The 57671-nt window shown below is 60.2% G+C and carries 49 protein-coding genes and 1 pseudogene (1 of these 50 running past the window's edge); 38 read left to right on the top strand and 12 right to left on the bottom strand.

Annotation, left to right across the window (positions count from 1 at the left end; all coding sequences use genetic code 11):
* The 20 genes from KW849_RS04305 to KW849_RS04210 all read left to right on the top strand — a co-directional run.
* Positions 1-147: the end of a dimethylsulfonioproprionate lyase family protein gene (locus tag KW849_RS04305; RefSeq protein WP_256357073.1), read on the top strand. 561 nt of this gene lie to the left of the window's left edge; the window shows 147 of its 708 coding nt (coding positions 562-708); the start codon falls outside the window, past its left edge; its stop codon occupies positions 145-147.
* Between the two features lie 187 nt (positions 148-334).
* Complete coding sequence (locus tag KW849_RS04300; protein WP_218427979.1) at positions 335-1111, top strand: SDR family NAD(P)-dependent oxidoreductase; 777 nt, start codon at positions 335-337, stop codon at positions 1109-1111.
* Positions 1112-1159: 48 nt separating this feature from the next.
* Positions 1160-1816, top strand: a complete 657-nt coding sequence (locus KW849_RS04295; protein ID WP_218427977.1) for a FadR/GntR family transcriptional regulator — start codon at positions 1160-1162, stop codon at positions 1814-1816.
* Between the two features lie 207 nt (positions 1817-2023).
* Positions 2024-2800 carry an SDR family NAD(P)-dependent oxidoreductase gene (locus KW849_RS04290; RefSeq protein WP_218427976.1) on the top strand — a complete coding sequence of 259 codons (777 nt, stop codon included), beginning with the start codon at positions 2024-2026 and terminating at the stop codon, positions 2798-2800.
* 45 nt (positions 2801-2845) lie between these two features.
* The gene (locus KW849_RS04285) at positions 2846-4318 is read left to right on the top strand and encodes an amino acid permease (RefSeq protein WP_218427975.1); all 1473 of its coding nucleotides are present in this window, start codon (positions 2846-2848) and stop codon (positions 4316-4318) included.
* A 339-nt stretch (positions 4319-4657) separates the two neighbouring features.
* Positions 4658-5329, top strand: coding sequence for a GntR family transcriptional regulator (locus KW849_RS04280; protein WP_108217551.1), 672 nt, complete (start codon positions 4658-4660; stop codon positions 5327-5329).
* A gap of 114 nt (positions 5330-5443) precedes the next feature.
* On the top strand, positions 5444-6376 hold the full coding sequence (locus tag KW849_RS04275) for a 4-hydroxyproline epimerase (protein ID WP_218427973.1): 933 nt from the start codon (positions 5444-5446) through the stop codon (positions 6374-6376).
* Entirely contained in the window at positions 6373-7488 is a 1116-nt protein-coding gene (locus KW849_RS04270) for an FAD-binding oxidoreductase (protein WP_218427972.1), read from the top strand. Before KW849_RS04275 ends, KW849_RS04270 begins: the two co-directional genes overlap by 4 nt.
* Positions 7481-7717 carry a 2Fe-2S iron-sulfur cluster-binding protein gene (locus KW849_RS04265; RefSeq protein ID WP_218427971.1) on the top strand — a complete coding sequence of 79 codons (237 nt, stop codon included), beginning with the start codon at positions 7481-7483 and terminating at the stop codon, positions 7715-7717. The genes KW849_RS04270 and KW849_RS04265 overlap by 8 nt, the downstream gene beginning before the upstream one ends.
* Positions 7714-8970 (top strand): FAD/NAD(P)-binding oxidoreductase, encoded by a 1257-nt coding sequence (locus KW849_RS04260; RefSeq protein ID WP_218427970.1) that lies wholly within the window; start codon positions 7714-7716, stop codon positions 8968-8970. Before KW849_RS04265 ends, KW849_RS04260 begins: the two co-directional genes overlap by 4 nt.
* Positions 8971-9044: 74 nt before the next feature.
* Positions 9045-9794, top strand: coding sequence for an AraC family transcriptional regulator (locus KW849_RS04255; RefSeq protein WP_218427969.1), 750 nt, complete (start codon positions 9045-9047; stop codon positions 9792-9794).
* A 424-nt stretch (positions 9795-10218) separates the two neighbouring features.
* A complete protein-coding gene (locus KW849_RS04250) occupies positions 10219-11037 on the top strand; it encodes a transporter substrate-binding domain-containing protein (RefSeq protein WP_046042020.1) in 819 nt (272 codons plus the stop codon).
* Between the two features lie 10 nt (positions 11038-11047).
* Positions 11048-12826, top strand: coding sequence for an aconitase X (locus KW849_RS04245; protein ID WP_218427968.1), 1779 nt, complete (start codon positions 11048-11050; stop codon positions 12824-12826).
* Positions 12819-13484, top strand: coding sequence for an amino acid ABC transporter permease (locus KW849_RS04240; RefSeq protein WP_108217544.1), 666 nt, complete (start codon positions 12819-12821; stop codon positions 13482-13484). Before KW849_RS04245 ends, KW849_RS04240 begins: the two co-directional genes overlap by 8 nt.
* 10 nt (positions 13485-13494) lie before the next feature.
* Positions 13495-14145: an amino acid ABC transporter permease gene (locus tag KW849_RS04235; protein ID WP_218427966.1), complete on the top strand. Its 651-nt coding sequence runs from the start codon at positions 13495-13497 to the stop codon at positions 14143-14145.
* Positions 14138-14860, top strand: a complete 723-nt coding sequence (locus tag KW849_RS04230; protein WP_218427964.1) for an amino acid ABC transporter ATP-binding protein — start codon at positions 14138-14140, stop codon at positions 14858-14860. The genes KW849_RS04235 and KW849_RS04230 overlap by 8 nt, the downstream gene beginning before the upstream one ends.
* A gap of 172 nt (positions 14861-15032) precedes the next feature.
* On the top strand, positions 15033-16061 hold the full coding sequence (locus KW849_RS04225; protein WP_008018645.1) for a proline racemase family protein: 1029 nt from the start codon (positions 15033-15035) through the stop codon (positions 16059-16061).
* 127 nt (positions 16062-16188) lie between these two features.
* Positions 16189-17106, top strand: a complete 918-nt coding sequence (locus KW849_RS04220) for a dihydrodipicolinate synthase family protein (protein ID WP_008018644.1) — start codon at positions 16189-16191, stop codon at positions 17104-17106.
* 72 nt (positions 17107-17178) lie between these two features.
* Entirely contained in the window at positions 17179-18576 is a 1398-nt protein-coding gene (gene abaF, locus KW849_RS04215) for a fosfomycin efflux MFS transporter AbaF (RefSeq protein WP_218427962.1), read from the top strand.
* A 153-nt stretch (positions 18577-18729) separates the two neighbouring features.
* Complete coding sequence (locus KW849_RS04210; RefSeq protein ID WP_218427960.1) at positions 18730-20310, top strand: aldehyde dehydrogenase (NADP(+)); 1581 nt, start codon at positions 18730-18732, stop codon at positions 20308-20310.
* A gap of 154 nt (positions 20311-20464) precedes the next feature.
* On the opposite strand, the gene KW849_RS04205 is transcribed toward KW849_RS04210, so the two are convergent.
* Positions 20465-21472 (bottom strand): Ldh family oxidoreductase, encoded by a 1008-nt coding sequence (locus tag KW849_RS04205; RefSeq protein ID WP_218427958.1) that lies wholly within the window; start codon positions 21470-21472, stop codon positions 20465-20467.
* Positions 21473-21888: 416 nt separating this feature from the next.
* Between KW849_RS04205 and mexE the strand changes: the two genes are divergently transcribed.
* Genes mexE through KW849_RS04190 form a run of 3 tightly spaced genes read left to right on the top strand, consistent with a single transcriptional unit; the run spans position 21889 to position 27755 of the window.
* Entirely contained in the window at positions 21889-23142 is a 1254-nt protein-coding gene (gene mexE / locus KW849_RS04200; protein WP_218427956.1) for a multidrug efflux RND transporter periplasmic adaptor subunit MexE, read from the top strand.
* Between the two features lie 12 nt (positions 23143-23154).
* Entirely contained in the window at positions 23155-26334 is a 3180-nt protein-coding gene (locus tag KW849_RS04195) for an efflux RND transporter permease subunit (RefSeq protein ID WP_218427954.1), read from the top strand.
* Complete coding sequence (locus KW849_RS04190) at positions 26334-27755, top strand: efflux transporter outer membrane subunit (protein WP_108217536.1); 1422 nt, start codon at positions 26334-26336, stop codon at positions 27753-27755. The genes KW849_RS04195 and KW849_RS04190 overlap by 1 nt, the downstream gene beginning before the upstream one ends.
* 657 nt (positions 27756-28412) lie before the next feature.
* Here KW849_RS04190 and KW849_RS04185 read toward each other — a convergent pair.
* From KW849_RS04185 to KW849_RS04175, 3 genes are read right to left on the bottom strand one after another with little or no spacing between them, the layout of a single operon-like run.
* The gene (locus tag KW849_RS04185) at positions 28413-29360 is read right to left on the bottom strand and encodes an HlyD family secretion protein (protein ID WP_218427952.1); all 948 of its coding nucleotides are present in this window, start codon (positions 29358-29360) and stop codon (positions 28413-28415) included.
* Positions 29361-29364: 4 nt separating this feature from the next.
* A complete protein-coding gene (locus tag KW849_RS04180; protein ID WP_218427950.1) occupies positions 29365-29565 on the bottom strand; it encodes a DUF1656 domain-containing protein in 201 nt (66 codons plus the stop codon).
* Positions 29555-31690, bottom strand: a complete 2136-nt coding sequence (locus KW849_RS04175; RefSeq protein ID WP_218427948.1) for an FUSC family protein — start codon at positions 31688-31690, stop codon at positions 29555-29557. The genes KW849_RS04180 and KW849_RS04175 overlap by 11 nt, the downstream gene beginning before the upstream one ends.
* Positions 31691-31874: 184 nt before the next feature.
* Here KW849_RS04175 and KW849_RS04170 point away from each other — a divergent pair, with 184 nt between their 5' ends.
* On the top strand, positions 31875-32930 hold the full coding sequence (locus KW849_RS04170) for a lipopolysaccharide assembly protein LapB (protein ID WP_218427946.1): 1056 nt from the start codon (positions 31875-31877) through the stop codon (positions 32928-32930).
* A 173-nt stretch (positions 32931-33103) separates the two neighbouring features.
* Here KW849_RS04170 and KW849_RS04165 read toward each other — a convergent pair whose 3' ends face one another.
* The 4 genes from KW849_RS04165 to KW849_RS04150 form a co-directional block, all read right to left on the bottom strand.
* Positions 33104-33481, bottom strand: coding sequence for a response regulator (locus tag KW849_RS04165; protein WP_007983728.1), 378 nt, complete (start codon positions 33479-33481; stop codon positions 33104-33106).
* A gap of 17 nt (positions 33482-33498) precedes the next feature.
* The gene (locus KW849_RS04160) at positions 33499-34740 is read right to left on the bottom strand and encodes a hybrid sensor histidine kinase/response regulator (protein ID WP_218427943.1); all 1242 of its coding nucleotides are present in this window, start codon (positions 34738-34740) and stop codon (positions 33499-33501) included.
* Between the two features lie 94 nt (positions 34741-34834).
* The gene (locus KW849_RS04155; RefSeq protein WP_218427940.1) at positions 34835-35668 is read right to left on the bottom strand and encodes a protein-glutamate O-methyltransferase CheR; all 834 of its coding nucleotides are present in this window, start codon (positions 35666-35668) and stop codon (positions 34835-34837) included.
* Positions 35668-39159, bottom strand: a complete 3492-nt coding sequence (locus KW849_RS04150; protein ID WP_218427938.1) for a response regulator — start codon at positions 39157-39159, stop codon at positions 35668-35670. The genes KW849_RS04155 and KW849_RS04150 overlap by 1 nt, the downstream gene beginning before the upstream one ends.
* Before the next feature lie 257 nt (positions 39160-39416).
* Between KW849_RS04150 and KW849_RS04145 the strand changes: the two genes are divergently transcribed.
* The 12 genes from KW849_RS04145 to KW849_RS04090 all read left to right on the top strand — a co-directional run bounded on the left by KW849_RS04145 (position 39417) and on the right by KW849_RS04090 (position 52713).
* On the top strand, positions 39417-39779 hold the full coding sequence (locus KW849_RS04145) for a response regulator (RefSeq protein ID WP_218427936.1): 363 nt from the start codon (positions 39417-39419) through the stop codon (positions 39777-39779).
* Between the two features lie 74 nt (positions 39780-39853).
* Positions 39854-41146, top strand: a complete 1293-nt coding sequence (locus KW849_RS04140) for a glycosyltransferase (protein WP_218427934.1) — start codon at positions 39854-39856, stop codon at positions 41144-41146.
* A gap of 188 nt (positions 41147-41334) precedes the next feature.
* The gene (locus KW849_RS04135) at positions 41335-42255 is read left to right on the top strand and encodes a phospholipase (RefSeq protein ID WP_218427932.1); all 921 of its coding nucleotides are present in this window, start codon (positions 41335-41337) and stop codon (positions 42253-42255) included.
* Positions 42256-42343: 88 nt separating this feature from the next.
* Entirely contained in the window at positions 42344-43249 is a 906-nt protein-coding gene (locus tag KW849_RS04130) for an AraC family transcriptional regulator (RefSeq protein ID WP_218427930.1), read from the top strand.
* 245 nt (positions 43250-43494) lie between these two features.
* Positions 43495-44805 carry a sugar ABC transporter substrate-binding protein gene (locus KW849_RS04125; protein WP_218427928.1) on the top strand — a complete coding sequence of 437 codons (1311 nt, stop codon included), beginning with the start codon at positions 43495-43497 and terminating at the stop codon, positions 44803-44805.
* Between the two features lie 184 nt (positions 44806-44989).
* Positions 44990-45916, top strand: a complete 927-nt coding sequence (locus tag KW849_RS04120) for a carbohydrate ABC transporter permease (protein ID WP_218427926.1) — start codon at positions 44990-44992, stop codon at positions 45914-45916.
* Positions 45917-45924: 8 nt separating this feature from the next.
* On the top strand, positions 45925-46755 hold the full coding sequence (locus KW849_RS04115; RefSeq protein WP_218427924.1) for a carbohydrate ABC transporter permease: 831 nt from the start codon (positions 45925-45927) through the stop codon (positions 46753-46755).
* A 165-nt stretch (positions 46756-46920) separates the two neighbouring features.
* Positions 46921-48024, top strand: coding sequence for an ABC transporter ATP-binding protein (locus tag KW849_RS04110; protein WP_218427923.1), 1104 nt, complete (start codon positions 46921-46923; stop codon positions 48022-48024).
* A 16-nt stretch (positions 48025-48040) separates the two neighbouring features.
* A complete protein-coding gene (locus KW849_RS04105; protein ID WP_218427921.1) occupies positions 48041-49513 on the top strand; it encodes a mannitol dehydrogenase family protein in 1473 nt (490 codons plus the stop codon).
* A gap of 187 nt (positions 49514-49700) precedes the next feature.
* Positions 49701-51197, top strand: a complete 1497-nt coding sequence (gene xylB, locus KW849_RS04100; RefSeq protein ID WP_218427919.1) for a xylulokinase — start codon at positions 49701-49703, stop codon at positions 51195-51197.
* 13 nt (positions 51198-51210) lie between these two features.
* Positions 51211-52155 carry a carbohydrate kinase gene (locus KW849_RS04095; protein ID WP_218427917.1) on the top strand — a complete coding sequence of 315 codons (945 nt, stop codon included), beginning with the start codon at positions 51211-51213 and terminating at the stop codon, positions 52153-52155.
* Between the two features lie 291 nt (positions 52156-52446).
* Positions 52447-52713, top strand: coding sequence for a DUF2790 domain-containing protein (locus tag KW849_RS04090; protein ID WP_218427915.1), 267 nt, complete (start codon positions 52447-52449; stop codon positions 52711-52713).
* A 97-nt stretch (positions 52714-52810) separates the two neighbouring features.
* Here the strand turns inward: KW849_RS04090 and KW849_RS04085 are convergent, their stop codons facing one another.
* A complete protein-coding gene (locus KW849_RS04085) occupies positions 52811-53077 on the bottom strand; it encodes a DUF1652 domain-containing protein (protein ID WP_218427912.1) in 267 nt (88 codons plus the stop codon).
* A 282-nt stretch (positions 53078-53359) separates the two neighbouring features.
* Between KW849_RS04085 and eco the strand changes: the two genes are divergently transcribed.
* On the top strand, positions 53360-53842 hold the full coding sequence (gene eco, locus KW849_RS04080) for a serine protease inhibitor ecotin (protein ID WP_218427910.1): 483 nt from the start codon (positions 53360-53362) through the stop codon (positions 53840-53842).
* Positions 53843-53893: 51 nt separating this feature from the next.
* On the opposite strand, the pseudogene ilvA reads toward eco, so the two are convergent.
* The 3 genes and pseudogenes from ilvA to KW849_RS04065 form a co-directional block, all read right to left on the bottom strand.
* Positions 53894-54915, bottom strand: a pseudogene (gene ilvA / locus KW849_RS04075) (threonine ammonia-lyase, biosynthetic).
* 207 nt (positions 54916-55122) lie between these two features.
* Positions 55123-56286, bottom strand: a complete 1164-nt coding sequence (locus tag KW849_RS04070) for a PQQ-dependent sugar dehydrogenase (protein ID WP_218427908.1) — start codon at positions 56284-56286, stop codon at positions 55123-55125.
* A gap of 67 nt (positions 56287-56353) precedes the next feature.
* Positions 56354-56695, bottom strand: coding sequence for a hypothetical protein (locus tag KW849_RS04065; protein WP_218427906.1), 342 nt, complete (start codon positions 56693-56695; stop codon positions 56354-56356).
* A 414-nt stretch (positions 56696-57109) separates the two neighbouring features.
* On the opposite strand from KW849_RS04065, the gene vgrG reads away from it, so the two are divergent.
* The coding region (vgrG, locus tag KW849_RS04060) for a type VI secretion system tip protein VgrG (RefSeq protein WP_218427903.1) at positions 57110-57671 on the top strand (562 nt) is incomplete at its 3' end.

The raw sequence follows: 57671 nt of genomic DNA, 5'->3' as shown, positions 1-57671 counted from the left end.
CCCCCATCAGCGGTCCATTCGATGAGGTCTACCCACAAGCCGCTGCTAGCACTATGGGGACTGATAAACGAATCGTCACAGCCCATTCGTGAACGCAAAACTTCAGCGGATTCGGTGTTCCCTGGCGGACGATCAGAGCGGTCGTAATTCAGCATTCATGACGCTGTCGCCTGGAGTATGGGATTTATAACCAATCGTCCGAGATCACCATGCATCCCTTTGACGTCGTCCTGAACGCCATGCAGCTCGAAAGCCCGAGGTAACCCAAGCTTGTATTGATCGTCTATCAGCCCGCGCGTACCATGGCTCGCTCCATCCTCCAAGGCGGTGATGCATGCCCTCCCCTCAAGGTCGACTCGCCGGTCGCGTAGCAATTATCTCTGGCGGCGCCAACGGCGCAGGGGCAGCCTCTGCCCGATTGTTTGCGCGCGAATCTGCCAAGGTGTCCATTGTCGATCGCGATGTGGAAGCCGGTCGCAAGCTGGAACAGGAACTTAACGCGCAAGGGTTTAGCGCGTTCTTCGTTTGCGCCGATGTTTCCAAAGCCGATGAAGCGGAGTTCGCCGTAAAAGCCACGATCGAGCAGTTCGGCTGCATCGATATTCTGTTCAATCATGCCGGCATCATCATCGTGAAACCTTTCCTTGAATTCACTATCGAGGAGTGGGACGAGATGATGGAGAACAACGCCAAAAGCGCATTCCTCATGACTCGACTTGTGCTGCCGGGAATGCTGAAACGGGGTTACGGCGTTCTTATCAGTACCAGCTCCTCTGCCGTGCGCGCTGCCACTCACCTTGAATCCCTGTACTGCGCCTCGAAGTCCGCCATGCACCAATTGGCCCGGGCGATTGCGGTCGAATACCGCGACAAGGGCATTCGCAGCAACACCATTTGCCCAAGCTTTGTTCGCACGCGCCATGGCGAGCATGAAATTGCCCAATTGCGCGCTTATGGCATTTTTGCTTCCGAACAGGATGTGAACATCATGCAGGGCAGAATCTGCGAACCTGAAGAAGTTGCCAATGTCGCCTTGTTCCTGGCCAGTGAAGAATCCAGTTTCATCAACGGCGCTGAAATTTTCGTGGACAATACGTTTACGGCGGTTTGACAGATGCTTTGGGGTCTTCAACCAGTTGAACAGCAATCAGCCTACGGATTGACCGTCGAAGCACTGCGCCGCCATGTTCATCTCGGGCTGCTGCTCCCGGGTGAGCAGTTGCCACCCGAACGGGCTCTCGCCATTCAATTGGGCGTGTCTCGGGTGACCCTGCGCGAAGCACTGCGGGTCATGGAAACCGAAGACTACTTTGTGGTGCGCCGAGGCGCGCGCGGGGGTGTCTTTCTTAACGAGATCGACGCGCTGCGAGAGTTGTCCTCTCGACGCATCAGTCGAGATCCATCCATGGTGATGCGGGTTCTGGAGTTTCGAGAAGCCAATGAGCCTCAGGCCGCTCGCCATGCTGCCATGCGTCGCACCCCCACGGATATCGCAGCGCTTGAATCGGCCTTCAGCTCGATAAAGTGCGCAGACAACTGCGCCACACTGCGCCGTGCCGAGTCGATGTTTCATCTGGCGCTTGGCGCCGCATCGCACAATCCGCTTCTGTACAAGTCAATCGAAGACGCCCTGGTTGCGCTTTTCGTGCTTCCGGACCTAACGCAGGATCGCAGTAAGCGTAACTTGAACATCGAAGCGGCTCAGCTGTTGCTCGAATCCATCCGAAATCGGCAAGGCGACGAAGCCGAACGAGCAGCACGCGAGCTCATCACAACGGATCGAATCCGTCTTCGTGACATTGTCGGTTTTGCCTGAGCGGCAACGACGCACTTTCAGCGATCCGCCATAATTTCCTTTTATATTCAGCCTCTTGCACTGCTGCACCAGATAGGTGCGGCACCCTTGGATACCTGATCGCGACATGGCGACTGACGGCGTTTGACAGCCTTTTTTCGCCATGGTCTATTGGTATTTATTAAATACCTTTAGACCAGCACTTATAACAACAGAGGCATGCGCTAGATGGCAAACAAACCCAGGTTGGACAATCAAAACGTACTTATCACCGGGGGCGCAGGAGGCATTGGCCGAGCAGCAGCCATGCTGTTCGCAAAACAGGGGGCGAACCTCGCCATCATCGACCGGGATCCGGTTGCTGGCATGGAGGTAGCCGAAACGATCAACGCTCTGGGCGGGCGGGCAACGTTTTTCCAGGCAGACGTGAGTGATGCGCCGAAACTCATTGCGGCCATCGAGGCGGCTACCGCCGCGTTGGGCTGGATCGACGCCCTCTTCAATCATGCGGGCACCATCGTCGTTAAAGCACTTCATGAAACCACGCTCGAAGAATATGACAGCTTGATGGCGATCAATACCCGATCCGCCTTTGTTACCTGCAAAGCGGTGCTGCCAGGGATGCTGAAAAGAGGCAAAGGCAGCATCGTGATTACGTCGTCGATCGGCGGGGAAAAGGGTTTCGCTCTGGAGAGTGCGTACTGCATGACCAAGGGCGCCGTGCTGCAATTGGCCCGTTCGATCTCTGCGGAATACCGCGAACATGGCATTCGCTGCAATGCCATTTGTCCAGGTTTTGTGCGCACTGCCCACGGTTTGCGTGAACTCGACCAACTCGATGCCCAAGGCCAAACCTGGGAAGAAGCCGGCTTGTCAGCCACCCAAGTCCGAATCTGCGAGGCCGAAGAAGCGGCCGCCGCGGCACTTTTTTTATTGTCCGATGAAGCCAGCTTCGTCAACGGTGCCGCTCTCTATGTCGACAACGGTTGGGCCTCGAAAGGCTGAATCAGCTTCGCCCACGGCATTATAAAAAAATGAGGGGAGTTCAAAATGTCAAAACACACTGAAACCAGTTCAGGGAAAGACGCAAGCGAAGACGCCCGCCTTCTGGCCCTGGGTTATCGTCCCGAGTTCAATCGCGTACTCGGGCTGTTTGCCGACTTTTCGCTGGGCTATTCCTATATGAGCCCCATGGCGGGGATGTTCGCGCTCTTTGCTACCGCATTGGTCGCAGTGGGCCCGCCCTTCTTCTGGACCATGCTTGTCGTTTTGCTGGGCCAGCTGTTCGTTTGCCTGGTTTTCGCCGAGGCCGCCTCCGCTTATCCAATCGCCGGCGGCATCTACCAATGGGCCCGACGCTTGGGCGGACAACGCTGGGGGTTTCTGACGGCCTGGATCTACCTGTTTGCACTGATCGGCACAGGCGCTGGCATCTCGGCCGGCGGCGCACCCTTTCTGTCGGTACTTCTGGGTGTGCAGCCATCACCGGAATTCAACGCCATAGCCGGTATTTCCATTGCGCTGATCGCCATTCTGGCTAACTTCGCAGGCACCAGGATACTGGCTCGCACCACTGAAATCGGAGTGTGGGCAGGTTTGATCGGGCTGGCCATCTGTGGCGGATACATGCTGGTATTTGGTCACGTGCAACCGGTGTCGGTGCTGTGGGACAGCTTCGGTCGTGGTGAAGGTAACTACACTTCTGCGCTGTTCTTCGCGAGCCTGATCGGCGTCTGGATTTTCTACGGATTCGAAGCCTGTGGGGACTTGGCCGAAGAAGTCAGTGGCGCTTCGAAAGCAGTACCTCGTGCAATGTTGATGACCATTATCTGCGGCGGTGGTTCTGCACTGCTGATGACCTTGGGCTTGTTGTTCGCACTGCCGGACATGCAAAGCGCGGTGGATGGAACCTTGGCTGACCCGGCAGGCGCTGCGGTTCTGCAAGTCATGGGCCCGGTGGGAATGAAGATAACGCTGGTCTGCCTGCTGGCCGTGGTCATCAGTGCGGTCACCTCGGTGATTGCGTCTACCAGCCGACTGCTTTTCTCCCTGGGTCGGGACAAGATGATTGTCGGGGCCAGTCTGCTAGGCACGCTTAAAGGACCTCGTCGTCTGCCTGTCACTGCCCTCTGGGTCACTGCCACATTGACCATCCTGATATTGTCGATTGGTTTCGTGTCCAGTAACGCAGCCACTCAAATCATCAGCTTCGCCACAACCGGCGTCTATGTGTCCTTCCAGATGGTAGTGATTGCATCGTTGCTGGCCAGTCTTCGCGGGTGGCGTGCCGATGGGGATTTCAAGCTGGGATCTGCGGGCCTTGTGGTTAAAGTGATTGCACTGGTTTTCGGCATTGCCTCCATCATCAACCTGATGTGGCCACGCACGCCGGAAGCTGGATGGCTGAGCAACTACCTGATCCTGGTTTCGATTGTCGTCATCGTTGCGTTGGGGCTGATTCAGATGCTGATGCTCAACATGCCCAAAGAGCCCCTGCAGGGGCAGTCCAGCCCGAGTATTTGAGGCTATAACGCAGGTATTGCGTCGATTGACAGCGCGGGGCTCGGGCAACCGACCCCGGCTTTATTTTTAGCTGGCTCAGAAGCAACCTTCCTGCCCTCAAGCGTTGGGGATTGGCTGCCTGATCGGCTATGCACCGGCCCAATCCGTCCAGCGTAAAACCATGGCAAACGGTGAAGTGGGCGCGGCGCAGGCCTGAATGAAAACGGGCGCCTTGACAGGCGCCCGTTTTGTTGTAGCGGGTTGCATGACCGACATCGGGTGCATCGACGTCGAACCGGGGAAGATCAGCAAAAGAATTTCGTATACCCTAGCGCTATCTCACTCCAAATGACCTCCGCCGTGAAACTGACCAAACTCAATGCACCCGACCTTGGTAACACGCCTTCGACTTCGGAAATCATCACCCGCCACCTGCGGGATGCGATTGTCGCCGGGCATTTTGCCGAGGATGAGCCGATCCGCCAGGACGACATTGCCCGCCAGTTCAATGTCAGCAAGATCCCGGTGCGCGAAGCCCTCAAGCGGCTGGAGGCCGAAGGGTTGGTGATGTTCCAGCGCAATCGCGGGGCGATGGTCACGCGGGTTTCCGATGCGGAACTGGCGCAGATGTTCGAAGTGCGGATGTTGCTGGAGGACAAGATTCTGCGCCTGGCCATTCCGAACATGACCGAAGAGACCTTCGCCCGTGCCGAGCGCATCTGTCAGGAGTTCATCGGCGAGGACGACGTGGGGCGTTGGGCCGAGCTCAACTGGGAGCTGCATTCCTGCCTGTACGAGCCGGCGCAGCGACCGTTTCTGGTGAGTCTGATCCGTTCGGTCAACGACAAGCTGGAGCGTTATCTACGCATGCAGATGAGCTTGTCGGCCGGTAAGGAACGGGCCGATCACGAACACCGCGAAATCCTGGCGGCCTGCCGCGCCGGGGATGTGGACCTGGCGGTGAAGCTTCTGGACGAGCACATTGCCGGCGTCTGCACGACCCTGTTCGAGCACCTGCCCCACACCCACTGACAGCTGCGGATGCTGTGCCGATTTCGTCATCGACACAGACTAAATCCATCAAGCCGACACCCCGCCACACGGGCCACTCTTGCGTTCACTCAACCGAATGGACGTGGCCCTCCCATGAAACGCATCTCAGTGATCGACTCCCACACCGGCGGCGAACCGACCCGCCTGGTGACCGCCGGCTTTCCTGACCTGGGCACCGGCAGCATGGCCGAACGGCGCAAGGTATTAGCCCAACAGCATGACCAATGGCGCGCCGCCTGTGTGCTGGAACCACGGGGCAGTGACGTACTGGTGGGCGCCCTGCTCTGCACGCCGGTGGACCCTGGCGCCTGTGCCGGGGTGATTTTCTTCAACAACACCGGTTATCTGGGCATGTGCGGCCACGGCACCATCGGCCTGGTGGCGTCGTTGGCGCACCTGGGCAAGATCGGCCCCGGCGTGCACAGCATCGAAACGCCGGTGGGCACAGTGCAGGCAACCCTGCACGAAGACCATTCGGTGAGCGTGCGCAACGTGCCGGCCTACCGTTATCGCAAGGCGCTGGCGGTGCAGGTGCCGGGCATCGGCCAAGTGGTCGGTGATATTGCTTGGGGCGGCAACTGGTTTTTCCTGATCGCCGAGCATGGCCTGCGGGTGGCCGGCGACAACCTCGAAGCGTTGACCGCTTACACCTTCGCCGTGCAGCAAGCACTGGAAGTCCAAGGCATTCGCGGTGAAGACGGCGGCTTGATCGATCACGTCGAGTTGTTCGCCGATGACGATCACGCCGACAGCCGCAACTTCGTGCTTTGCCCCGGCAAAGCCTATGACCGTTCGCCCTGCGGCACCGGCACCAGTGCCAAACTGGCATGCCTGGCGGCCGACGACAAGTTGCAACCGGGGCAGATCTGGCGCCAGGCCAGCGTCATCGGCAGCGAGTTCGAGGGATCCTACGAACTGCAGGATGAGCACATCGTGCCGACCATTCGTGGGCGCGCGTTCATCAGTGCCGAGGCGAGCCTGATCATCGAACAGGACGACCCGTTCGCCTGGGGCATTCGCCCATGAACGAGGGACAGGTGGCCGATGTGATCGTGATCGGCGCCGGCATTATCGGCGCCGCCTGTGCCCAGGCGCTGGCCCGTCGCGGCTTGCAGGTGCTGGTGCTGGACGCCGGCCTGCACGGCGCCACGGCCGCCGGCATGGGCCACTTGCTGGTACTCGACGACAACCCCGCCGAACTGGCCCTGAGTCAATATTCATTGCAGCGCTGGCGCGAACTGGGCGCGGACCTGCCCGACAGCTGTGCCTATCGCTGCAACGGCACGCTGTGGCTGGCGGCGAATGCCGAAGAAATGGCGGTGGCCCACAGCAAATTCCTGAACCTGCAAGCCCAGGGCGTGGCTTGCGAACTGATCGGCGCCAGTGCCCTGCGCCAGCGCGAACCGGAACTGAGCCAAGGACTGGAAGGCGGCTTGCTGATCAATGGCGATGGCATTCTATACGCCCCGGCGACGGCCGGATGGATGCTCGAAACACCGAACATCCGCCAGCGCCGGGCACGGGTCAGTGCGGTCGATGGCAACCGCGTCTGCCTCGATGATGGTCACTGGTTGAGTGCCGATGCCGTGGTGTTGGCCAACGGTATTCAAGCCAACGAGCTGTGCCCGGAATTGCCCATCGAGCCGAAAAAAGGCCACTTGCTGATCACTGACCGCTACCCCGGCAGCGTCACCCATACGCTGGTGGAACTGGGTTACGTCACCAGTGCCCACAATGCCACGGGGCCGTCGACCGCCTGCAATATCCAGCCGCGCCCCACCGGGCAACTGTTCATCGGCGCCTCGCGGCAATTCGGCACCACCGACTCGCAGGTCGAAGGCTGGATGCTCGCGAAAATGCTCAAGCGTGCTGCCGAGTACATGCCGGGGCTGGCCCGGCTCAATGGCATCCGTGCCTGGACCGGTTTGCGCGCCGCCAGCCCCGACGGCTTGCCGCTGGTGGGCCAACATCCACAACGTCAAGGCTTGTGGCTGGCAGTCGGTCACGAAGGACTGGGCGTTACCACCGCCCCCGGCACCGCCGATCTACTGGTGGCGCAACTGTTCAACGAAACCCCGCCACTGGCCGCACAACCTTATCTGCCCCAGCGTTTTCTCGGAGAACCGGTCTATGCCTGAATTGTTGCTGGACGGCCACGCCCTGAAAGTCGCCGAAGGCACCAGCGTCGCCGCTGCCCTCGCGTCGGCCAGTGACGGCTGCACGCGCACCTCCGTCAGCGGTCAGCGCCGTGCGCCGCTGTGCGGCATGGGCATTTGTCAGGAATGCCGGGTGACCATCGATGGCCGGCGTCGCCTGGCTTGCCAGACCCTGTGCCGTGACGGCATGCAGGTGGAGACTCGCCCATGAATGAATACGCTGATCTATTGATCATTGGCGCTGGCCCTGCCGGGATAAGCGCCGCCCTTGCCGCCGCCCCCACCGGCGCGCGCATTGTCATGCTCGACGACAACCCGCTGCCGGGCGGGCAAATCTGGCGCGACGGACCTCAAGCCAACGTGCCCGGTCAGGCCCGCCGCCTGCGCGAGCGTCTGGCGTCGTGCAACAACATCCGCCATCACGCCGGTACCCGGGTGATCGCCAACCCCGGCGCGAAACAACTGCTGGTGGAAGATGACGACCACGGCTGGTTGATCAGCTACGACAAAATGATTTTGTGCACCGGCGCCCGTGAATTGCTGCTGCCCTTCCCCGGCTGGACCCTGCCGGGTGTCACCGGTGCGGGTGGTTTGCAGGCGCTGATCAAGGCCGGTTTGCCGGTGCAAAACGAGCGCGTGGTGATCGCCGGCAGCGGCCCGCTGTTACTGGCCAGTGCCGCCACCGCCAAGCACCATGGCGCGCAAGTTCAACGCATCGCCGAACAGGCCAGCCGCGGCGCCCTCGCCGGTTTCGCCGCGCGACTGCCGCGCTGGCCCGGCAAATGGCTGCAATCGTTCAGCCTGTTCAACCACCACTACCGCACCGCCACCTACGTATTGGCGGCGCTTGGCACCGACCGAGTGGAAGGCGTGCGCCTGCAACAACAAGGCAACATCGTTGAGTTGGAATGTGATCGGCTGGCCTGTGGTTTCGGGTTGATTCCGAATATCCAGTTGGGTCAGGCACTGGGTTTCGCCATCGAAGATCAAGCCATCGCGGTGGATGCCTGGCAGGCCAGCAACCGCGCCGACCATTATGCGGCGGGCGAATGCACAGGGTTCGGCGGCAGTGAGCTGGCCTTGGTGGAAGGTGCGATTGCCGGCCACGCAGCGGTCGGCAATCTGCAAGCCGCCAGGCAATTGTGGCCGCGCCGGGCGCGCTGGCAGGGTTTCGCCAAGGCGCTGAACAGCGCGTTCGCCCTCGACCCGCGACTCAAGTCCCTGGCCCAACCCGACACCCTGGTTTGCCGCTGCGAAGACGTGCCCTACGCGGCATTGACCGGTCACTCTGACTGGCGCGAAGCCAAACTCGCCAGTCGCTGCGGCATGGGCGCCTGCCAGGGCCGGGTGTGTGGCGGCGCAGTGCAGCATTTGTTTGGTTGGCAGCCCTCGGCACCGCGCCCACCCTTCAGCCCGGCGCGGATCGAAACCTTGATGTCCCTGGACGATACCCCGCCAGCGTGATGACCACGCCAGGGGTTTCGGCCACGCTGCCGAGTCTCTATGATCCCGGGGGTCACCCTCAGACCCCCGGCGCCATGTATCCCTCGCTCACCACCTTTAAACCTTGCGATCTGTCGACGCTGCTGAACAGCCTTCAGCCCATCGCGCCGTTGCTCGATACCCTGTCGGACGTGGTGTTTTTCATCAAGGACTGCGAGGCCCGCTACGCCTTCGTCAACCAGACCCTGGCCCGGCGTTGTGGTTTCAAACACAGGGACGAGCTGCTGGGGCGCACCGCCGAAATGGTCTTCCCGGAACGCTTCGGTCCGCTGTACACCGAGCAGGATCGGCGAGTGCTGTCCAGCGGTCGCGAACTGGCCGATCAGCTGGAGTTGCATTTGTATTATGGCAATCAGCCGATCTGGTGCCTGACCCACAAACTCGCCTTGAAAGATGAACAGGGTCGAATCGTGGGCCTGGCCGGTATCTCTCGCGACCTGCAATCGCCGCAGTCGAACCATCCGGCGTTCCAGAAACTCGCCGCCGTGGATGCCCATATCCGTCGCCACTTCGCCCGCTCCATCAGCCTCGCCGAACTGACCGCCATCGCTGGCTATTCCGTGGCGCAATTGGAGCGGCACTGCAAACGGGTGTTCCAGCTCACCCCGCGACAAATGATTCACAAGGCGCGCCTGGAAGAAGGTTCGCGGTTGTTACTGCACACCGAGTTGCCGATCACCGAGATTGCCTTGCGCTGTGGTTACACCGACCACAGTGCCTTCAGCCGGCAGTTTCGGGCGCTGACCAGTTTGTCGCCGAGTCAGTATCGCGATAATCAGCGTTAGGCGGGAGATGAAGAGTGTTCTTCCGGGCCTCATCGTCGGAGCGCCGCCCGGAGCAAGCTCGCTCCCACAGGGGATCGCATTTACCTTGCGCACGCGGTCAATTGTGGGAGCGAGCTTGCTCGCGATGAGGCCAGCCCATCCACCACAAAACCCGCAATGAACCGATAAACAGGCACGCACCTCTCACCTGCCAGTGTTCCTTAAAGGTGCGCCCACACACCCATTGCTCCCATCTGTAACACTGCCATCGTTTGCCCAGGCTTCCACTCTCCCGCCCGTTGCTCCCCCGCAAGACCTCTACTTCAAGGCCTGACGATTTATTCACCGTCAGAACTGGAATCGGGCACGTTGATTGCTATTGTTAATATCGTATACGAAATCCTCAATACGATATCCAACAGCACTTCACATCAACGAGGCCTCTATGAAAAACCCCGCATTTGCCGTAGCCCTCAGCGCTGTCCTCAGTACCTCCTTCATCGCCACTGCCCAGGCCGACAAGCTTGACGACATCATCGGTTCGGGCAAGCTGCGCTGCGCCGTGACCCTGGACTTCCCGCCCATGGGCTTTCGCGATGCCAGCAACTCGCCGGCCGGCTTCGATGTGGACTATTGCCGCGACCTGGCGAAGATCCTCGGGGTCGAGGCCGAAGTGGTGGAAACGCCGTTCCCGGATCGCATTCCGGCACTGGTTTCCGGGCGGGCTGACGTGATCGTCGCGTCCACCTCCGACACCCTCGAACGCGCCAAGACCGTTGGCCTCACCGTGCCCTACTTTGCCTTCCAGATGGTGGTGCTCACCCGCGACGACACCGGCATCAACGGCTTCGACGACCTCAAGGGCAAAGCGGTGGGCAACACCAGCGGCACCTATGAGGCTATCGCCCTGGAGAAAGACGTGAAGAACTGGGGCTCGGGCAGTTTCCGAGCCTACCAGTCGCAGAGCGATACCCTGCTAGCCGTCGCCCAAGGCCACATCGATGCCACCGTGGTCACCAACACCGTGGCCGCCGCCACCCTCAAGTCGGGCAAATACAAAAACCTGAAAGTCGCCGGTAACGCCCCGTACGTCATCGACTACGTGTCCCTGGGTGCCAAGCGCAGCGAGTTCGGCCTGCTCAACTACCTCAACCTGTTCGTCAACCAACAGGTGCGCACCGGTCGCTACAAGGAGCTGTTCGTTAAATGGGTCGGCACCGAGATCCCGCCGACCAACCTGACCGTGCCTCAGGTCTACTACTGAGATGTCCGGCATGCCTAGGCCAATTTCTCTGACCGGGCGCAGCCTGGTGGCGGGTGCCGCGCAAGGCGCCCTGCTGTTCGCCGATGTCGGCTTGAGTTTCTGGGGCGGCGTCGATCCCTGCACGGGTGAAGTCATCGACCGCCATCACCCGCTCAGCGGCCAACACCTGGCCGGCCGCGTGCTCGCGATTCCCAGTGGTCGCGGCTCGTGCACCGGCAGCAGTGTGTTGATGGAACTGATCAGCAACGGCCATGCACCGGCGGCATTGGTGCTGGCCGAAGCCGACGAGATCCTGACCTTGGGCGTGCTGGTGGCGCAGACCATTTTTACCCGTTCCCTGCCGGTTCTGTGTATCGGTCGGGAGGCCTTCGCCGCCTTGCGCGGCCAGGCCTTCGTCCGGGTCGAAAATACAACGCTGAGCCTGTTCGATCACCTGCCGGGCGACGCCTGGCAGGCGCTCGACAGCCCATTACCAGACACTGACAGCAGCGCTTCGATCAGGCTCACCGAGCACGATCGGGCGCTGCTCGATGGCCGGCATGGCAAGGCCGCGCAAATGGCCATGCAGATCGTCCTGCGTATGGCCGAACTGCAGGGTGCCGACCACTTGGTGGATGTCACTCAAGCACACATCGACGGCTGCATTTACACCGGACCGGCAAGCCTGCGCTTTGCCGAGCAGCTGGTGCAATGGGGAGCCAAAGTGCGAGTGCCCACCACCCTCAATTCAATTTCCGTCGACCAGCGCCGTTGGCGCGAACTGGGTATCGACCCGGCACTGGGTGAACCGGCCAGTGCCTTGGGCGATGCCTATATGGCGATGGGCGCACAGCTCAGCTTCACCTGCGCGCCGTACCTGCTCGACACTGCACCGAAGGCTGGCGAGCAAATCGTCTGGGCGGAATCCAACGCAGTGGTCTACGCCAACAGCGTGCTCGGTGCACGCACTCTGAAATACCCGGATTACCTGGACATCTGCATCGCCCTCACCGGTCGCGCCCCGCTGATCGGCTGCCACCTGGACGCACAACGCAAGGCCCGGCTGCAGATCGAATTGCCTGCCCTCGGTGAACTGGACGATGCCTTCTACCCGCTGCTGGGTTACCACATTGGCGCCCTGGCCGGCAGTCGCGTGCCGCTGGTGCTGGGGCTGGAAACACGCAAGCCGAGCCTGGACGACCTCAAAGCCTTTGGCGCAGCCTTCGCCACCACCTCTGCGGCGCCACTGTTCCACATCGCCGGGGTCACCCCGGAGGCCATTGACCCGGCGCAGGTGCTGGATGCGGACACTTGTATTGCCGTGGAAAAAATCCGCCTGGAGGACCTGCTGCCGAGTTGGCGCGAACTCAACAGTGCTCGCGATAACCGGGTGGATGTGGTGTCGCTGGGTAACCCGCACTTTTCCCTCAGCGAGTTCGCTCACCTGGCGCGACTGTGCCGGGGACGACAAAGACACCCGGATGTGGTGCTTGCCATCACCTGCGGCCGTGCCGTGTTGGAGCAGGCCCGCGAGGCCGGGCACATCGCCGTGATCGAAGCGTTTGGCGCGACCCTGGTCACCGACACCTGCTGGTGCATGCTCGGCGAACCCGTAATCCCCCTGGCGGCTAAAACCCTGATGACCAACTCGGGCAAATACGCCCACTACGCACCGGGCCTGGTCGGCCGCCAGGTGCACTTCGCCAGCCTTGCCGAATGCGTCGACGCGGCCTGCACTGCAACGGCCAGCGGACGTTTGCCGGCCTGGTTACAACCTGCTGCCCTACTGGAGAGCCCTGCGCATGTTTGACTACAGTTTCCAATGGCGCTCCGCCCTGCGCGCCCTGCCGGACATGCTTGCCGGTGCCATCGTCACCTTCGAAACCGCCGCGCTGTCGATGATCTTCGGCGTGCTGATCGCCCTGGCCCTGACGGTGATGCGCGAGGCCAAACACCCATTACTGCGCGGGTTCAGCAACGGTTGGGTATCGATTGCCCGCAACACCCCGTCGCTGTTCCAGATCTACATCCTCTACTTCGGCCTCGGCTCGCTGAACCTGCACGTCAGTTCCTGGTTCGCCCTGCTGGCCGGGATCACCTTCAACAATGCCGGATATCTGGCGGAGAACTTTCGCGGCGGTCTCAAGGCCGTGCCTGACACGCAGGTGCGTGCGGCGCGTTCCCTCGGCATGAGTGCCTTCCAGGCCTACCGCATGATCATCGTCCCGCAACTGCTGCGGATCGTGTTCTACCCGCTGACCAATCAGATGGTCTGGGCGGTGTTGATGACGTCGCTGGGGGTGATCGTCGGGCTAAACAATGACCTGACCGGTGTGACCCAGGAATACAACGTCAAAACCTTCCGCACCTTCGAGTATTTCGCCATCGCAGCGGTGCTGTATTACTTGATTGCCAAGGCGATCGTCGCGGCAGCCCGGCTGATGGCCTGGCGGTTGTTCCGTTACTGAGGAGCTGTCCATGTTTTCCACCGATTTTTCCTCCAATGACCTGATGTTCCTGCTCAACGGTGCGTGGGTCACGATGCAACTGACGTTCTGGTCGATCATTCTCGGCTCCTTGGCCGGGTTGTTCTTCGGCCTGCTGCGGGCCTTGTTGCCACAGGCCAGCCTGCCGTTGGCCTGGGTGCTGGACGTGTTTCGCAGCGTGCCGTTGCTGATCCAGTTCGTGCTGTTCAACTCGCTCAAAAGCATCATCGGTTTGAACATCAGCGCCTTTAGCGTCGGCTGCATTGTGTTGGGGGTTTACGCGGCCGCGTACTTCACCGAGATCGTGCGTGCCGGCGTGCTGGCGGTGCCGTTCACCGTGCGCCGGGCCAGCCGTTCGCTGGGACTGAGTTTCTTGCAGGACCTGCGCTGGATCGTCCTGCCGATGGCCTCCCGAGTAGCGTTCCCCGGCTGGCTGAACCTGGTGCTCGGTGTAATGAAAGACACCGCGCTGGTGATGTGGATCGGCATCGTCGAACTGCTGCGCGCCTCGCAAACCATCGTCACCCGCATCCAGGAACCGTTGCTGGTGCTGTGCATCGCGGGCCTTATCTACTACGTCATGAGCCTGGTGGTCGCACGCCTGGGCGCTCGTCTGGAAAGAAGGTGGCAAGAAAATGATTGAGATCGACAACGTACATAAATCCTTCGGCAACCTCGAAGTGGTCAAGGGCGTCAACCTGACGGTGAACAAGGGCGAAGTGGTGTCGATCATCGGCGGCTCCGGCTCCGGCAAATCGACCCTGCTGATGTGCATCAACGGCCTGGAACCGATCCAGAAAGGCAACATCCGCGTTGACGGCGTGGAGGTCCATCACAGCGCCACCGACCTCAATCGCCTGCGGCAGAAAATCGGCATTGTGTTCCAGCAATGGAATGCCTTCCCGCACCTGACGGTGCTGGAAAACGTCATGCTCGCGCCGCGCAAAGTGCTGGGCAAAAGCAAGGCTGAAGCGCAAGAGCTAGCGGTGAAGCAACTGACCCACGTCGGTCTGGGCGACAAGCTCAAGACCTTCCCTGGCAAGCTGTCCGGTGGACAGCAACAACGCATGGCCATCGCCCGCGCCCTGGCCATGTCACCGGACTACATGCTGTTTGACGAAGCCACCTCGGCCCTCGACCCGCAGTTGGTCGGTGAAGTACTGGACACCATGCGCATGCTCGCCGAAGACGGCATGACCATGGTGTTGGTGACCCACGAAATCCGCTTTGCCCGGGACGTGTCCGACCGTGTGGCGTTCTTCCGCAATGGCGTGGTGCATGAGATTGGTTCGCCGGATCAGGTGATTGGCAATCCGGTGCATGCGGAAACAGCGGCGTTTCTCAAATCGGTGAAATAACCCAAGGCCAAAGCAATCCTGTAGGAGCTGGCTTGTCGGGTCGCCGCATCGCAGCGATGGACGTCAACGATGACGCGTGCATGCTGGATAAACGCGTCGTCCTTGCAATCTTCGCTGGCAAGCCAGCTCCTACAGTGATCGAGGTCCTGACAGAAAAAACAAGGATCAAGTCATGCGTTCATCAAAAGTCATTCATGTAGTCAGCTGCCACGCCGAAGGCGAAGTCGGCGACGTGATCGTCGGCGGTGTCGCCCCGCCGCCCGGCGCCACCGTGTGGGAACAGTCGCGCTGGATCGCCCGGGACGAAACCCTGCGCAACTTCGTCCTCAACGAACCCCGTGGCGGCGTGTTCCGCCACGTCAACCTGCTGGTCCCGGCCAAGGACCCACGGGCGCAGATGGCCTGGATCATCATGGAACCGGCGGACACCCCGCCGATGTCCGGCTCCAACTCGTTGTGCGTCGCCACCGTATTGCTCGACAGCGGCATCCTGCCCATGACCGAGCCGCAAACCCGCCTGGTGCTGGAAGCGCCCGGCGGCCTGATCGAAGCCGTGGCCGACTGCCGGGATGGCAAGGTGCAACGGGTGGAAGTGAAAAACGTGCCGTCCTTCGCTGATCGACTGGATGCGTGGATTGAAGTCGAAGGCATCGGCTCGCTGAAGGTTGACACCGCTTATGGTGGCGACAGTTTTGTGATTGCCGATGCCAAAGGCCTGGGTTTCTCCATCCGCCCGGATGAAGCGGCCGATCTGGTGGCGGTCGGGCTGAAAATCACTCGAGCGGCCAACGAACAACTGGGCTTCGTGCATCCGCTGAATCCCGAGTGGTCGCACATTTCCTTCTGCCAGATCGCCGCGCCCATCGTCCATGAGAACGGCATCGCCACCGGCGCCAATGCGGTGGTGATTCAACCGGGCAAGATCGACCGCTCCCCCACCGGCACTGGTTGCTCGGCGCGCATGGCGGTGTTGCAGGCCAAAGGCTTGATGCAGGTTGGCGAGCGCTTTGTCGGCCGTTCGATTATCGGCTCCGAGTTCCACTGCCGCATTGATTCGCTGACCGAAGTCGCCGGCCGCGCCGCGATTTACCCGTGCATTTCCGGCCGGGCGTGGATCACCGGCACCCATCAATTGCTGCTCGACCCAAGCGATCCGTGGCCACAAGGCTATCGCCTGTCCGACACTTGGCCCGGCGCCTGATCACCCAATTCCTGAAACCCCAGACCAACGGCCAGTAAAAAACCCTGAAAACCAAAAAAAAGCACTAGCCGAGCATTGTCATTTTAAATATCGTATACGAAATACAATTAACGAACCGGAGGCAACAATGAGCAAGCGCATTAACTGGAGTGGCGTATTCCCAGCGGTGACCACTCAATTCAACGATGACTATTCCATCAACCTGGAAAAAACCCATCAGGTGATTTCCAACGTGATCCGCGACGGCGTGTCGGGCCTGGTGGTCTGCGGCTCGGTGGGTGAAAACACCTCGCTGACCGCCGAAGAGAAAATCGCCGTGACTGAGGTCGCTGTCGATGCCGCCCGTGGTCGCGTACCGGTGATTTGCGGCGTGGCCGAGTTCACCAGCATACAAGCGGCCAAGGTCGCCAATGCCGTACGCCGGGTCGGCGTCGATGGCGTGATGCTGATGCCGGCGCTGGTCTACGGTTCCAAGCCGTTCGAGACCGCCGAGCATTACCGCTACGTGGCGAAAAACGCCGACGTGCCGCTGATGGTCTACAACAACCCGCCTATCTATAAGAATGACGTCACCCCGGACATCCTGATTTCCCTGGCCGACTGCGACAACGTGGTGTGCTTCAAGGATTCTTCCGGCGACACCCGCCGCTTCATCGACGTGCGCAACGAAGTCGGTGACCGTTTCGTACTGTTCGCCGGCCTCGACGACGTGGTGCTGGAAAGCATCGCCGTGGGTGCCGAAGGTTGGGTCTCGGGCATGTCCAACGTGTTCCCGAAAGAAGGCGAAACCATCTTCCGCCTGGCCAAGGCCGGTCGTTTCGCCGAAGCCATGCCGATCTACGAATGGCTGATGCCGATCCTGCACCTCGATGCCCGTGCCGACCTGGTGCAGTGCATCAAGCTGTGTGAAGCCATCGCCGGTCGCGGTAGCGCTTTGACCCGTCCGCCACGCCTGGCCCTGCCGGAAGCCGACCGCGTATTCGTCGAGCAGATCATGGCCAAGGCGTTGGCCAACCGCCCGGAACTGCCGGACGTCGGTCTCTGAGTGATTGCCGGGCGGGCTTTTACTGGCCCGACCCGGCTGCCCGTTTTTTGCGCCTTAACAAGGTACCTCAGCATGTCCAATCCTCAACACACGCAAAGCGCAACCACACCCTCGGGACTCAAACGCATAGTGGCCGCCGCCATGGCTGGCACCGTCGCCGAATGGTATGAATTCTTTCTCTACGGCACCGCCTCGGCGCTGGTCTTCGGTCAGTTATTCTTCCGCCAGACCGACAGCCCCATCGACGGCATCATCGCCGCCTTCGCCTTGTACGCGGTCGGCTTTCTCGCCCGGCCGTTGGGCGGTCTGGTATTCGGTCACTACGGTGACAAATTCGGCCGCAAACGCCTGCTGCAACTGAGCCTGGTAGTGGTCGGCATCACCACCTTCCTGATGGGTTGCCTGCCTGGCTTCGACCAGATCGGTTACGCAGCGCCGGTGCTGCTGGTGCTGTTGCGGTTGATCCAGGGCTTCGCTTTCGGTGGCGAATGGGGCGGCGCGATTCTGCTGGTGTCCGAACACTGCCCGGACAATCGTCGGGGCTTCTGGGCCAGTTGGCCGCAAGCCGGGGTGCCGGCCGGCAACCTGGTGGCCACGGTCGCCCTGCTGCTGTTGTCGTCGAACCTGTCAGAACAACAGTTCCTTGCCTGGGGCTGGCGCGTGGCGTTCTGGTTCTCGGCGGTAGTCGTGTTGATCGGTTACTGGATTCGCACCAGCGTCGATGATGCGCCGATCTTCAAAGAAACCCAGGCCCGTCAGGCCCAGACCAAACAGCAACAGCTCGGTGTGGTGCAAGTGCTGCGTCATCACTGGCGTTCGGTGCTGGTGGGAATCGGCGCACGCTTTGCCGAGAACATCCTCTACTACACCGTGGTGACGTTCTCGATTACCTATCTGAAACTGGTGGTGCACAAGGACACCTCGCAAATTCTGCTGCTGATGTTCGGCGCGCACCTGGTGCACTTTTTCCTGATCCCGCTGATGGGCTATCTGTCGGACATCGTCGGGCGCAAGCCGGTGTACCTGACCGGCGCGGTGCTCACAGCGTTCTGGGGTTTCATCGGTTTCCCGATGATGGACACCGGCAACAACTGGCTGATCATGGCCGCCATCACCCTGGGCCTGGCCATCGAGTCGATGACTTATGCGCCTTACTCGGCGCTGATGGCTGAACTGTTCCCGACCCACGTACGCTACACCGCTCTGTCCCTGTGCTATCAGGTGGCGCCGATCTTCGCCGGCTCCCTTGCACCGCTGATCGCCATCACCTTGCTCAACAAGTACCACAGCTCGACTCCGATCGCCTGGTATCTGGTGGGCGCCGCGCTGATTTCCGTGGTGGCTGTCGGCCTGACCCGCGAGACCCGTGGCAAGTCATTGCGCCAGGTGGATGCCGAGTCGGCGGCGCGGGTTGCTGCCGTGGACGCAGCCGTGCCAGCCACCCCGCGCCGGGGTGATTCGTTGGCTTGAGTGCCTCAAAAGATCGCAGCCTTCGCCAGCTCCTACAGGAATGGTGTCCATCCGTTAATGCCGGGTGAATACGGTCGGTGCAGGAGCTGCCGAAGGTTCGGGCCGCGTTCGGACGATCTTTTGCCCTTTATCTTTCCAGACCGGAGATTTTCAATGCTCGAAATCCTTGGCCACAACTACATCGGCGGAGCGCGCAGCGCCGTCGGCGCCATCATCCTGAACACCCATGACGCCAGCACCGGCGAAGCACTGCCCTACTCTTTCGTGCAAGCCACTGCGCAAGAAGTCGATGCGGCCGCCCAGGCCGCTGCGGCCGCCTATCCAGCCTTTCGTAATTTGCCGGCGACGCGCCGGGCCCAATTCCTTGAAGCCATCGCTGCGCAACTGGATGCCCTGGATGACGAGTTCGTTGCCCTGGTGACCCGTGAGACCGCCCTGCCCAGCGCCAGGATTCAGGGCGAGCGCGGCCGCACCAGCGGCCAGATGCGTCTGTTCGCTCAGGTCCTGCGTCGGGGCGACTTCTACGGCGCGCGCATCGACCGTGCCCTGCCGGAGCGTCAGCCGCTGCCACGGGGTGACCTGCGCCAGTACCGGATCGGCGTCGGCCCGGTGGCAGTGTTCGGCGCCAGCAATTTTCCGTTGGCCTTTTCGACGGCTGGCGGCGATACCGCAGCGGCCCTGGCCGCCGGTTGCCCGGTGGTGTTCAAGGCCCACAGCGGGCACATGGCAACCGCCGAATGCGTGGCCAATGCGATCCTGCGCGCCGCCGAGCAGACCGACATGCCCAAGGGTGTGTTCAACATGATCTACGGCGCGGGTGTCGGTGAAGTGCTGGTCAAGCACCCGGCGATTCAGGCCGTCGGTTTCACCGGCTCGCTCAAAGGTGGCCGTGCCCTTTGCGACATGGCCGCCGCACGGAAACAACCCATCCCGGTGTTTGCCGAGATGAGCAGCATCAATCCAGTGTTGGTATTGCCCGAAGCCTTGCGTGCGCGCGGCGAGAAAATCGCCGGTGAACTGGTGGCATCGGTGGTCCAGGGTTGCGGGCAGTTCTGCACCAATCCTGGGTTGGTCATTGGTATTCGCGCCCCTGAATGGACGGCGTTCACTGCGCGACTAAGCAACCTGATGGCCGAACAACCGGCGCAAACCATGCTCAATGCTGGCACCCTCGGCAGCTATGAAAAAGGGCTGCGGGCCTTGCTCGAACATCCGGGCGTGACACACCTGGCGGGCCACGACCAACAGGGTAATCAGGCGCGGCCGCAACTGTTCAAGGCCGACATCAGCCTGCTGCTCAATGGCGATCCACTGCTTCAGGAAGAAGTGTTCGGACCGACCACCATTGTCGTTGAAGTAGCGGACAAGGTTGAGCTGCGGCAGGCGTTGAACAGCTTGCACGGGCAACTTACTGCGACATTGATTGGCGAAACATCGGATCTTCAGACCCATGCGGACCTGCTGATACTGCTGGAACAAAAAGTCGGCCGGGTACTGTTCAACGGTTACCCCACCGGGGTCGAAGTCTGCGATGCCATGGTCCATGGCGGGCCTTACCCTGCAACCTCCGACGCTCGTGGCACGTCGGTTGGCAGCCTGGCCATCGAGCGATTCCTGCGGCCGGTGTGCTACCAGAACTGCCCGGACGCCTTGCTACCCGACGCCTTGAAAAACGCCAATCCACTGGGGATTGCACGGTTGCTGGACGGCCGCAGCAGGCACGACCCAATCTAGAAAACCACACAAATACCTGTAGGAGTTGCCGCAGGCTGCGATCTGTTGATCTTAAGAATCAACATCAAAAGATCGCAGCCTGCGGCAGCTCCTACGCAAAATATGTGATCACCACCCATCAGATGTGGGAGCGGGCTTGAGCACTTTGACTCAATCAGGCGAGCAAAGCCTTGAGGTCGTTGTACAGCGCCTCGGGAATTTGCACGCCTTCCACCAGGCTGCGTACCCGCGCCGCGTAACGTCGTTGCGACGGTAAGCGTGCGCCCTGCCCTTCAATGCCCTGGAACAACGTTTCGGCCCGGGCCAGATGTTCTTCAGTGGCGTCCCCCAGAAAGCGCCGAGGGTCCAGGGCGATGATTAACTCGCCATGGTACGGCGACGACTTGCTGCCTGCGTCGTAAGCCAACGACTCGGCACTGGTCAGGTCACCAATCAGCGGCCCGGCAATCAACTCCACCATCGCCGCCAGCGCCGAACCCTTGTGCCCGCCGAACGTCAGCATCGCGCCGCTGTCGAGCACCACGTTGGCGTTGGTGCTCGGCTGGCCTTGGGCGTCGACGCCCCAACCTTCGGGAATCGCCTTGCCGGCACGCCGGTGCAGTTCGATATCACCACGGGCAATCGCGCTGGTGGCGAAGTCGAACACAAACGGATCTTGCCCCGCACGCGGCCAACCGAAGGCAATGGGATTGGTGCCGAACACCGGCAGTCGTCCTCCAGCCGGCGCCACCCAGGCGTGGCTCGGATTACACGCCAGTGCCACCAGACCGGCAGCGGTCAGTTGCTCGATCTCCACCCACAGCGCCGAGAAATGTACACAGTGGTTGATTGCCAACGCCGCAATGCCGTTGGCCTGGGCTTTCTGCGCCAGCAATGGCAACCCCGCCTGAAACGCCAACTGCGAAAACCCACCGCCAGCATCCACCCGCACGATCGACGGCGCCTGGTCGATCACCTGTGGCTCGGCATCGGCTGACACCTTGCCGGCCCGCAGGGAATTCACACACCCCAGAATCCGGTACAAACCGTGGGAGGCACAGCCATCACGTTCGCCAACAATCACCGTCGCCGCCACCGCTTGTGCATGGGCCAGATTAAAACCGTTGTGCAACAAGATCGATTCGGCCAACTCACGGGCTTCGATCAGGGTCAGTCGGATCATGGTCATCTCCTTGGACAGACCGGTCAGAGTGGTCTATCCGAGACGTTATGGCTTGATGGGTTTGGGCATTGGCGGTGACGAAATTGGCACAGTGCAGGCAGTTGGTAGAAGGCTGCCGGCCTCTTCGTCGGAACGCCGCCCGGAGCAAGCTCGCTCCCACAAGGTTTGCATCGTAGCTGTGGGAGAGAGCCTGCTCGCGAAGGCCACACCTCTGTTTCAAGACTGATTGATGCTTTTGCGGCAACACAGAATTGTCATCAATCTGATTGATAGACCTCTGCGTAAGGTGCAGGCTAGAGAGCTAACTTGGGGTCTCATATCATTCCGAATGATAGTTACCTTCGCCCCATTCGATTCGTGAGATACAAACCCGCCGCGCATCATTCGCCAATCTCAACACATTGGCGGATGCATCCATGGAACAGTCATTCAAACATTTGCGCTTCCCGTTGGCTTTGTTGGCCGTAGTGGTGATCAGCGCTTGCGGCAAGGCCCCGGAGACCGCCGCCAGCATGCCAGCGGCCAAGGTCAGCGTGGCCAAGGTGCTGGAACAACCGGTCAACGAGTGGGACGAATTCACCGGCCGCCTCGAAGCGCCGGAAACCGTCGAGATTCGTCCACGGGTCTCAGGCCAGATCGATGAAGTGGCCTTCACTGAAGGTGCCTTGGTCAAGAAAGGCGACCTGCTGTTCCAGATTGACCCGCGTCCGTTCCAGGCTGAGGTCCGCCGCCTCGAAGCCCTGGTTGCACAATCGCGCGCCAATGCTACCCGCAGCGAAAACGAAGCCCAGCGCGGTGAACGCCTGCGCACCAGCAACGCCATTTCCGCCGAACTGGCCGATTCGCGTACCAGCGCCGCCCAGGAAGCACGTGCCGCCGTCGGCGCCCTGCAAGCGCAACTGGACCTGGCCAAGCTGAACCTGAGCTTCACCCGCGTCACCGCACCGATCAGTGGCCGCGTCAGTCGTGCGGAAATCACCGCCGGCAACCTGGTGACGGCCGACACCACTCCGCTGACCAGCGTGGTTTCCACCGACAAGGTGTACGCCTACTTCGACGCGGACGAGCGTGTGTTCCTCAAGTACACCGAGCTCGCTCGCCAGGGCAAGCGCGGCGCCACCACCCCGGTTTACATGGGCCTGTCCAACGAGGACGGCAACCCGCACCAGGGCGTGATGAACTTCGTCGACAACCAGGTCAACCCGAAAACCGGCACCATCCGTGGTCGCGCCGTGTTCGACAACAGCGATGGCAGCTACACCCCGGGCCTGTATGCACGCCTGAAACTGGTGGGCAGCGGCACCTACAGCGCCATGCTGATCAACGATGAAGCGGTCGGCACCGACCTGGGCAAGAAGTTCGTGCTGGTGATGGATGCCGACAACAAGACCGCCTACCGCGCGGTGGAGCTGGGTCCGAAGATCGAAGGTCTGCGCATCGTGCGCAACGGCCTGAACAAGGACGACACCATCATCGTCAAGGGCCTGCAACGAGTACGTCCTGGTTCACCGGTCACCCCTGAAGTGATTCCGATGGCCAGCGAACAAACCCTCGCGGCACTCGCACAACAACGTCAAGCGCTGGAAGCCAGCAACCTGCCCCAAGTCGCGCCTGCCAGGGTTGCGCCGGGCACGGCTGTGAAACTGGCTGCCACGACCCCACGCGGTTAAGGGATTTTTACGATGAATTTTTCCCAATTCTTCATTTCGCGGCCGATCTTCGCAGCGGTGCTGTCGCTGCTGATCCTGATCGCCGGTGCGATCTCGCTGTTCCAGCTGCCGATCAGCGAATACCCGGAAGTGGTGCCGCCAACCGTGGTGGTTCGCGCCAACTTCCCGGGCGCCAACCCGAAAGTCATCGGTGAAACCGTGGCCGCTCCGCTGGAGCAAGCCATCACCGGCGTCGAGAACATGCTGTACATGTCCTCGCAGTCGACTGCTGATGGCAAGATCACCCTGACCATCACCTTTGCCCTGGGTACCGACCTGGACAACGCGCAGGTACAGGTGCAGAACCGCGTGACCCGGACCGAGCCGAAACTTCCCGAGGAAGTGACGCGCATCGGTATCACCGTGGACAAGGCGTCGCCCGACCTGACGATGGTGGTGCACTTGACCTCGCCGGACAAACGCTACGACATGCTCTATCTGTCCAACTACGCGATCCTGAACATCAAGGATGAACTGGCGCGGCTGGGGGGCGTCGGTGACGTGCAACTGTTCGGCATGGGCGATTACTCGCTGCGTGTCTGGCTCGATCCGAACAAGACCGCTTCGCGCAACCTGACCGCTACCGATGTGGTCACCGCGATACGTGAACAGAACCGCCAGGTGGCGGCCGGTGCCTTGGGGGCGCCCCCTGCCCCGAATGCCCAAAGCTTCCAGTTGTCGGTCAATACTCAAGGCCGTCTGGTCAATGAGGAAGAGTTCGAGAACATCGTCATTCGTTCTGGCGACAACGGTGAAATCACTCGCCTCAAGGACATTGCCCGCGTCGAACTGGGCTCCAGCCAGTACGCCCTGCGTTCGCTGCTGAACAACCAGCCGGCAGTGGCGATCCCGATCTTCCAGCGCCCTGGCTCCAACGCCATCGAAATCTCCAACGAAGTGCGGGCCAAGATGGCGGAGCTGAAGAAAAGCTTCCCCGAAGGCATGGACTTCAGCATCGTCTATGACCCGACGATCTTCGTGCGCGGCTCCATCGAGGCGGTGGTTCACACCCTCTTCGAAGCGCTGATCCTCGTGGTGCTGGTGGTGATCCTGTTCCTGCAGACCTGGCGCGCCTCGATCATTCCGTTGGTGGCTGTGCCGGTTTCGCTGATCGGTACCTTTGCCGTCATGCACCTGTTCGGCTTCTCGCTCAATGCTTTGTCGCTGTTCGGCCTGGTGTTGGCGATCGGTATCGTGGTGGACGATGCCATCGTGGTGGTGGAGAACGTCGAACGGAACATCGAGCTCGGACTGACCCCGGTCGAAGCCACCAAACGCGCCATGCGTGAAGTGACCGGCCCGATCATTGCCACGGCGCTGGTGCTGTGTGCGGTGTTTGTCCCGGCGGCGTTCATCTCCGGTCTGACGGGCCAGTTCTACAAGCAGTTCGCCCTGACCATTGCGATTTCCACGGTGATCTCGGCCTTCAACTCGCTGACCCTGTCGCCAGCGCTGGCCGCGGTATTGCTCAAGGGCCATGACGCACCGAAAGACCGGTTCTCCAAGGTACTGGACAAGGTTTTCGGTGGCTGGTTGTTCCGTCCGTTCAACCGCTTCTTCGAAAAAGCCAGCCATGGTTATGTCGGCACGGTTGCCCGTGTGATCCGCTCAAGTGGCATCGCCCTGCTGCTGTACGCAGGCCTGATGGTCCTGACCTTCTTCGGTTTCTCCAGCACCCCGACCGGTTTTGTCCCCGGCCAGGACAAGCAATACCTGGTGGCCTTCGCGCAACTGCCGGATGCCTCGAGCCTGGACCGTACCGAAGACGTGATCAAGCGCATGTCCGACCTCGCCCTGAAACAGCCAGGCGTGGAAAGCGCGGTGGCCTTCCCGGGCCTGTCGATCAACGGTTTCACCAACAGCCCGAACGCCGGCATCGTGTTCGTGACCCTCAAACCGTTCGACGAGCGTAAAGACCCGAGCATGTCCGCAGGGGCAATCGCCGGTGCCTTGAACGGCCAGTACGCGAACATCCAGGAAGCCTACATGGCGATCTTCCCGCCGCCGCCGGTACAAGGCCTGGGCACCATCGGTGGTTTCCGCCTGCAAATCGAAGACCGGGGCAACCTGGGCTACGAAGAGCTGTACAAGGAAACCATGAACATCATCGCCAAGAGCCACAACGTGCCGGAGCTGGCGGGCCTGTTCACCAGCTACACGGTGAACGTGCCCCAGGTCGATGCCGCCATCGACCGGGAAAAAGCCAAGACCCACGGCGTGGCCGTCAGCGACATCTTCGACACCCTGCAGATTTACCTGGGTTCGCTGTATGCCAACGACTTCAACCGCTTCGGGCGCACCTATCAGGTCAACGTTCAGGCCGAGCAACAGTTCCGCCTCGAATCCGACCAGATCGGTCAGCTGAAAGTGCGTAACAACAAGGGTGAGATGATCCCGCTGGCGACCTTCATCAAGGTCAGCGACACCTCAGGCCCGGACCGCGTGATGCACTACAACGGCTTCATCACCGCTGAAATCAACGGTGCGGCAGCCCCCGGCTACAGTTCCGGCCAGGCCGAAAAAGCCATCGAGAAACTGCTCAAGGAAGAACTGCCCAACGGCATGACCTACGAATGGACCGACCTGACCTACCAGCAGATTCTGTCCGGCAACACCGCGCTGTTCGTGTTCCCGCTCTGCGTGCTGCTGGCGTTCCTGGTACTGGCAGCTCAATACGAAAGCTGGAGCCTGCCACTGGCGGTGATCCTGATCGTACCGATGACCCTGCTGTCGGCCATTACCGGGGTGATTGCTTCCGGTGGCGACAACAACATCTTTACCCAGATCGGTTTGATCGTATTGGTGGGGCTTGCCTGTAAGAACGCGATCCTGATCGTCGAGTTCGCCAAGGACAAGCAACTGGAAGGCCTCAACCCGCTGGCGGCGGTCCTGGAAGCTTGCCGTCTGCGTCTGCGGCCGATCCTGATGACCTCCTTCGCGTTCATCATGGGTGTTGTGCCGCTGGTGTTCTCCAGCGGTGCCGGTGCCGAAATGCGTCACGCCATGGGTGTGGCGGTGTTCTCCGGGATGCTCGGGGTGACCTTCTTCGGTCTGCTGCTGACGCCAGTGTTCTACGTACTGATTCGTAACTTTGTCGAGCGCGGCCAAACGCGCAAAGCCGCCAAGGCCGCCCTGAAGCTGGAGTCGCACTGATGAGTTTGAAAGCCTTCCTGCCGAGCCTGCTGGTACTGGCCCTGAGTGCCTGTGCCGTCGGCCCGGACTACAAGACGCCAACCACCGAGGCGGCCCACATCACGGCCGCCACCGATGGCGCCGCCGGCCAGAAAAACTTTGACCGTTCGCGTTTCGAAGGCATCTGGTGGCAACAGTTCGAAGACCCGACCCTCAACCAGTTAGTGACGCAATCCCTGCAAGGTAACCGCGATTTACGTGTCGCCTTCGCCCGCTGGAAAGCCGCACGGGCGATCCGCGATGACGTCAGCAACGACGCCATGCCGACCATCACCAGCCGCGTCAGCAGTGATTTGGGCAAAGGCCAGATTCCCGGCCAGACCACCGACCGGGTCAACAGCGAACGCTATGACCTGGGGCTGGACATGGCGTGGGAGATCGACCTGTTCGGCCGCATCCAGCGCAACCTGGAGTCGGCTAACGCCGAGCAACAGGCGTTCGAGGCCGACCTGTACCAACTGCAAGTCACCATGATTGCCGAACTGGTGGATTCCTACGGCCAGCTGCGCGGCGCGCAACTGCGGGAGAAGATTGCCCTGGCCAACCTGGAGAACCAACAGGAGTCGCGCAAGATCACCATCAGCCTGCGTGATGCCGGCGTCGGCGATCAGCTTGATGTGGAACGGGCCGATGCGCGACTGGCGTCGGTCGAAGCCAGCGTACCGCAATTGCAGGCCGAACAGATTCGGCAGAAAAACCGCATCGCCACCCTGCTGGGTGAGCGGCCGGACAAGCTGACCGTGGACCTGAGCCCGAAAGACCTGCCGGCGATCGCCAAGGCATTGCCGATCGGTGATCCGGGTGAACTGTTGCAACGCCGTCCGGACATTCGCAGTGCCGAACGCCAACTGGCCTCGGCCACGGCGCGTATCGGCGTGGCCAAGGCCGATCTGTTCCCGCGGGTCAGCCTCAGCGGCTTTCTTGGCTTTACGGCCGGGCGCGGTTCGCAGATCGGCTCCTCGGCGGCCAACGCCTGGGCGCTCGGCCCGAGCATCACCTGGGCGGCGTTTGACCTGGGCAGTGTGAAAGCCCGTTTGCGCGGCGCCGACGCCGATGCCGAAGGCGCCCTGGCGACCTACGAGCAGCAAGTGTTGCTGGCCCTGGAAGAATCGGAAAACGCCTTCAGCGACTACGGCAAACGCCAACAGCGTCTGATTTCGCTGATTCGCCAGAGCGAGTCCAGCCGTTCCGCAGCCGATCTCGCCGAGATCCGTTACCGCGAAGGCACGGCCGATTTCCTTGTGCTGCTCGACGCCCAACGGGAACGCCTGGCCGCCGAAGACACCCAGGCCCAGGCTGAAGTCGACCTGTATCGCGGCATCGTCGCGATCTACAAGGCCCTTGGCGGCGGCTGGCAGCCGGAGACGGTCGCCAGCAATTGACCCAATGTTTTAAAGCGCTCCTTTGGTTGGCCGCAACCAACCAGTTCCTTAGCCCTGCGTCTCATTCGGTCGCGGGGCTTTTTTTGCCCACAACACAAATCCCTGTAGGAGCTGCCGCAGGCTGCGATCTTTTGATCTTGATCTTCGCTGGTCGAGTACACAAAAAGGTCAAAAGATCGCAGCCTTCGGCAGCTCCTACGGGGTTAGCGGTGTTCTTCGACGGTCACGGTGGCAGTCGTCCCCGCCCTCAGGTTGTTTTTACCGGCATAGTCGGCATCAGCCCTGCGTCTCATTCGGTCGCGGGGCTTTTTTTGCACACAACACAAATCCCTGTAGGAGCTGCCGCAGGCTGCGATCTTTTGATCTTGATCTTCGCTGGTCGAGTACACAAAAAGGTCAAAAGATCGCAGCCTGCGGCAGCTCCTACGAGGTTAGCGGTGTTCTTCGACGGTCACGGTGACCGTTGTCCCGCCCTCAGATTGTTTTTACCGGCATAGTCGGCATCAGCCCTGCGTCTCATTCGGTCGCGGGGCTTTTCTGCACACAACACAAATCCCTGTAGGAGCTGCCGCAGGCTGCGATCTTTTGATCTTGATCTTCGCTGGTCGAGTACACAAAAAGGTCAAAAGATCGCAGCCTGCGGCAGCTCCTACGGGGTTAGCGGTGTTCTTCGACGGTCACCGTAGCAGTCGTCCCCGCCCTCAGTTTGTCTTTACCGGCATAGTCGGCATCGATCTCGATCCGCACCGGCACCCGCTGCGCCAGTTTGATCCAGGTGTAACTGGGGTTGATATTCGCCAGCAGGCGACCGCCCGGCAGGTTTTCCCGGTCGGCAATGGCAAAGGCAATGCTCTGCACTTTGCCGCCGAACGTCTCGCCACTCATCAACTCGATCCTGACCCGGTCGCCCTCCCCGATCCGCGGCAACTTGGTTTCTTCAAAGTAACCGCTGACATAGAACGAATCGCTGTCCACCAACGCCAGCAATGGACCGCCGGCCGAGGCGTAGTCGCCCTCACGGGTCAGCAGATTGGTGACATAGCCGGTCACCGGGGAGACGACGTGGGTACGCTGCAAATCGAGCTCGGACTGGGTCAAGGCCGCGATGGCCAGTTGCACGTTAGCCTGGGCCAACACCAGGTTGGCCTGATTACGCAGCAAGTCAGCCTGGGCCACCGACACATCGGTGCTGGCTTTTTCCCACTCTTCGCCGGAAATTGCCGAGCGATCCTTGAGCGTGCGCCGCCGATGCTCTTCGCTCTGACGTTGTTTGAGCAACGCTTCGCTGGCGGTAATGGTCGCCTGGGCCTGCCCGAGCGAGGCTTTCGCCACCTCAACGGCACGTTTGGCATGCTCCACCGCCAGGATGTAACGCGCCGGATCGATCTCCAGCAACGCCTGGCCTTTGTTCACATGCTGGTTGTCCTGCACGGTCAGGCTGACGATTCGCCCCGAAACGTCGGCGGATAAGGTCACCACATCGGCACGCACCCGGGCATCCCGGGTCCAGGGGGCGCGGGTGTAATGCTCCCAGGCGAACCAGCCCAGGATAACGGCCAGCAGTACCACCGCCAGCGTCGTGAGTCGGGAAAGGATGTTGTTCAAGGCATCAGGCTCCCATCGCCAGAATCAACGTGGCGCAGACGCAGATGTATAGCGCGCCTTCGAACAGCGCTTCGTGCCAGACAAACTGCAGCACACCCAGACGCCGCAACGTCCAGTCCAGCAGCAGAAAAATCGGCACGCCCAGCAGCAGCGCCTGAGCAATCGGGGGCAGGTAGGCACCACCCACTTCCAGATCAATGGGCAAGGACAGGGTCTCCTTCAAGGCCTGCGGGTTGAAAGTAGCCACGATAACGCTCGACGAACGACACCACGATCAACAGCGCCACGCGCATACGGAACACCGACCACAAGTGCTCATGAACATCGGTATGCAGGGCATCCAGTTCGTCGCCCAGGGTGTGGAGGCTATCGAGCACCTGCGCCACTTCGACGCCGGGCCGACCGGCGACCAGCCTCCCCGTTTCACGCACTGTCGAGAACAGGCGACTTTGCAGAGCCGGACTCAGTAGCGCATTGTTCTGCCCCTGCTGCCTGAGCTGATTCAACGCAGTGCCCAGTGCCATGCAGGCCAGGCTGACCTGGAACCGTTCACGCGATTGTGGCTCCCGGGTCGCCGGCAGCAGCCCCAGCATCATGGTCAGGCGATCGACCATACGGCTCTCGAACGCAAACTGCTGCTCATCGGTCGCCGAGGTTTTCAGCAAGGCGTACACCTGTTCGCAGCTCTCTTTGTGGAGCCGGCGCATGCGCAAATCCGGCATGAACGGAAAGATCAACGCATACACACTCAACGCCAGCACGGTCGCGCAGGTATAAGCCCCGGCAAACTCGAACCACTGGATCGCGGTGTTCTGGCCAATCCCCACGTTCAACGGGCCGAGCAACAGAAAAGTCGTGAGCCCCAGGCCAATGCCGGTACCTGTAGTGGCGGGACTGGCCAGGCCCACCGCAACGGCATAGAGCAAGGGCGCCAGCAACAAGGCCAGCATCTCGAAATTGCTGATCATCGGCACGAACATGAACTGAAGCAGTGCCGAGGCCACCAGCGCCAGCCCGAATCCGCGCGCATAGCTTTGAACGGCCAGCAGCGGCCGGGGAAACGTCGACATCAGCGAACACAGGATGCCCACCAGCACCATCGCGCCTCGCGCACCGTCCCAGCCGGTTTCGATCCAGATCAGGCCGGCGATCAACAGCGCGGAAAAAGCCCGGACGGCATTCATGGTCGCCAGGGTGAAGTCCAGGTGCAGCGGGTTTTCCCGCCCACGAAACACGCTGCTCGCGGGTCGACCGCTCTGGATGGCATCACTCAACTCGAGAATCTGCTCAAGTTGCTGCAGCAGGCGAGCTTGTTCCCAGCGCAACGACCAGGCCAGCGAGCGCAAGGTGGCCGGCAGCGGTTCGGTCAACTGTTCGGCCCTGTAGGCCAGCTCATCGAAGCGTTGTTGCAGCGACGTGAAATGATGGCGCTTTTCACTGGACAGCGAACGCCCCTCCCGCGCCAGTTCATCGAGAAAGGCCAGTTCTTCGGTGCGCAGCCGTTGAATTTCTTCAGGCAACTCGCCCTCCCAGCGCTCGGTCAACAACAACCGCTGGTGGCGCAAGGCGGTCAACCGCGCGGTCAACAACACCAATTGATTGCCCAACAGTTGCACCAGTCCGTTGGCACTGCGCAAGCGCGGTGCATCGTAATACATGTGCCGGCGCACGCCTTCCAGGCCGCTGATCTGCCCCAACAGCTGCATTTGTCGGTGCTGGAAATCCGCTTCGCTCTCTTCGGTGCGGATGACCGCGCTGGCATGGGTGGCCAGCAACCGGGTGATTTGATCGATCCTGGCGAAGTAGTCCCGGGCCACGGCTTCGGGCCTGGCGGTAAGCAGGCTGACCACGCACACGCAGGCGACTGCCAGCAAGGTTTCAGTGAGGCGGGTCACCGCCAGCAAAAAGGTGCCGTCCTGATCGGGAATCGCCAGCAATGCGATGACCACGGCGGTGTAGCCACTGAGCACGAATGCTCCGGAGCTGGTGTAGCGCAACAGCGTGCCACCGGCGGTGCACAGCGCCAGCCACAGGGCCAGGGTGGTGATGAACGGCAACGGTGCCTGCGCAAATATCGCCATGATTGCCACAGCCACGACCGCCCCCATGGTGGTACCGATGACTTGGCCAAAACTGCGTGCCAGCACCATGCCGCCCAGTGGCTGGCTGATGATGACCACGGCCATGATCGACCACTTGGGTTGATCCAGATCGAACAAAAACGCCAGATACAGTGTCAACAAACCGGCCGCGATGGTTCGCAGGGCAAACAGCAACACCCCGGGCCCGGGGTTGAGCATGGCCTTGAAGTACTGCAGCAACGCTTGCATGGGAACACTCGTCGAGACACCTCCAGCAAGCGTAGTCACTGCTGGGAGCCTCGACAGGTTTTGCTGTCGACACCGTTTGCAGGCCCATTGAATCGTCAGTGAGCGTCGTCAAGGTTTGACTCAAAGCCTGGCCTGACCGAAGCTGGCGACCTTTGCAAAAGCTCGCCAGCTTCCGGATTCCTGCATGCCCAAGTCCCGCCGCTATCTGTTTATCAGCCTCTTCGCCCTGCTCGTCATCGGTCTTGCGTGGGTTCCCCTGCGCGATACCGCCCCGGTGGTTCCCGAAGCCATACAACATGGCTACAGCGAAGCACTGGCAGCAGCCCGGGGTGGTCAACCCGGTGCCGCACGGTTGCTCTATCAGCAATTGGGTCGTCCGGACCTGTCCCCCAAGCGTCGTGTCTGGTTGCATGCCGAGCTGCCCAACTATCCAAGCTCGGTGGCCCTGAAGCTGGCGGATGCCGACCTGCAGAACGAGTCGCCCGAGGTCCGTATCGCTGCGATCAGGAGTATCAGCGGCCTGGTACCGAGCGGCCAGCGCAGTCTGCTGCTGGGGCCATTGCTCGATGACAGCGAACAAAGCGTGCGGCTGGCCGCCATCAACGCGCTGCTGGGTTTGTCCCCGGATGAACTCGGCCTGTATTTCGGGCCGCTGGAGCAAGCCATCGATGCCTGGGAGCAAGTGCTCAAGAGCGAGCCGCAAAGCGCCGAAAACCAATACCAACTGGCCCGGCTGCACCTGCACAACGCCGAGCTCAAGCAAGCGCAACAGGCGCTGGACAATACCCTGCGCCTGGCACCGGACAACCTGCCGGCGCTGGTGCTGCAAATCGAAGTACTGGATAAACAGGGCCAAAACGACGCCGCCCGGCAGTTGTTGGCCAGGCAACTCCAGGCACAACCCGATTCGGCCTACCTGCAACATGCCCTGGGGCTCTGGCTGCTGCATCACGACCAAAGCGAATTCGCCCTGCTCGGCCTGTCCAAAGCCGTTGAACTCGAGCCCAATAACCGGGACTACCGCTACGACCTGGCCACCACATTGCACGGTGAGCAGGAACTGGAAGCGGCGCAGAAACAATTACAGGAAGTCGTCCAGCGCCACCCGAACGACCGCAAGGCCCGGGTGCTCTTGATCAATTACTGGAAGGAAAGCGGCCAGCTGCAAAACGTACAGGTTCTGTTGGCCCAACTCGAACAGATGAACCCCGACGATCCGGCATTGCAACAAGGGCTTTGACCCCGACTGACATTTCGTTTAACCGTCGTCCCGGCCAAGGGTCAAGTGAACAGGCTGCCCATTGCGGCAGTGCGCGGCGGGTTTCTCGATCCGGGCATGCAGATGATCTGCCAAGCCGTTTACCTTCGATCTGTCGACAGCGAAGGTCTGGGAGATGATCAGCGCCTGAATGCTTACGAAAGCATGTCCTGCATCAATTCCTGCAATTTATCCAGATCGAAGGGTTTTTCCAGGATCGGTGCCTTGCGCGTAATCGGGCTGTCGGTCTCACGGATTTCCTGGGCATAGCCGCTGATGAAAATCACCTTGAGTTCCGGTCGCAGCTTCACGGCGGGTTCGGCGATCTGCACGCCGGAGATGCCGCCGGGCAGGCGGAAGTCGGTGATCATCATGTCCAGGTGCGGTTTGCTCGCGAGGATTTCAAAAGCCTGCTCGCCGTTTTCCGCCTGCAATACGCGGTAGCCCTCGCCCGACAGATAAGCGGACAGCACCATCAGAATAGAGGGATCGTCCTCGACGACGAGTACTACATCTTGTGCATCTTCGCTCATGGGAAGCCTTTGCTCGGTCAATTGCTGCTGATACGACCGTGAGGTCGATCAGAGGTTGCGTTTATCTGGCTGTTTTCCTGCAGCGGCAGACAAACGCGAAACAGGGCGCCTTCGCCAATCCTGCTCTGGACCGTAATAGTACCGCCATGGGCGGCGACAATCTGTTCTGAAATAAACAATCCCAGTCCCAGTCCGGCACCGATATGTTTGGCCGATACCCGTTCGAACTGCTGGAAAATCCGCTTCTGGTCTTCTTCGCTGATACCGATCCCCTGGTCCTGCACGTCCACCAGCGCCCGGCCTTCTTCACTGTAGACTTTCACCGAGACCAGGCCCTTGGCCCCGTAGCGCAAGGCGTTGGTCAACAGGTTGGAAATCACCTGTTCAATACGAAATTCATCCCAATTTCCGATCACCGGCTGCTCGGCATCCAGCGTGACCGACGCCTCGGCGGCGTCGATCTGCCGGGAAAAATTCTGCAACAACTCGCTCACCAGTGCCGAAAGATCGAAGCGCGTTGGCCGAATCGACAACTTTCCGGTGCGAATGCGCGAGACATCTAGCATGTCCTCGATCAAGCGTATGAGGCTTTTGATCTGCCGCTCGTCGCGGTCGACCATGGCGTGCATCTTGTCCAGGGTGAAGGCGGTGGCGTTTTCCCGGGCCAGGTGCTTCTTGCGCAGTTGGGTTTCAAGGATCAGGCCGTTGAGCGGCGTTCGCACTTCATGGGCGACGATGGACATGAAGTCATCGCGCATGCGCACCGCCTGCTCCAGTTCCAGCTGGGTGCTTTGCAGTTGCTTGAGCAGGGTCTCCTGTTCGCGGCGACTTTGCTCAAGGGCCAGTACTTGTTCCTTCATCGCCTTACTCTGGCGATACAGGTCGACGAACACATTGACTTTGCTCTTGACCGCAAGGATGTCCAGCGGCTTGTACAGGAAGTCCACGGCACCGCTTTCATAGCCCTTGAACGCGTAGTTCAGTTCACGCCCGGCGGCGCTGACGAAAACGATCGGAATATTCCTGGTTTTTTCCGTGCCACGCATCAACTCGGCCAGCTCGAAGCCGTTCATGCCGGGCATCTTCACATCGAGGATGGCCATGGCGAATTCGTGCTGCAACAGCAGGGACAAGGCTTCGTCGGCACACAGCGCCTTGTACACGATGCAGTCCTCACGCTTGATCAGCGCTTCGAGCGCCAGCAGATTTTCCGGCAGATCGTCGACGATCAGCAGTTTGGCCTGGACATTACTCAGCATGCGATTGGTTCCAGCTCGGCAGGCAGACGGCCGATGCCACCGGCCCAGGCACCGATCACGATCGCTTCGATCGCCGGCAAGTTCGTTGCACTTTTCATGATTTTCGGTAAATCCGTTCCAGTTTGACCAGCGGCTCGAACTGATGGCCGAAGGCTGAGAATTCCGGGGTTTCCTTACTACCCAACACCAGGAAACCGCGATGGCAAAGAGACTCATGAAACAGTCCGAATGCCCGATCCTGAAGTTTTTTATTAAAGTAAATCAGTACGTTACGACATGAAATTAATTGGGTTTCTGAAAAAACGCTGTCCGTCGCAAGACTGTGATCGGCGAAGGTTACGTTCTCGCGCAGAGTCTTGTCGAAAATCGCGTACCCATAGGCCGCCGTATAGTAGTCGGCAAAAGAACACTGGCCACCGGCCTGCTGGTAATTAGCAGTGTAGGCGCGGACATTCTCCATCGAGAAAATCCCTTGCCTGGCCTTTTCCAGCGAGCGCGGATTGATGTCAGTGGCGTAGATTATCGTGCGGTCGAGCAAGCCTTCTTCGCGAAGCACAATGGCCATCGAATACACTTCTTCACCGGTGCTGCATCCGGCGATCCAGATCTTGAGCGAAGGATAGGTTCGCAGCAGCGGCACCACTTCTTTGCGGATGGCCAGGAAGTGCGAAGGATCGCGGAACATCTCGCTGACCGGAATGGTCAGCAATTGCAGCAATTGCATGAACGCGGAGGGGTCGCGCAGGACCTTTTCCTGCAGCGCCGAGATGGTACTGCACTCGAACTGACTCAACGCATGGTTGACCCGGCGCTTGATCGAAGCGCCGGAGTAATCGCGAAAATCGTAGCTGTACTTGAGGTAGATCGCCTCGATCAACAAGCGCAATTCGATCTCGCTGTTTCGCTCCACTGAAAAATTGCGCTCCACTAGATACGTTCCACCTTCGGTAACCACACACGAATCAGCGAAAACAGGCGATCCAGGTCGATGGGCTTGGCCAGGTAATCGTTGGCGCCGGCCTGCCGGCAGCGCTCCTGGTCGTCCTTCATGGCCTTGGCCGTCACCGCGATGATCGGCAGCTTGCGCCAGCGCGGGTCCTTGCGGATTTCAACAATGGCTTCGAAACCATCCATCCGCGGCATCATGACGTCCATCAACACCAGATCGATGTCTTGCACCTCATTCAATCGTTCAATCGCTTCGCGGCCGTTGCGACCAATGACCACCACTGCGCCTTTTTGCTCCAGCGCACTGGTGAGGGCAAAAATGTTGCGCACATCGTCATCCACCAGCAGCACCTTGCGGCCTTCGAAGACCTTGTCGCGGCTGCGAGCGACCTTGAGCATCTTCTGCCGTTCATGGGACAACTGCGATTCGACTTTGTGCAGGAAAAGCGTCACCTCATCCAGCAGCCGCTCCGGCGAGCGCGCGCCCTTGATGATGATCGTGCGCGAATACTTGCGCAATTCAGCCTCTTCATCCCGGGTCAGGTTGCGCCCGGTATAGACGATGACCGGTGGAAGGGAGCAGAGGTCTTCGGTGGACATGCGCTTGAGCAGGTCATTACCGAGCATGTCCGGCAGTGTGAGGTCGATGATCATGCAATCGAAAACCGAGGTCCGCAGCAGCTCCAGTGCCGCCTGCGCCAGACCAACGGCAGTGATCTCGAGGTCATCGTCGCCGATCAGGCGGGCAATGCTGTCGCGCTGCAAGTCGTCGTCCTCGACCAGCAGCACGCGCTTGACCTTCTGGGTCAGCTTGGCCTCGATTCGCGCAAAAACGTCCTTGAGTTCCTCGCGGGAGGTCGGTTTGACCGCATAGCCAATGGCGCCCATGTGCATCGCGGCTTCAACCCGGTCCTCGACCGAAATCACGTGCACCGGGATGTGCCGGGTTTCGGCGTGCTCCTTCAGGCGTTGCAGCACGGTCAGGCCAGAGTGATCCGGCAGGCGCATGTCCAGCAGGATCGCGTCGGGGATGAACGTCTTGGCCAGGTCGTAGCCTTCGTCGGCGCCATGGGCCACCAGGCACTGATAACCCAGTTCATGGGCAAGGTCGTAGAGGATGTGCGCAAAACTCGGCTCATCTTCCACCACCAGCATGCAGCGGCCGGTGAACGGACCGTTGTTGCGATCGTCGTCGAACCGCGCAATGTTGACCTCGGCCAGCAGTGGCGACGGCGCGGGTGGCATTACGTTCGGCACAGCCGCCATCGTCTCGGCGCGCATCGGTGCGACAGGTACTTCACCCGGTTCCCTGTACTGCTGCGGCAGTACCAGGGTAAACGCACTGCCCTGCCCCGGTGTGCTGCTCACGCTGATGGAGCCGCCGAGCAAGGCCGCCAGATCACGGGAGATCGACAAGCCCAGCCCGGTGCCGCCATAACGCCGACTGGTGGTGCCATCGGCCTGACGGAACGCCTCGAAAATACTGTCGTGCTGCTGCGCCGCAATGCCGATCCCGGAATCACGGACGCTGAACGCGATGCCGTCGTTCGGCACCGTGGCGACGGACAGGCACACGCTGCCGCTTTCAGTGAATTTCACGGCGTTGGACAGCAGGTTCTTGAGCACCTGCTCCAGGCGCTGGCGGTCGGTGAACAGCATCAGCGGCGCGCCGTCCTGCACATCCACCTGGAAATCCAGCTGTTTGTCCGACGCCAACGGCTGAAACAGACCGCGCAGGCCTTCGACCAGACGCGCCACGCTGGTGTTCTGCGCACGGATCTCCAACTTGCCGGCCTCGACCTTGGAAATGTCCAGAATGTCGTTGATCAGGTTGAGCAAGTCATTGCCGGCGGAGTAGATCGATTCAGCGAATTTGACCTGCTCGGCGCTGAGGTTTTCCTCCGGGTTTTGCGCCAGAAGCCTGGCCAGGATCAATGAGCTGTTCAGCGGCGTGCGCAACTCGTGGGACATATTGGCGAGGAATTCGGACTTGTACTGGCTCGAGCGCTGCAACTCTACGGCACGTTCTTCGAGCTGGATCCGGGCCTGATTGAGCTCGGTATTCTTCAGCTCCATGGCGTCGCGTTGCTCGGCCAGTGCTTGTGCCTGTTCGGCGAGTTGTTCGTTGGTCTGCTCCAGCTCCACCTGCTGGATTTCCAGGTGTGCCTGGGACTCCTTGAGAATCCGTGACTGTTCTTCGAGCTCTTCGTTGGCGGCCTTGAGCTCTTCCTGCTGAACCTGCAATTCTTCGTTGAGTTGCTGGGTTTCGGCCAATACCTCCTGCAAACGCTGACGATAGCGTGCAGCCTCGATCGAGGTGCCGATGTTGCCGGCAATCAGCTCAAGCAATTCAACATCACGGTCCGTCAGTGAGCGCAGAAAGCCCAGTTCGATCACGCCATTGACCCGCTCGTCATCACTGGTTGGCACCACCAGCACACTGCGTGGCAAACCTTCGCCGAGGCCGGAGCTGACTTTGAAGTAATCGACCGGTACCTCGTCCAGGCGAATCAACCGTGCCTGTTGCGCCACTTGGCCGACAATGCCTTCTTCGCTGTAAATCTGCTGCTCGCGCTCTTCTTGCTCACGGGAAAACCCGTAGGTGGCGATGCGTTTTAGGCCGCCGTGGTCTTCGCGCACATAAATAGCTGCCACGGCGGCGCCAAGGTACTGCGCACAAAATTGCAGAATATTGCGTCCCAGCAGGCTCAGGCTCAACTGTCCCAGCACCTGCCCGGCGAGTTGAGTCTGACCGTTGCGCAGCCAGGCTTGCTGTTCCAGGCGATGGGCGCTGGCCTGTTGGGCAGCGAGGTTGACACTGTAGCTTTGCGAAAGATTGAGCAAATCGCGGCGCCCGATATACGCCAGCAAGCCACTGACGCCGGCAATGAACAACAGATAGAAGCTGATACTCCAGACTGTGGTGCGCCGCACGTCTTCACTGCGAGCGGTGCGCAGTTGTTGCTCGGAGTCGATCACGTCCTCGAATTGCTTGCGAATTTCATCGGTCAGGCGTTTGCCGCGCCCCGCCTTGACCACGGCGCGATAGTCACCGCTGCTGCGCTGCAAATCGATCATCGATTGCGCGTAGCTGGCCCATTCCAGCTGCAAGGCCTGCAACCGCAGCACGCGGTCAGTCTGCAGCGGGTTGTCGGCGGTCAGCTCGAGCAAGGTGTTGAGGGCCACGGCAATTCGCGGCTTGGCGGTTTCGTAGGGATCGAGGAAATGTTCGTCGCCACTGAGCAGGAAACCGCGCATCCCGGTTTCCAGGTCCACGGTCAGCTTGAGCGCTTCATTGGCGTTATTGATCACCCGGTCGGTGTGTTGCACCCACTGGATCGTCAACAGTAAATAGCTGATCAGCGAAACGAAGAACACCGCGCTGATGAGACCCAGACCCAATGGCAGGCCGATGTTGCGGCTCAGGAGTTTACGAAATCGTTGCTCATCAACCGAGGACGCGGAGGGCATGGGTCAGGCCTTGTCGAACTGTCAAAGTGCAAGGAGTTTGCCCCAGAACTGGCGCCTTGATCCAATTTTCTGACATGGTTTCGCACAAGGTCCTACATTCCGCTGCGCTCACGCAAAGTGGTGGGTTATCCTTGCCTGACCTGCGCCCGGTTCTTTTTTGCATCGCGTTGGGAACTTGTCGGGATCCGCCACTCACTCATGTAAGGGGACGGTGATTTCCAGCGCCCGGCAATGTCAATCTTTTCAGGAATTCGACCATGCCATCCGCCAACGCCTCCACCATCCTCGTCGTCGAAGACGATGCCATCGTGCGCATGCTTATCGTCGACGTACTGGAAGAACTGGAATTCAACGTGCTGGAAGCCGACGGCAGCGGACAGGCGCTGGAGATGCTCAAGAACGTGAGCCAGCACATTGACCTGATGATGACTGATGTCGGCCTGCCGGTCATGGACGGCCGCGAACTGGCCAATGAAGCACGAGCTTTACGTCCAGCCCTGCCCATCCTGTTTGCCAGCGGTTATGCCGAAACCCTCGAAGTGCCTCAAGGCATGCACTTGATCGGCAAGCCGTTCTCCATCGATCAGTTGCGCGACAAGGTCAAAGGCATTCTCGAGTGACCTTGCGATCCGCTGTGGTTTAATGCGCGCCTTTTTCGTCCCTGCCCTGTCTTCGCTTCAAGGAATTGCCGTACATGAATCAGCCCCGCGCAACCAAAGTCCTGGTCATTGGTTACGTCTGGCCCGAGCCCCGCTCTTCCGCGGCCAGCGGCCATGTCATGCAAATCCTCGAGGTTTTCCTGCAACAAGGCTGGGACATCACGTTCAGCAGCCCGGCGGGCTTCGGCGAACAACGCGCAGACCTGACGGCGTTGGGCATTCGCGAAGTGCCGATTGAGCTGAACAACAGCAGTTTCGATGAGTTCATCAGCGAACTGGCGCCGGACATCGTGTTGTTCGATCAATTCATGATGGAGGAACAGTTCGGCTGGCGGGTCGAGAAGCATTGTCCCGATGCCCTGCGCGTGCTCGAAAGTTGCGACCTGCAAAGCCTCAGGCATGGCCGGCATCAACGCCTCAAGGAGCGTTTGAAAACCAGTGATGACAACAATGACTTCAGCGGCCTGTTCGCACCGGCAGAGCGTGAAGAATTTGAACACATGGCCAACACCGATCTGGCAAAGCGCGAGATCGCCTCATTTTATCGTTGTGATTTGACGCTGATGGTTTCCGAAGTGGAAATCCAATTGCTGGTCGAGCAGTTCAGGATTCCCCGCAACTTGTTGCATTGGTGCCCATTGATGGTCGAACTTGCGGCCAATGCGCCGGTAGCGTTCGAAGACCGGGCGCACTTTCTGCATATCGGCAACTTTCGCCATGCACCCAATTGGGATGCGGTGCTCTGGTTGAAAACCGCGATCTGGCCGCTGATTCGCGAGCAATTACCCAGCGCTCAATTGCATATCTATGGTGCCTACACACCACCCAAGGCGACGGCCCTGCATAATCCGGCCCAGGGTTTTCATGTAATGAACTGGGCCGAGGACGCCTTGCAAGTCATGTCGGCAGCGCGGGTCTGTATGGCGCCTCTGCGTTTTGGCGCGGGAATCAAGGGCAAGATTATCGATGCGATGCTCTGTGGCACACCGAATGTGACGACGCCAGTCGGTGCGGAGGCGATGCATGGCGCAGAGACATGGCCCGGTGCAGTGACCCGTTCGGCACGCGAGTTCGCCGAACATGCCGTGCAACTGCACAACGACAAGACGCGTTGGCTGCTCGCCCAGGCGCACGGGCAAATCCTGCTGGCCAACCGTTACCGGAAATCCGTTCATGGCCCGGCCTTGATCCAGCGGCTAGTCGATTGCCAACGGAATCTGGCAAACATCAGACGCGATAACTTTACCGGCAGCATGTTGCGCCATCACCATCACAAAAGTACTCAATACATGGCGCAATGGATTGAAGCGAAAAACCGGGCCCAATGAATCGCCGAAAATGACCCTGTATAAAACTCACTGGATAACTTATTAACAATACGAAACACCCCGCCACTCCTGCCTGAAGCGTACGAGTGGCATTCTTGTTTTTTAGTTGCTATAAACCCCCTCTCCGCCAAATGCGATAAAGCATTTAGTGCATAAAACCCTATCCAACCTGTTTGCACGGACGCACCATGAACGATAGTAACGAAGCACAACCAGAACTTAAGTACGGCCATTACAGATCCACACTCAACGACTGGATGAGTCATATTCCAATCATCGAAAACCTGACGCTCGGCGAGCTGATTTTGCCTGGCGCACATAATGCCGGCTCAGACAAGTACGGTAACTATATCTGGGCGCCAACCACGCACTGGTCCGTCTGCCAAAACGACTCTTTTTATTATCAACTGATGAACGGCGCCAGGGCATTCGACATCAGGCTTGAATTCGACATGAATATCAGGAATGGCGATAGTTACTTGTATTTTTACTTTCACCATAACGGAGTGCGATCCTATCGCGAGCTCTCTCAGCTAGCTCAGGATGTCTCCAGCTTTCTAGTGCATAATCCCGATGAGTTCATAATCCTCGACTTCCACAAACTGGAACGTGGAAATCGTCCTTTTAACTTCAAGGAGTTCAGTGACCGCCTCGTGCGCAGTTTAGGCGAACTCATCATTCCTCGTGAACACAGCCGCAAGACGCTTGGACAGTTGAAACGCATCAGCAGGACTCAACGGGTACTGCTCGCCGCCGATCATCACCCGGACCTGGACCCACAAGCCTTTTGCAGGAGCGTTCAACACAAATGGAGCGGCTCCGCCATCACCGATGTCCAACACCTCGAGTCTTTTATTAAAACCGTCATGACTAGCCCTCCCTCTTCAAGCTTCCCATGGTCTCTATCTGCCACCGCTTACTCCGTCGTCGGTGGCCCGGTCAGCATCCCCAAAGAGCTGAATGATTGGTTCGATGTCAACAAACCATGGATTCACAAGTGCAGCATTATCAATGTGGATTTTTTTGAAGAGTCAAACCTGGTTCACAACTGCCGCGCGGCAAACGTATTGAAGGCCCAATCCCGCCTCAAGCAACAGCGGCATGGATAAACAGGTGCCCAATCACGAACGGCAGAGTAGCGTTATCCATCCGGCTGGAGGCATGATCAGGGCGGGATAACAACACAAGCGCCCTGACATGACCCGCACCGCCAGAGTCACCGATCCGTCCTATGAATTGATGGATGACCACAACGGGTTGTCCATCATCTACCGCCAGCATGGCTTTCCCTGCCCGCTGGTGCGCTGGCATTTCCACAAGGAATACGAGTTGCACCTGATCGTCGCCAGTTCCGGCAAGGTGTTCATTGGCGATTACATCGGCAACTTCTATCCGCAAACCCTGTTCCTGACCGGCCCCAACCTGCCCCACAACTGGATCAGCCAGGTGGCCGAGGACGAAGTGGTGCCCAAGCGCGACATGCTGGTCAACTTCACCGACGAGTTGTTCGACAGCGGCTATCAGGTGTTTGCCGAACTCAAGACCCTGGCGCCGCTGCTGGAGCGCGCGCAATACGGCATCGAGTTTCGCGGCAAGCACACCATCGCCCAGGCCATGGACTTGATGCAGCGCATCGCCGATACCAGCGGCGTCACCCGGCTTGGGCACTTTTTCATCCTGCTGGAGTTGCTCGCCGCCACCGACGATTACCAATTACTCTCTGGCGCCACGACGCCACAACTGGCCGACGAGCACAACATCGACCGCACCAACCGGGCGGTGGATTACATTTTTGCCCACTACGCCCGGGACTTGACGCTGGAAGAAGTCGCCGATCATCTGGGCATGAAACCGACTTATTTCAGCCGCGTATTCAAGCAGGCCACGGGACGCAATTTCATCGAATTCGTCAATCGCCTGCGCATCAGCAAGTCTTGCGAGTTGTTGGCCGATGGCGACAAACCGGTGACCGACGTGTGCTTCGAGTCGGGCTTCAACAATATTTCCAACTTCAACCGGCGCTTCCAGCAACTCAAGGGCATGACGCCGTCGCATTATCGGCGGTTGGTGGTGCAGCGGCTGACCGATCAAAACCTGGGTTAAAAATCAAATTCTGCTGAAAGCTATAAAACCTGTACGGTTTCAATACCCCTCCTTCGCTGAAAAGCCCTTCCCTTTGTCTACCGCCCTAAACACCAGTGCAAAAAAGTATCGATTAAAGTGCGATGGATGATTTGTCTCGCCCGCTGTTGAAGGTTGTAATCAGCGCACATTCTTCCCTGCGCAGGAAGACACAAAAACAATAACTGTCCTTCTGTAACCCACCGGGTGCAGAAAAGGAGTGCACGATGCAACCTTCTGTAAAAGCTCTGCTTGCCCTCACCTGCATGACCCTCAGTAGCGTCAGTCTCGGCGCCCAGACCCTGACCATCGCCACCGTCAACAACAGCGACATGATCCGCATGCAAAAGCTTTCGAAAACCTTCGAGGCCGAGCATCCGGACATCAAGCTCAATTGGGTGGTGCTCGAAGAAAACGTCTTGCGCCAGCGCCTGACCACCGACATCGCCACCCAGGGCGGGCAGTTCGACGTGCTGACCATCGGCATGTACGAAGCCGCACTCTGGGGCGCCAAGGGCTGGCTGGAGCCGATGAAGGATTTGCCGGCCAGCTACGCCCTCGACGATGTGTTCCCGTCGGTGCGCGAAGGCCTGTCCGTCAAAGGCTCGCTGTATGCGCTGCCGTTCTACGCCGAAAGCTCGATCACCTACTACCGCACCGACCTGTTCAAGGACGCCGGCCTGAGCATGCCCGAGCACCCGACCTGGGAGCAGATCGGTGAGTTCGCCGCCAGGCTCAACAAACCCGAGCAGGAACAGTACGGCATCTGCCTGCGGGGCAAGGCCGGCTGGGGCGAGAACATGGCGCTGATCAGCACTGTCGCTAACGCCTATGGCGCTCGCTGGTTCGATGAACAGTGGCAGCCGGAATTCAACGGCCCCGAGTGGAAAAACGCGCTGAACTTCTACGTCGACACCATGAAGAAATCCGGCCCGCCGGGCGCCTCGAGCAATGGTTTCAATGAAAACCTGGCGCTGTTCAACAGCGGCAAATGCGCGATCTGGGTCGATGCCAGCGTTGCCGGCTCGTTCGTGACCGACAAGGCCCAGAGCAAGGTCACCGATCACGTCGGTTTCACCTATGCGCCGCATCAAGTCACCGACAAGGGCTCCGCCTGGCTGTACTCCTGGGCATTGGCCATTCCCACCAGTTCCAAAGCCAAGGACGCGGCGAAAACCTTCAGCGCCTGGGCCACCTCCAAAGAATACAGCGCACTGGTTGCGCAAAAGGACGGCATCGCCAACGTACCGCCAGGCACCCGGGCTTCGACCTACAGCGAGGCGTACATGAACGCGGCGCCGTTCGCCAAGGTCACGCTGGATTCACTCAAGGCCGCGGACCCGAGCAAGCCGGGCGCCAGGCCGGTGCCTTACATCGGGATACAGTTGGTGACCATTCCCGAGTTCCAGGGCATAGGTACCCAGGTCGGCAAATCTTTCTCTGCAGCGCTGATCGGCCAGACCACGGTTGACCAGGCCCTGGCGGCGGCTCAGCAAACCACCGAACGCGAAATGAAGCGCGCGGGTTATCCCAAGTAACCCATCAGCACTCATTTTTGTGGCGAGGGAGCTTGCTCCCGCTGGGCTGCGAAGCGGCCCCAAACCCAGCAACAGTGTCTTTTCTGACAGGACATCTTCGCCAGGTTTACGACTGCTTCGCAGCCGAACGGGAGCAAGCTCCCTCGCCACAAATAACTCGCCGAATAACGAGCAAGTGATCACCATGAATACATCAACTGCCAAAGCTCACATGGACATTGCCCAACCGCAGCGCAAAAGCCGCGTGACCAATCCCGGCTGGTTTCTGGTCAGCCCTTCGGTGGCATTGCTGCTGTTGTGGATGATCGTGCCACTGGGCATGACTCTGTACTTCTCGACCATCCGCTACAACTTGCTCAACCCCGGCGAAAACGCGTTCGTCGGGCTGGAGAACTTCACCTACTTCCTCACCGACTCGGGCTTCCTGCCCGGCGCCAGCAACACGCTGTTGCTGGTGGGCAGCGTGCTGCTGATCAGCGTGGTGTTCGGCGTGCTGATCAGTGCGCTGCTGGAGGCCAGTGAGTTTTTCGGTCGCGGCATCGTGCGGGTGTTGCTGATCTCACCCTTCTTCATCATGCCCACCGTCGGCGCGCTGATCTGGAAGAACCTGATTTTCCATCCGGTTTCGGGGATTCTCGCCTACGTCTGGAAGCTGTTTGGTGCACAACCGGTGGACTGGCTGGCGCACTACCCGCTGCTGTCGATCATCATCATTGTCTCGTGGCAATGGCTGCCGTTCGCGATCCTGATCCTGATGACCGCCATGCAGTCCCTCGACCAGGAACAGAAAGAAGCCGCACGCCTGGACGGTGCCGGGCCCATCGCGATTTTCTGGCACCTGACATTGCCGCACCTGGCGCGGCCGATTGCGGTGGTGGTGATGATCGAAACCATCTTCCTGCTCTCGGTATTTGCGGAAATCTTCACCACCACCAATGGCGGCCCCGGCTACGCCTCGACCAACCTCGCCTACCTGATCTACAACCAGGCGCTGGTGCAGTTCGACGTCGGCATGGCCTCGGCTGGCGGCTTGATCGCCGTGGTCATCGCCAACATCGCCGCGATCATTCTGGTGCGAATGATCGGCAAAAACCTGACCGACAAAGCCTGAGGCCTGCCATGACTCTTCAACAATCCCGTCGTTTGCAAAGCCTGCTGCTCGGTACGTTGGCCTGGGCCATCGCGATCCTGATCTTCTTTCCGATCTTCTGGATGGTGCTGACCAGTTTCAAAACCGAAATCGATGCCTTCGCCACGCCGCCGCAGTTCATCTTCATACCGACGCTTGCGAACTACCTGCACATCAACGAGCGCAGCGACTATTTCAGTTTCGCCTGGAACTCGGTGGTGATTTCCTTCAGCGCCACGGCCCTGTGCCTGCTGATCGCGGTGCCGGCGGCCTACTCCATGGCGTTCTACGAAACCCAGCGCACCAGGGGCACGTTGCTGTGGATGCTCTCGACCAAGATGCTGCCGCCGGTGGGCGTGCTGATGCCGATCTATCTGCTGGCCAAGAGTTTCGGGCTGCTCGATACGCGCATTGCACTGATCGTCATCTACACACTGATCAACCTGCCGATCGTGGTCTGGATGATTTACACCTACTTCAAGGACATCCCCAAGGACATCCTCGAAGCCGCGCGCCTGGACGGCGCAACACTGGCGCAGGAAATGCTCCGGGTGTTGCTGCCCATCGCCAAGGGCGGCCTGGCGTCCACGGTGTTGTTGTCGCTGATCCTGTGCTGGAACGAGGCCTTCTGGTCGTTGAACCTGACCTCGTCGAAAGCCGCACCGCTGACCGCGTTGATCGCCTCTTACTCAAGCCCCGAAGGGCTGTTCTGGGCCAAGTTGTCGGCCGTCTCGACCCTGGCCTGTGCACCGATCCTGATCTTCGGCTGGATCAGCCAGAAACAACTGGTACGTGGCCTGTCGTTCGGCGCCGTGAAATGAAGACCACCGAATTCCTGTAGGAGCGAGCTCGCTCGCGATGGACGTGAACGATAGCGCTTGCTGTCAGGAAGAACGCGTCGTCTGCGAGTTTTTCGCGAGCAAGCTCGCTCCTACAAAAAAGCACGCCCGGTTTAATTGAATAAAAACAAACGGAGGCCCATTCCCATGGCCAACCTGAAAATCAAGAATCTGCAAAAAGGCTTCGAAGGCTTTTCCATCATCAAGGGCATTGACCTGGAAGTGAACGACAAGGAATTCGTGGTCTTCGTCGGCCCGTCGGGCTGCGGCAAATCCACGTTGCTGCGGCTGATCGCAGGGCTGGAAGAAGTCAGCGGCGGCACCATCGAACTCGATGGCCGCGACATCACCGAAGTGAGCCCGGCCAAGCGCGACCTGGCGATGGTGTTCCAGACCTACGCCCTGTACCCGCACATGAGCGTGCGCAAGAACATGTCGTTCGCCCTCGACCTGGCCGGCGTGGCGAAGGCCGAGGTGGAGAAAAAGGTCGGCGAAGCGGCGCGCATCCTCGAACTGGGTCCGATGCTGGAGCGCAAGCCCAAGCAACTGTCCGGTGGCCAACGCCAACGCGTGGCGATTGGCCGCGCCATCGTGCGCAACCCGAAAATCTTCCTGTTCGACGAACCGTTGTCCAACCTTGATGCCGCCCTGCGCGTGCAGATGCGCCTGGAACTGTTGCGCCTGCACAAAGAACTGCAAGCCACGATGATCTACGTGACTCACGATCAGGTCGAAGCGATGACCATGGCCGACAAAGTGGTCGTACTCAATGGCGGCAAGATCGAGCAAGTCGGCTCGCCGCTGGATCTCTATCACCAACCGGCCAACCTGTTCGTCGCCGGTTTCCTCGGCACGCCGAAAATGGGCTTTCTCAAAGGCAAGGTCACACGCACCGACAGTCAGGGTTGCGAAGTGCAACTGGACGCCGGTACCCGCATCAGCCTGCCCTTGAGCGGCAGGCATTTGAGCGTCGGGGCGGCGGTGACGCTGGGCATCCGCCCCGAGCATCTGGAACTGGCCAAACCCGGCAACTGCACTTTGCAGGTCACCGCCGATGTCAGCGAACGCCTGGGCAGCGACACCTTCTGCCACGTCCTGACCTCGTCCGGCGAAGCCATGACCCTGCGCGTTCGCGGCGATCTGGCCAGCCGTTATGGCGAAACCCTGAGCCTGCACCTGGATGCACAACACTGCCATTTATTCGATGCCGACGGCGTGGCACTGACCCGCCCGCTGCGCGTTGCTGCCTGATTTCAGAGAGCCTGCGATGAAACTGAACAAACAGAACCTCAACCGCCTCGCGCCTGAAGTGGTCCTGCCCGCCTACGCGTTGGGCGATACCCGCCAAGGCATCGCACACATCGGCGTCGGTGGTTTCCATCGCGCCCATCAGGCGTTTTACACCGATGCACTGATGAACACCGGAGAGGCGCTGGACTGGGCCATCTGCGGTGTCGGCCTGCGCGCCGAGGACCGCCGCGCCCGTGACGATCTCAAGGAGCAGGACTACCTGTTTACCTTGTTCGAGCTTGGTGATAACGACGACACCGAGGTGCGGGTGATCGGGGCAATTGGCGACATGCTGCTGGCCGAAGACGATGCCCAGGCGTTGATCGACAAACTGGCCAGCCCAGAGATCCGCATCGTCTCGCTGACCATCACCGAAGGCGGGTACTGCATCGACGACAGCACCGGTGAATTCATGGCGTACTTGCCGCAGATCCAGCATGACCTGGCGCACCCGGAGGCGCCGAAAACCGTGTTCGGTTTCCTCTGTGCCGCACTGGCCAAGCGTCGCGCCGCCGGCACGCCGGCCTTCACCCTGATGTCCTGCGATAATCTGCCGCACAACGGTGCCGTCACCCGTAAGGCCCTGTTGACCTTTGCCGCCTTGCACGACAGCGTATTACGCGACTGGATCGACGCCAACGTCAGTTTCCCCAACGCCATGGTCGACCGCATCACGCCGATGACCAGCATCCAACACCGTTTGCAGCTGGCCGACCAGCATGGGCTGGATGATGCCTGGCCAGTGGTCTGCGAGCCCTTTGTGCAATGGGTGCTGGAGGACAAATTCGTCAACGGTCGCCCGGCCTGGGAAAAAGTCGGCGTGCAGTTCACCGACGACGTCACGCCCTACGAAGAAATGAAGATCAAGCTGCTCAACGGCAGTCATCTGGCGCTGACGTACCTGGGATTCTTGAAGGGTTACCGCTTCGTCCATGAGACCATGAACGACCCGCTGTTCGTGCGCTACATGCGTGCCTACATGGACCTGGATGTGACGCCGCAGTTGCCGGCGGTACCGGGAATCGACCTGGCCGAGTACAAGGACACCCTGGTGACGCGCTTCTCCAATCAGGCGATTGCCGATCAGCTTGAACGGGTGTGTTCGGACGGCTCGTCGAAGTTTCCGAAATTCACCGTGCCGACCATCAACCGCTTGATCGCCGATGGCCGCGAAACCAAACGAGCGGCGTTGGTGGTGGCGGCGTGGGCGTTATACCTCAAGGGTGTGGATGAACATGGCGAGACCTATTCGATACCGGACCCGCGCGCAACGTTCTGCCAGGCGCTGGTGGCCGATGACGCGCTGATTACCCAGCGTTTGCTGGCGGTCGAGGAGATTTTTGGTACGGCGATTCCCCGCTCGGCGGAGTTTGTCGCGGCGTTCGAGTGGTGTTGCAACAGTTTGCGCGAGGTGGGGGTGTCGCGGACGTTGGAACGAGTTTTGGCATAAATGTGGCGGTGAGTCTGAGTCCGCCTTCGCGAGCAAGCCCGCTCCCACACTGAAGCGCTGTCGAACACAAATGCGGTGTTCACTATAAATCTAGTGTGGGAGCGGGCTTGCTCGCGAAGGCGGCCGGACAGGCACCACAGGGATACTGAATCCAGACTTGTATCGAGCTGACGACCAAGGATCTTGCATGACAACCCGACAACTCTTCCTCGGCATCGACTGCGGCACTCAGGGCACCAAAGCCATCATCCTCGACGCGGCCAGTGGCGAAGTGCTCGGTCAGGGAGCGGCCGCCCACACGATGATCAGCGGCGCCAACGGCCGCCGTGAACAGGACACCCAGCAGTGGCTGGAAGCCTTCGCCACCGCCACCCGCCGTGCATTGCTCGCGGCTAAAGCCGATGGCCAGTCGATCCTCGGCATTGGCGTGTCCGGCCAGCAACATGGCCTGGTACTGCTCGACGATCAGGGCAAGGTATTGCGTGCGGCCAAGCTCTGGTGCGACACCGAGACCACCCCGGAAAATGACCGCCTGCTGGCCCACCTGGGTGGTGAAAAGGCTTCGCTGGAACGCCTCGGCGTGGTCATCGCGCCGGGCTACACCCTGTCCAAACTGCTATGGACCAAAGAGCAGCATCCCGAGGTGTTTTCCCGCATCGCCCGTATCCTGTTGCCCCACGACTACCTCAACCATTGGCTCACCGGCCGCAGTTGCAGCGAATACGGCGATGCCTCGGGCACCGGGTATTTCAATGTGCGTACGCGCCGGTGGGATTTGCAATTGTTGCGTGACATCGACCCGAGCGGACGCCTGCAAGCCGCCCTGCCGGAGTTGATCGATGCCCACCAGGCGGTCGGCACGATTCTGCCGGGCATTGCCGAACACCTGGGCATCAACCCGCGGGCACTGGTGTCCAGTGGCGGCGGCGATAACATGATGGGCGCCATTGGCACCGGCAACATCCAGCCGGGGGTGATCACCATGAGCCTCGGTTCGTCGGGTACGGTGTACGCCTATGCCGATCAACCGAACGTCGCCCCGCAAGCTGCAGTTGCCACGTTCTGTTCTTCAAGCGGTGGCTGGCTGCCTTTGATCTGCACCATGAACCTGACCAATGCCACCGGCCTGATTCGTGACCTGCTGGACCTCGACATCGATCAGTTCAATGAGCTCGTTGCCCAGGCGCCGATCGGAGCCGAAGGCGTTTGCATGCTGCCGTTTTTCAACGGGGAGCGGGTGCCCGCCCTGCCCCACGCCAGCGGCAGCCTGTCGGGCCTGACCATGACCAACCTGACCCGGGCCAACCTGTGCCGAGCGGTGGTCGAAGGCACGACGTTCGGATTGCGTTACGGACTGGACCTGCTACGCCGCAATGACCTACAAACTCGCAGCATTCGGCTGATCGGCGGCGGTTCGAAAAGCGCGCTGTGGCGGCAGATCGTCGCCGACACCATGAACACCCCGGTGATCTGCACCGAACAAAGCGAGGCCGCGGCTCTCGGTGCGGCGATCCAGGCGGCCTGGTGCGTATCCTGGGCGAACGGGCACGAACACAGCCTGGCGGACTTGTGCGAGCGCTGCGTCAAACTCGATCCGGCCAGTGAAACCCTGCCGGTCGCCGACAATGTACACGCCTGTCAGCAGGCGTATGAACGCTATCAACAGCATGTCGCAACCCTTTGAAGAGTGAATAACTATGTACCTGGTGTGTGGCGAAGCGCTGTTCGATTTTTTCAGTGAAAACGACGCCAGCGGTCTGGCTTCCAAACTGAACTTCAAAGCCATTGCCGGTGGTTCGCCGTTCAATGTGGCGGTGGGCTTGCGCCGATTGGGCGTGGACGCGGCGCTGTTGGCCGGGTTGTCCACCGACTACCTGGGCCGTCGCCTGCTGCAAGTGTTACAAGATGAAGGCGTGTGCCAGGACTACCTGCTGGATTTTGCCGCGCCGACCACCCTGGCGATGGTCGCCGTGGGGACCAATGGCTCGCCGCAGTACAGCTTCCGTGGCGAGGGCTGCGCGGATCGACAATTGCAACCGCAACACCTGCCGGTACTCGGGCCTGAGGTGCGCGGCCTGCATATCGGCTCGTTTTCTCTGGTGGTGCAGCCGATTGCCGACACCCTATTGGCGCTGGTGCGCCGGGAAAGCGGCAGGCGCCTGATCAGCCTCGATCCGAACGTGCGCCTGAATCCGCAGCCGGACATTGACCTGTGGCGTAACCGGATCGCGACGCTGGTGGAGCTGGCTGACCTGATCAAGGTCAGCGACGAGGACCTGCATCTGCTGTATCCCGACCAGGATCCGGCGCAGGTGATCGAAGGCTGGTTGCAGCACCGTTGTCAGCTGGTGTTCCTGACCCGGGGTGGCGAAGGCGCCAGTGTGTTCAGCCAGGCTCACGGTTCGTGGTCGACTCCCGCCTGTGAGGTAAAAATCGCCGACACTGTGGGCGCGGGCGATACCTTTCAGGCGGCGCTGATTACCTGGTTGACCGAACAGCAGCTGGATTCGGTAGAGGGTGTGAAGCAACTTGGCCGCGAGCAGATCGACCGCATGCTGAAGTTCGCGGTCCAGGCGGCGGCGCTGACGTGCAGCAAGACCGGGCCGGATTTGCCTTATCGCCAGCAACTGGATTTGCGCTGAATTCGAGGGCCTCTTCGCGAGCAAGCTCGCTCCTACAGGGTCGCAGGTCGCTCACTGTATTTGTGTCCACCCTTGTTCGCGATGACTTTCCATCAGGCGCCCGATGGTCTTAACTGATACACAGGATCGCGCATCCGCGACAGGCGGCGTTTAAGCCGGGTTAACCCTCGTTTAACCGTGCGGTCCAACACTTCACTGGACCGCACGCCCTCAGACTGTTCTGACGCCCAGTGCGGCAGGTTCGACAAGCCACACATCGAACTGACTTTCCGTCCGCACCGGAGATCGCTGATGAACACTCGCACCCTGCTGGTTACCGCCGCCCTCGCCTGCACCGCGTTTGCCGGCCTGGCTCAGGCCAATGACACCACTGACTCTCAAGCCGTGCCCTATCACTACGGCATGCCATTGCATGTCAGCAAAGTGATTTCACTGACCGAGCCGGACACCCTGGAGTGCAAAGTGGTAGATGCCGAGATGAAGTACATCGATGACAGGGGAAAACCCGCAGAAATTACCTACCGTAAACTTTCCGACGCCTGCGAGAACCAGGGCTGACCGAAAAGTCTGATTTGCTGGCGGTTGCCGTCGAACTGGCGCTGGGCCTGGCGTTCTACCAGACCCGGCGCGTGTCGGTGGAACTCGAAACCGCAGGTTAAAGCGCTTTGCCCAGCGTCGAGTGCGGCTCGACCTCTACGTGATGCTGACTGGAACGCAGTTGGGCAATCAACTCGTTTATTTCCCGACAACCATTGAGCCCGGAAGCATCGATGCCGGTGACCAATAGATCGAGCTGATCGGTTTGCCCGTCGGCATAGACCTTGACGGTCATCGACAGATCCGGTGATAGCGTGCACTGGCAGCGTTTGGGTAGAAAACTGCTTTCGATGATGTTGCGAAGTTCCAAGGCAGAAAGAAACATGGCGACTCCCTCCTATGTGAGACTGCCAATAACGATCAATGCTCGCTCATATGAAATCCCGGCAAGCTTCAAGGACAGCTACAGCATAAAACATGCCCTGGATTTCGCTGCGCAGCTCATCGGCAATTCAAGGATTTAGGCAAGTCACCCGTGAAGCCTGTCATGCAGTTTGCAAAAAGCCCCCCTTGTGACCGTGCAATTTGCATGCTGGGCGCTGCAGGTTTGCTTTCACCGTACACGGCAGTGAGAATGCCGCCCTTCACTTCAAGCAAGGAGGCAACCATGAGTTCTTTGACTGCACACGCGACACTCGGGCTGTTCGCTCTCGGACTGACGGGCCTGGCACACGCCGCCAAACTCGAAGACACCGCGCCCTATCCAAAGGCCGAAAGCGGGTTTACCCGCCAGGTGATCCACCTCGCGCCACAGCCCCGGGAAAACGACTTCCAGGTCGAGATCCTGGCCGGCAAGATGATGACCGTCGACTGCAATAACCCGCGTCTGGGCGGCATTCTCGAGGAGAAGAACCTCGAGGGCTGGGGCTACCCGTTCTATCGCCTGGAAAACGTCATTGGCCCGATGAGCACGCTGATGGCCTGCCCGGACGGCACGCGCAAACAGGATTTTGTACCGGTGGTCGGTGACGGCTTCCTGCTGCGTTACAACAGCAAGCTGCCGCTCGTGCTGTATGTACCCAAGGACATCGAAGTGCGCTACCGAATCTGGTCGGCGTCGAACAAGGTCGAGAAAGCCACTCAGGAATAACCCGGCCATCCGGCGGACCCTTGTGGTGCCCGCTGTCGGCCTGCCCGAGTGTCATGCCGGAGCGCCACTCAACGCAGCTCGCTCGGCCACATGCCCCAGGCTGTCGAAATTGATGTTGGCACCCGAGTCGATGGCGACCAGGGTCTGACCACGAGCGCCGCACTGTGCCACGTACTTCTTGATCCCGGCCACCGCCAGCGCGCCGGAAGGTTCGGTGATCGAGCGGGTATCGTCGTAGATATTCTTGATCGCGGCACACAGCTCGTCGTTGCTGACCGTCACCACCTCATCGACGCAAAACCGGCACACCTCAAACCCGTAAGCGCCGATCTGTGCCACCGCCACCCCGTCGGCGAAGGTGCCGACGCTGGGCAGGATCACTCGCTCACCGGCCAGCAAAGCGGCTTGCAGGCATGCAGGCATGCAGAATGCTCCGATTCGACACCGATGATGCGCACCTGCGGTCGCAAGTATTTGACGTAAGCGGCGATGCCTGCGATCAGCCCCCCGCCACCCACCGGCACGAAGATCGCATCCAGCGGCCCTTGATGCTGGCGCAGAATTTCCATGGCCACCGTGCCTTGCCCCGCGATCACTTGCGGATCGTCGAAGGGCGAAACAAAGGTGCGACCGGTTTCCCGGGCCAGATCCAGCGCATACGCCAAAGCAAACGGAAAGCTTTCGCCGTGCAATACCGCATCGGCGCCACGACTGCGAACCCCAACCACCTTCAGTTGCGGCGTCGTGCATGGCATGACGATGGTGGCACTGATCCCCAGTTCCCGAGCAGCCAGCGCCACACCCTGGGCATGATTGCCGGCAGAAGCGGTAACCACGCCACAAGCCTTTTGCGCCTCGCTCAATTGCACCAGCTTGTTGTAGGCGCCGCGGATCTTGAAGGAAAAGGTCGGTTGCAAGTCTTCACGCTTGAGCAGGACCTGATTGCCCAAGGCTTGGGACAAGGCCGGCGCCGCTTGCAACGGCGTGCGCACGGCCAGTTCATACACCGGCGCGGCAAGGATTTTTTTCACGTAGCGCTCAAGCAGGGCTTGTTGATCGGCTGTAAAACTCATGGTCGTCTCCTGACGTTGATCGGGGCCCGGGAGACAGAAAGTAAAAACCCGCCTCAAGGGCGGGTTGGGTGCTGCAGTCGTGAGCTAACCCGCCAAATGAGGAATGGCGGTAATAATGCTTGGCTGGCAGCGCAATACGGTGGAAGTCATGGCTTGAAATTAGCCGGGCGGTGGTGGCAAGTCAATGGCAAGTTTTTGTAGATGCCTTTAGTCAGCCGGCAACTTCAACCCGACTTTGTAAACGCCACCGTTCTCCTCATCGGTCAACACATACAAATAGCCATCCGGCCCCTGCCGCACATCGCGAATGCGTTTTTTCAACTCCCCGAGCAACCGCTCCTCGTGCACGACCTTGTCGCCATCGAACTCCAGGCGGATCAGTTCCTGGCTGACCAACGCGCCGATAAACACGTTGCGTTGCCACGCCTTGAAACGGTCGGCATCGTAGAACGCCATGCCACTCAGGCCCGGGGATTTTTCCCAGACATGGTTCGGGGCAACGGTGCCTTCGACGGTATCGCCCTTCGCTTCGGGAATCGGTAGACCGGAGTAGTTGATGCCATGGGTCGCCAGCGGCCAGCCATAGTTCTTGCCACGCTCGATGATGTTGATTTCATCGCCGCCGCGGGGGCCATGTTCGTTTTCCCACAGTGTGCCGTTCCACGGGTTGAGCGCCGCGCCTTGCGGATTGCGCTGCCCGTAGGACCAGATCTCCGGGCGCACGTTGGCCTGGCCGACAAAGGGGTTGTCCTTGGGCACCGTGCCGTCCGGGTAGATCCGCACCACTTTGCCCTGCAGTTTGTCGAGGTCCTGCGCGGTCGGGCGGTCGTTGTTTTCCCCCAGGGTCACGAACAGATAGCCGTCGCGATCGAACACCAGCCGCGAGCCGAAATGGTTGCCCACCGAGAGTTTGGGTTCCTGACGCAGGATCACGTGGAAATCCTTGAGCGCCGTCATATCGTCGGAGAGCCGGCCGCGCCCCACCGCAGTACCGGCCTTGTTATCCTCACCACCCCCTTCGGCATAGGACAGATAGACAGTCCGGTCCTGCTTGAAATCCGGTGACAACGCCACGTCCAGCAAGCCGCCCTGCCCCTTGGCCCAGACCGTTGGCACGCCATTGAGCGGTGCTGACAGCTTGCCGTCGACAGTCACCAATCGCAGGTTGCCGGGGCGCTCGGTTACCAGCATGCCTTTACGATCCGGCAGGAATGCCAGGGCCCATGGGTGCTCCAGCCCCGTCACGACGGGGGTGACCTCGAGGGTGCCTTCTTCGCTTTTCATCGTCCAGGCGGGCGCGGCAAGCACAGGAACAGTGGCGCTGATCAATACGCTGGCACAGAGGGTTGCCAAGAGGTTTTTGCGCAACATGCAGGATTCCTTTTCCGATGAACATGAGGTTTGGTGAAAAGTAGCGGGCAGAGGTGATGCCTGCTACTCAACGGTTGTTGGTGCCGGTGTCTCGCGGGGCAGGATTGGGAATGAATTTCAGTGGGCTGGCGGGAGCGGTCCGGTCGGGATAGCGATTACCGATGCCACCGTTGTCCAGTGTCGGCGAGCGCTGGACCGGCATGGTATTGGGTCCGCGTATGGCCGGAGCGCTGGGTTGAGTGCCTTGCATGCTGTTGGGGTTGGCCCGGTGGATCGGACTGTTGTAAGGGTTGTTGTTGGTGCGGCCCGGCAGGTTCTGGGCCAATTGCAACGCAGCAGAGGCATCGGCCAGAGAGCCCAATATGGCACTCAAGGCCAGCACAATGGCGCCAAACACGTATCGGTTCATGGGGTGCCTCTCTACGTCGCGTGGATAAGGACTTCGATACCACGCTACGCCCGGGGTTCGGTTTTGTTAACAAAAACCTCCCCGGCAAGATGTAACAGGCTGGATGTTCCGGCCTCATCGCGGGCCCGCTACCACAGGGATTAAGCGCTGAACCGTGTGGCGCAGGAACCGGCTTCCTCGCCACACGCCCGTCCCCAAAGCTTTAGCGCTGCCAAAGAAGCTCGCGTCGTACCGGCCGGGCTGAAAAAATTCTTACGGAATCAAGTGCACCCGGCTACTGGATGCTTCCTACGCACGCCTCGGAAACGTCCTATTTCAAACCTTGCACGCTTCTTGAAAGCTTTCACCCCCCAGGACTCGGGTGAAAGCACCGCCTTTCCTGCACGTCCCCCCACAGACCAGGAAGGCCTGACCATGAGCACCACCCTGCGCACCTTCTTCGACCACAGTCGCCACAAACTGCACATCGACAACCTCGCCACCGCCCTCGACGTCCTCGCCTTCAACGGCGAAGAACACCTCAGCCAGCCCTTCACCTACCGCATCGAATTCACCTGCAGCGACCTCGACCTCGGCGCGGAAAAACTCATCGGCCAATACGCCGACTTCAAGCTGTACGCCGATCCCTCGACCCTGCAGGTATTCTCCTGGGAAGCGCCCAAACCGCCCACACCCCTGCGCACCCTGTACGGCCGGATCACCAGCTGCCAGCGCCTGTCCGGCTCGGTCGACGAAGCCCGTTACCAGGTCACCCTGCAACCGCGCCTGGCGCTGCTCGCCCGCGGCCAGCAAACGCGCATCTACCAGAATCAATCGGTGCCGGAGATCGTCAGGAGCATCCTGGTCAAACGTCACGACTTCGTCCCCGGGGACTTCCGCTTCACGCTCAAACGCGAGTACCCACGGCGCGACCAGGTGATGCAGTACAACGAAAGCGACCTGGACTTCATCAGCCGTCTGCTCGCGGACGTGGGCA

The sequence above is a fragment of the Pseudomonas sp. PDM26 genome (assembly GCF_019219185.1).
GTDB lineage: Bacteria > Pseudomonadota > Gammaproteobacteria > Pseudomonadales > Pseudomonadaceae > Aquipseudomonas.
The sequence above is the reverse complement of the archived record's forward strand: the minus strand, read 5'-3'. Positions and strand labels throughout refer to the sequence as shown.

Bases quoted from the DNA above. Each gene is read 5' to 3' on its own strand.
- KW849_RS04300 (WP_218427979.1), top strand. From the start codon at position 335: ATGCCCTCCCCTCAAGGTCGACTCGCCGGTCGCGTAGCAATTATCTCT.
- KW849_RS04290 (WP_218427976.1), top strand. From the start codon at position 2,024: ATGGCAAACAAACCCAGGTTGGACAATCAAAACGTACTTATCACCGGG.
- KW849_RS04285 (WP_218427975.1), top strand. From the start codon at position 2,846: ATGTCAAAACACACTGAAACCAGTTCAGGGAAAGACGCAAGCGAAGAC.
- KW849_RS04275 (WP_218427973.1), top strand. From the start codon at position 5,444: ATGAAACGCATCTCAGTGATCGACTCCCACACCGGCGGCGAACCGACC.
- KW849_RS04270 (WP_218427972.1), top strand. From the start codon at position 6,373: ATGAACGAGGGACAGGTGGCCGATGTGATCGTGATCGGCGCCGGCATT.
- KW849_RS04265 (WP_218427971.1), top strand. From the start codon at position 7,481: ATGCCTGAATTGTTGCTGGACGGCCACGCCCTGAAAGTCGCCGAAGGC.
- KW849_RS04260 (WP_218427970.1), top strand. From the start codon at position 7,714: ATGAATGAATACGCTGATCTATTGATCATTGGCGCTGGCCCTGCCGGG.
- KW849_RS04255 (WP_218427969.1), top strand. From the start codon at position 9,045: ATGTATCCCTCGCTCACCACCTTTAAACCTTGCGATCTGTCGACGCTG.
- KW849_RS04250 (WP_046042020.1), top strand. From the start codon at position 10,219: ATGAAAAACCCCGCATTTGCCGTAGCCCTCAGCGCTGTCCTCAGTACC.
- KW849_RS04245 (WP_218427968.1), top strand. From the start codon at position 11,048: ATGCCTAGGCCAATTTCTCTGACCGGGCGCAGCCTGGTGGCGGGTGCC.
- KW849_RS04240 (WP_108217544.1), top strand. From the start codon at position 12,819: ATGTTTGACTACAGTTTCCAATGGCGCTCCGCCCTGCGCGCCCTGCCG.
- KW849_RS04235 (WP_218427966.1), top strand. From the start codon at position 13,495: ATGTTTTCCACCGATTTTTCCTCCAATGACCTGATGTTCCTGCTCAAC.
- KW849_RS04230 (WP_218427964.1), top strand. From the start codon at position 14,138: ATGATTGAGATCGACAACGTACATAAATCCTTCGGCAACCTCGAAGTG.
- KW849_RS04225 (WP_008018645.1), top strand. From the start codon at position 15,033: ATGCGTTCATCAAAAGTCATTCATGTAGTCAGCTGCCACGCCGAAGGC.
- KW849_RS04220 (WP_008018644.1), top strand. From the start codon at position 16,189: ATGAGCAAGCGCATTAACTGGAGTGGCGTATTCCCAGCGGTGACCACT.
- abaF (WP_218427962.1), top strand. From the start codon at position 17,179: ATGTCCAATCCTCAACACACGCAAAGCGCAACCACACCCTCGGGACTC.
- KW849_RS04210 (WP_218427960.1), top strand. From the start codon at position 18,730: ATGCTCGAAATCCTTGGCCACAACTACATCGGCGGAGCGCGCAGCGCC.
- KW849_RS04205 (WP_218427958.1), bottom strand. From the start codon at position 21,472: ATGATCCGACTGACCCTGATCGAAGCCCGTGAGTTGGCCGAATCGATC.
- mexE (WP_218427956.1), top strand. From the start codon at position 21,889: ATGGAACAGTCATTCAAACATTTGCGCTTCCCGTTGGCTTTGTTGGCC.
- KW849_RS04195 (WP_218427954.1), top strand. From the start codon at position 23,155: ATGAATTTTTCCCAATTCTTCATTTCGCGGCCGATCTTCGCAGCGGTG.
- KW849_RS04190 (WP_108217536.1), top strand. From the start codon at position 26,334: ATGAGTTTGAAAGCCTTCCTGCCGAGCCTGCTGGTACTGGCCCTGAGT.
- KW849_RS04175 (WP_218427948.1), bottom strand. From the start codon at position 31,690: ATGCAAGCGTTGCTGCAGTACTTCAAGGCCATGCTCAACCCCGGGCCC.
- KW849_RS04170 (WP_218427946.1), top strand. From the start codon at position 31,875: ATGCCCAAGTCCCGCCGCTATCTGTTTATCAGCCTCTTCGCCCTGCTC.
- KW849_RS04165 (WP_007983728.1), bottom strand. From the start codon at position 33,481: ATGAGCGAAGATGCACAAGATGTAGTACTCGTCGTCGAGGACGATCCC.
- KW849_RS04160 (WP_218427943.1), bottom strand. From the start codon at position 34,740: ATGCTGAGTAATGTCCAGGCCAAACTGCTGATCGTCGACGATCTGCCG.
- KW849_RS04150 (WP_218427938.1), bottom strand. From the start codon at position 39,159: ATGCCCTCCGCGTCCTCGGTTGATGAGCAACGATTTCGTAAACTCCTG.
- KW849_RS04145 (WP_218427936.1), top strand. From the start codon at position 39,417: ATGCCATCCGCCAACGCCTCCACCATCCTCGTCGTCGAAGACGATGCC.
- KW849_RS04140 (WP_218427934.1), top strand. From the start codon at position 39,854: ATGAATCAGCCCCGCGCAACCAAAGTCCTGGTCATTGGTTACGTCTGG.
- KW849_RS04135 (WP_218427932.1), top strand. From the start codon at position 41,335: ATGAACGATAGTAACGAAGCACAACCAGAACTTAAGTACGGCCATTAC.
- KW849_RS04130 (WP_218427930.1), top strand. From the start codon at position 42,344: ATGACCCGCACCGCCAGAGTCACCGATCCGTCCTATGAATTGATGGAT.
- KW849_RS04125 (WP_218427928.1), top strand. From the start codon at position 43,495: ATGCAACCTTCTGTAAAAGCTCTGCTTGCCCTCACCTGCATGACCCTC.
- KW849_RS04120 (WP_218427926.1), top strand. From the start codon at position 44,990: ATGAATACATCAACTGCCAAAGCTCACATGGACATTGCCCAACCGCAG.
- KW849_RS04115 (WP_218427924.1), top strand. From the start codon at position 45,925: ATGACTCTTCAACAATCCCGTCGTTTGCAAAGCCTGCTGCTCGGTACG.
- KW849_RS04110 (WP_218427923.1), top strand. From the start codon at position 46,921: ATGGCCAACCTGAAAATCAAGAATCTGCAAAAAGGCTTCGAAGGCTTT.
- KW849_RS04105 (WP_218427921.1), top strand. From the start codon at position 48,041: ATGAAACTGAACAAACAGAACCTCAACCGCCTCGCGCCTGAAGTGGTC.
- xylB (WP_218427919.1), top strand. From the start codon at position 49,701: ATGACAACCCGACAACTCTTCCTCGGCATCGACTGCGGCACTCAGGGC.
- KW849_RS04095 (WP_218427917.1), top strand. From the start codon at position 51,211: ATGTACCTGGTGTGTGGCGAAGCGCTGTTCGATTTTTTCAGTGAAAAC.
- KW849_RS04090 (WP_218427915.1), top strand. From the start codon at position 52,447: ATGAACACTCGCACCCTGCTGGTTACCGCCGCCCTCGCCTGCACCGCG.
- KW849_RS04085 (WP_218427912.1), bottom strand. From the start codon at position 53,077: ATGTTTCTTTCTGCCTTGGAACTTCGCAACATCATCGAAAGCAGTTTT.
- eco (WP_218427910.1), top strand. From the start codon at position 53,360: ATGAGTTCTTTGACTGCACACGCGACACTCGGGCTGTTCGCTCTCGGA.
- KW849_RS04070 (WP_218427908.1), bottom strand. From the start codon at position 56,286: ATGTTGCGCAAAAACCTCTTGGCAACCCTCTGTGCCAGCGTATTGATC.
- KW849_RS04065 (WP_218427906.1), bottom strand. From the start codon at position 56,695: ATGAACCGATACGTGTTTGGCGCCATTGTGCTGGCCTTGAGTGCCATA.